General features: G+C 67.9%; 58 protein-coding genes and 1 tRNA gene (2 of these 59 running past the window's edge). 23 read left to right on the forward strand and 36 right to left on the reverse strand.

The window, feature by feature from the left end; translation table 11 throughout:
• Window positions 1–59, reverse strand: partial view of an aminotransferase class IV family protein gene (locus OG394_RS24045; RefSeq protein ID WP_328989305.1) — the beginning only. It extends 745 nt beyond the left edge of the window; the window shows 59 of its 804 coding nt (coding positions 1–59); the start codon lies at window positions 57–59; the stop codon falls past the left edge of the window.
• A 147-nt stretch (window positions 60–206) separates the two neighbouring features.
• On the opposite strand from OG394_RS24045, the gene OG394_RS24050 reads away from it, so the two are divergent.
• Entirely contained in the window at window positions 207–1130 is a 924-nt protein-coding gene (locus OG394_RS24050; RefSeq protein ID WP_328989306.1) for a hypothetical protein, read from the forward strand.
• A 62-nt stretch (window positions 1131–1192) separates the two neighbouring features.
• Here the strand turns inward: OG394_RS24050 and OG394_RS24055 are convergent, their stop codons facing one another.
• The gene (locus OG394_RS24055) at window positions 1193–4006 is read right to left on the reverse strand and encodes a helix-turn-helix transcriptional regulator (protein WP_328989307.1); all 2814 of its coding nucleotides are present in this window, start codon (window positions 4004–4006) and stop codon (window positions 1193–1195) included.
• Window positions 4007–4010: 4 nt separating this feature from the next.
• Window positions 4011–4643 carry an MBL fold metallo-hydrolase gene (locus OG394_RS24060; protein WP_328989308.1) on the reverse strand — a complete coding sequence of 211 codons (633 nt, stop codon included), beginning with the start codon at window positions 4641–4643 and terminating at the stop codon, window positions 4011–4013.
• Between the two features lie 183 nt (window positions 4644–4826).
• Between OG394_RS24060 and OG394_RS24065 the strand changes: the two genes are divergently transcribed.
• The 6 genes from OG394_RS24065 (at window position 4827) to OG394_RS24090 (ending at window position 12517) form a co-directional block, all read left to right on the forward strand.
• On the forward strand, window positions 4827–5132 hold the full coding sequence (locus OG394_RS24065; protein WP_328989309.1) for a hypothetical protein: 306 nt from the start codon (window positions 4827–4829) through the stop codon (window positions 5130–5132).
• A gap of 10 nt (window positions 5133–5142) precedes the next feature.
• Entirely contained in the window at window positions 5143–5418 is a 276-nt protein-coding gene (locus tag OG394_RS24070) for a helix-turn-helix domain-containing protein (protein ID WP_328989310.1), read from the forward strand.
• Window positions 5419–5715: 297 nt separating this feature from the next.
• On the forward strand, window positions 5716–7038 hold the full coding sequence (locus OG394_RS24075) for an MFS transporter (RefSeq protein WP_328989311.1): 1323 nt from the start codon (window positions 5716–5718) through the stop codon (window positions 7036–7038).
• A 124-nt stretch (window positions 7039–7162) separates the two neighbouring features.
• Entirely contained in the window at window positions 7163–8281 is a 1119-nt protein-coding gene (locus OG394_RS24080; RefSeq protein WP_328989312.1) for a methyltransferase domain-containing protein, read from the forward strand.
• Between the two features lie 112 nt (window positions 8282–8393).
• A complete protein-coding gene (locus OG394_RS24085) occupies window positions 8394–9878 on the forward strand; it encodes a DHA2 family efflux MFS transporter permease subunit (protein WP_328989313.1) in 1485 nt (494 codons plus the stop codon).
• Between the two features lie 146 nt (window positions 9879–10024).
• Window positions 10025–12517 carry a Tex family protein gene (locus OG394_RS24090; protein WP_328989314.1) on the forward strand — a complete coding sequence of 831 codons (2493 nt, stop codon included), beginning with the start codon at window positions 10025–10027 and terminating at the stop codon, window positions 12515–12517.
• 136 nt (window positions 12518–12653) lie between these two features.
• Here OG394_RS24090 and OG394_RS24095 read toward each other — a convergent pair whose 3' ends face one another.
• Together OG394_RS24095 and OG394_RS24100 are read right to left on the reverse strand one after the other, a co-directional pair.
• Window positions 12654–13430 (reverse strand): GNAT family N-acetyltransferase, encoded by a 777-nt coding sequence (locus OG394_RS24095; protein WP_328989315.1) that lies wholly within the window; start codon window positions 13428–13430, stop codon window positions 12654–12656.
• A 42-nt stretch (window positions 13431–13472) separates the two neighbouring features.
• Window positions 13473–13904, reverse strand: coding sequence for a helix-turn-helix domain-containing protein (locus OG394_RS24100; protein WP_328989316.1), 432 nt, complete (start codon window positions 13902–13904; stop codon window positions 13473–13475).
• 64 nt (window positions 13905–13968) lie between these two features.
• Between OG394_RS24100 and OG394_RS24105 the strand changes: the two genes are divergently transcribed.
• Window positions 13969–15225 carry an MFS transporter gene (locus OG394_RS24105; RefSeq protein WP_328989317.1) on the forward strand — a complete coding sequence of 419 codons (1257 nt, stop codon included), beginning with the start codon at window positions 13969–13971 and terminating at the stop codon, window positions 15223–15225.
• Here the strand turns inward: OG394_RS24105 and OG394_RS24110 are convergent.
• Window positions 15134–15550 (reverse strand): winged helix-turn-helix transcriptional regulator, encoded by a 417-nt coding sequence (locus OG394_RS24110; protein WP_442914222.1) that lies wholly within the window; start codon window positions 15548–15550, stop codon window positions 15134–15136. The genes OG394_RS24105 and OG394_RS24110 overlap by 92 nt on opposite strands.
• Before the next feature lie 93 nt (window positions 15551–15643).
• Between OG394_RS24110 and OG394_RS24115 the strand changes: the two genes are divergently transcribed.
• The 3 genes from OG394_RS24115 (at window position 15644) to OG394_RS24125 (ending at window position 18023) form a co-directional block, all read left to right on the forward strand.
• Window positions 15644–17038: an MFS transporter gene (locus OG394_RS24115; RefSeq protein WP_328989319.1), complete on the forward strand. Its 1395-nt coding sequence runs from the start codon at window positions 15644–15646 to the stop codon at window positions 17036–17038.
• A 431-nt stretch (window positions 17039–17469) separates the two neighbouring features.
• Window positions 17470–17706 (forward strand): hypothetical protein, encoded by a 237-nt coding sequence (locus OG394_RS24120; protein ID WP_328989320.1) that lies wholly within the window; start codon window positions 17470–17472, stop codon window positions 17704–17706.
• Entirely contained in the window at window positions 17703–18023 is a 321-nt protein-coding gene (locus tag OG394_RS24125; RefSeq protein ID WP_328989321.1) for a hypothetical protein, read from the forward strand. Before OG394_RS24120 ends, OG394_RS24125 begins: the two co-directional genes overlap by 4 nt.
• A 93-nt stretch (window positions 18024–18116) precedes the next feature.
• On the opposite strand, the gene OG394_RS24130 is transcribed toward OG394_RS24125, so the two are convergent.
• The 5 genes from OG394_RS24130 to OG394_RS24150 form a co-directional block, all read right to left on the reverse strand.
• Complete coding sequence (locus OG394_RS24130) at window positions 18117–18890, reverse strand: hypothetical protein (protein WP_328989322.1); 774 nt, start codon at window positions 18888–18890, stop codon at window positions 18117–18119.
• Window positions 18883–19062: a hypothetical protein gene (locus OG394_RS24135; protein WP_328989323.1), complete on the reverse strand. Its 180-nt coding sequence runs from the start codon at window positions 19060–19062 to the stop codon at window positions 18883–18885. Before OG394_RS24135 ends, OG394_RS24130 begins: the two co-directional genes overlap by 8 nt.
• A gap of 310 nt (window positions 19063–19372) precedes the next feature.
• Window positions 19373–20155: a methyltransferase domain-containing protein gene (locus OG394_RS24140; protein ID WP_328989324.1), complete on the reverse strand. Its 783-nt coding sequence runs from the start codon at window positions 20153–20155 to the stop codon at window positions 19373–19375.
• Window positions 20156–20321: 166 nt separating this feature from the next.
• Entirely contained in the window at window positions 20322–20756 is a 435-nt protein-coding gene (locus tag OG394_RS24145; protein WP_328989325.1) for a hypothetical protein, read from the reverse strand.
• Between the two features lie 79 nt (window positions 20757–20835).
• On the reverse strand, window positions 20836–21195 hold the full coding sequence (locus OG394_RS24150) for a nuclear transport factor 2 family protein (RefSeq protein WP_328989326.1): 360 nt from the start codon (window positions 21193–21195) through the stop codon (window positions 20836–20838).
• A gap of 114 nt (window positions 21196–21309) precedes the next feature.
• Here OG394_RS24150 and OG394_RS24155 point away from each other — a divergent pair, with 114 nt between their 5' ends.
• The gene (locus tag OG394_RS24155; protein WP_328989327.1) at window positions 21310–22116 is read left to right on the forward strand and encodes a helix-turn-helix domain-containing protein; all 807 of its coding nucleotides are present in this window, start codon (window positions 21310–21312) and stop codon (window positions 22114–22116) included.
• Window positions 22113–22628: a DinB family protein gene (locus OG394_RS24160; RefSeq protein ID WP_328989328.1), complete on the forward strand. Its 516-nt coding sequence runs from the start codon at window positions 22113–22115 to the stop codon at window positions 22626–22628. Before OG394_RS24155 ends, OG394_RS24160 begins: the two co-directional genes overlap by 4 nt.
• Here OG394_RS24160 and OG394_RS24165 read toward each other — a convergent pair.
• The 5 genes from OG394_RS24165 to OG394_RS24185 form a co-directional block, all read right to left on the reverse strand.
• Window positions 22625–23209 carry a DUF2867 domain-containing protein gene (locus tag OG394_RS24165; RefSeq protein ID WP_328989329.1) on the reverse strand — a complete coding sequence of 195 codons (585 nt, stop codon included), beginning with the start codon at window positions 23207–23209 and terminating at the stop codon, window positions 22625–22627. The genes OG394_RS24160 and OG394_RS24165 overlap by 4 nt on opposite strands.
• Before the next feature lie 16 nt (window positions 23210–23225).
• Window positions 23226–23846, reverse strand: coding sequence for a TetR/AcrR family transcriptional regulator (locus tag OG394_RS24170; RefSeq protein WP_328989330.1), 621 nt, complete (start codon window positions 23844–23846; stop codon window positions 23226–23228).
• Window positions 23833–24321 carry a hypothetical protein gene (locus tag OG394_RS24175; protein ID WP_328989331.1) on the reverse strand — a complete coding sequence of 163 codons (489 nt, stop codon included), beginning with the start codon at window positions 24319–24321 and terminating at the stop codon, window positions 23833–23835. The genes OG394_RS24170 and OG394_RS24175 overlap by 14 nt, the downstream gene beginning before the upstream one ends.
• A 208-nt stretch (window positions 24322–24529) precedes the next feature.
• The gene (locus OG394_RS24180) at window positions 24530–25489 is read right to left on the reverse strand and encodes a hypothetical protein (RefSeq protein WP_328989332.1); all 960 of its coding nucleotides are present in this window, start codon (window positions 25487–25489) and stop codon (window positions 24530–24532) included.
• Window positions 25486–26004 carry a SigE family RNA polymerase sigma factor gene (locus tag OG394_RS24185; protein WP_328989333.1) on the reverse strand — a complete coding sequence of 173 codons (519 nt, stop codon included), beginning with the start codon at window positions 26002–26004 and terminating at the stop codon, window positions 25486–25488. The genes OG394_RS24180 and OG394_RS24185 overlap by 4 nt, the downstream gene beginning before the upstream one ends.
• A gap of 188 nt (window positions 26005–26192) precedes the next feature.
• On the opposite strand from OG394_RS24185, the gene OG394_RS24190 reads away from it, so the two are divergent.
• Window positions 26193–27419 carry a hypothetical protein gene (locus OG394_RS24190; RefSeq protein ID WP_328989334.1) on the forward strand — a complete coding sequence of 409 codons (1227 nt, stop codon included), beginning with the start codon at window positions 26193–26195 and terminating at the stop codon, window positions 27417–27419.
• Window positions 27420–27467: 48 nt separating this feature from the next.
• Here OG394_RS24190 and OG394_RS24195 read toward each other — a convergent pair whose 3' ends face one another.
• From OG394_RS24195 to OG394_RS24230, 8 genes are all read right to left on the reverse strand, one after another.
• On the reverse strand, window positions 27468–28223 hold the full coding sequence (locus OG394_RS24195; RefSeq protein WP_328989335.1) for a hypothetical protein: 756 nt from the start codon (window positions 28221–28223) through the stop codon (window positions 27468–27470).
• 188 nt (window positions 28224–28411) lie between these two features.
• On the reverse strand, window positions 28412–29218 hold the full coding sequence (locus tag OG394_RS24200; protein ID WP_328989336.1) for a hypothetical protein: 807 nt from the start codon (window positions 29216–29218) through the stop codon (window positions 28412–28414).
• Window positions 29215–29748: a SigE family RNA polymerase sigma factor gene (locus OG394_RS24205; RefSeq protein ID WP_328989337.1), complete on the reverse strand. Its 534-nt coding sequence runs from the start codon at window positions 29746–29748 to the stop codon at window positions 29215–29217. The genes OG394_RS24200 and OG394_RS24205 overlap by 4 nt, the downstream gene beginning before the upstream one ends.
• Window positions 29749–29823: 75 nt before the next feature.
• Window positions 29824–31095: a GGDEF domain-containing protein gene (locus OG394_RS24210; protein WP_328989338.1), complete on the reverse strand. Its 1272-nt coding sequence runs from the start codon at window positions 31093–31095 to the stop codon at window positions 29824–29826.
• A gap of 183 nt (window positions 31096–31278) precedes the next feature.
• Window positions 31279–32823 (reverse strand): helicase HerA-like domain-containing protein, encoded by a 1545-nt coding sequence (locus tag OG394_RS24215; protein ID WP_328989339.1) that lies wholly within the window; start codon window positions 32821–32823, stop codon window positions 31279–31281.
• A 24-nt stretch (window positions 32824–32847) separates the two neighbouring features.
• Window positions 32848–34467, reverse strand: a complete 1620-nt coding sequence (locus OG394_RS24220; RefSeq protein WP_328989340.1) for a PH domain-containing protein — start codon at window positions 34465–34467, stop codon at window positions 32848–32850.
• Window positions 34464–34946 carry a PH domain-containing protein gene (locus OG394_RS24225; RefSeq protein ID WP_328989341.1) on the reverse strand — a complete coding sequence of 161 codons (483 nt, stop codon included), beginning with the start codon at window positions 34944–34946 and terminating at the stop codon, window positions 34464–34466. Before OG394_RS24225 ends, OG394_RS24220 begins: the two co-directional genes overlap by 4 nt.
• 341 nt (window positions 34947–35287) lie before the next feature.
• Entirely contained in the window at window positions 35288–35992 is a 705-nt protein-coding gene (locus tag OG394_RS24230) for a L,D-transpeptidase family protein (RefSeq protein ID WP_328989342.1), read from the reverse strand.
• Window positions 35993–36147: 155 nt separating this feature from the next.
• Between OG394_RS24230 and OG394_RS24235 the strand changes: the two genes are divergently transcribed.
• Entirely contained in the window at window positions 36148–36441 is a 294-nt protein-coding gene (locus tag OG394_RS24235) for a type II toxin-antitoxin system VapB family antitoxin (protein ID WP_328989343.1), read from the forward strand.
• A gap of 11 nt (window positions 36442–36452) precedes the next feature.
• The gene (locus OG394_RS24240) at window positions 36453–37001 is read left to right on the forward strand and encodes a LytR C-terminal domain-containing protein (protein WP_328989344.1); all 549 of its coding nucleotides are present in this window, start codon (window positions 36453–36455) and stop codon (window positions 36999–37001) included.
• Between the two features lie 413 nt (window positions 37002–37414).
• On the opposite strand, the gene OG394_RS24245 is transcribed toward OG394_RS24240, so the two are convergent.
• The 4 genes from OG394_RS24245 to OG394_RS24260 all read right to left on the reverse strand — a co-directional run bounded on the left by OG394_RS24245 (window position 37415) and on the right by OG394_RS24260 (window position 40264).
• The gene (locus OG394_RS24245; RefSeq protein WP_328989345.1) at window positions 37415–38926 is read right to left on the reverse strand and encodes a potassium/proton antiporter; all 1512 of its coding nucleotides are present in this window, start codon (window positions 38924–38926) and stop codon (window positions 37415–37417) included.
• Between the two features lie 273 nt (window positions 38927–39199).
• Window positions 39200–39287, reverse strand: a tRNA-Ser gene (locus tag OG394_RS24250).
• A gap of 13 nt (window positions 39288–39300) precedes the next feature.
• Complete coding sequence (tadA, locus tag OG394_RS24255) at window positions 39301–39735, reverse strand: tRNA adenosine(34) deaminase TadA (RefSeq protein WP_328989346.1); 435 nt, start codon at window positions 39733–39735, stop codon at window positions 39301–39303.
• 28 nt (window positions 39736–39763) lie between these two features.
• Complete coding sequence (locus OG394_RS24260) at window positions 39764–40264, reverse strand: tRNA adenosine deaminase-associated protein (RefSeq protein ID WP_328989347.1); 501 nt, start codon at window positions 40262–40264, stop codon at window positions 39764–39766.
• 99 nt (window positions 40265–40363) lie between these two features.
• Here OG394_RS24260 and upp point away from each other — a divergent pair, with 99 nt between their 5' ends.
• Window positions 40364–41005 carry a uracil phosphoribosyltransferase gene (gene upp, locus OG394_RS24265; RefSeq protein WP_328989348.1) on the forward strand — a complete coding sequence of 214 codons (642 nt, stop codon included), beginning with the start codon at window positions 40364–40366 and terminating at the stop codon, window positions 41003–41005.
• Between the two features lie 6 nt (window positions 41006–41011).
• Here upp and OG394_RS24270 read toward each other — a convergent pair whose 3' ends face one another.
• Together OG394_RS24270 and OG394_RS24275 are read right to left on the reverse strand one after the other, a co-directional pair.
• Window positions 41012–41914 carry a 1,4-dihydroxy-2-naphthoyl-CoA synthase gene (locus OG394_RS24270; protein WP_442914223.1) on the reverse strand — a complete coding sequence of 301 codons (903 nt, stop codon included), beginning with the start codon at window positions 41912–41914 and terminating at the stop codon, window positions 41012–41014.
• 23 nt (window positions 41915–41937) lie between these two features.
• Window positions 41938–42951 carry a LacI family DNA-binding transcriptional regulator gene (locus tag OG394_RS24275; protein WP_328989350.1) on the reverse strand — a complete coding sequence of 338 codons (1014 nt, stop codon included), beginning with the start codon at window positions 42949–42951 and terminating at the stop codon, window positions 41938–41940.
• Between the two features lie 186 nt (window positions 42952–43137).
• Here OG394_RS24275 and OG394_RS24280 point away from each other — a divergent pair, with 186 nt between their 5' ends.
• The 3 genes from OG394_RS24280 to OG394_RS24290 all read left to right on the forward strand — a co-directional run bounded on the left by OG394_RS24280 (window position 43138) and on the right by OG394_RS24290 (window position 47721).
• Window positions 43138–45069: a Xaa-Pro dipeptidyl-peptidase gene (locus tag OG394_RS24280; RefSeq protein WP_328989351.1), complete on the forward strand. Its 1932-nt coding sequence runs from the start codon at window positions 43138–43140 to the stop codon at window positions 45067–45069.
• A 1111-nt stretch (window positions 45070–46180) separates the two neighbouring features.
• On the forward strand, window positions 46181–46507 hold the full coding sequence (locus OG394_RS24285; protein WP_328989353.1) for a PadR family transcriptional regulator: 327 nt from the start codon (window positions 46181–46183) through the stop codon (window positions 46505–46507).
• Complete coding sequence (locus tag OG394_RS24290; RefSeq protein ID WP_328989354.1) at window positions 46504–47721, forward strand: DUF1700 domain-containing protein; 1218 nt, start codon at window positions 46504–46506, stop codon at window positions 47719–47721. Before OG394_RS24285 ends, OG394_RS24290 begins: the two co-directional genes overlap by 4 nt.
• Window positions 47722–47736: 15 nt before the next feature.
• Here OG394_RS24290 and OG394_RS24295 read toward each other — a convergent pair whose 3' ends face one another.
• Both OG394_RS24295 and OG394_RS24300 read right to left on the reverse strand, forming a co-directional pair.
• Window positions 47737–48495 carry a GNAT family N-acetyltransferase gene (locus OG394_RS24295; RefSeq protein ID WP_328989355.1) on the reverse strand — a complete coding sequence of 253 codons (759 nt, stop codon included), beginning with the start codon at window positions 48493–48495 and terminating at the stop codon, window positions 47737–47739.
• Window positions 48492–48968: a GNAT family N-acetyltransferase gene (locus tag OG394_RS24300; protein ID WP_328989356.1), complete on the reverse strand. Its 477-nt coding sequence runs from the start codon at window positions 48966–48968 to the stop codon at window positions 48492–48494. Before OG394_RS24300 ends, OG394_RS24295 begins: the two co-directional genes overlap by 4 nt.
• Before the next feature lie 217 nt (window positions 48969–49185).
• Here OG394_RS24300 and OG394_RS24305 point away from each other — a divergent pair, with 217 nt between their 5' ends.
• Window positions 49186–50037 carry a TolB family protein gene (locus tag OG394_RS24305; RefSeq protein WP_328989357.1) on the forward strand — a complete coding sequence of 284 codons (852 nt, stop codon included), beginning with the start codon at window positions 49186–49188 and terminating at the stop codon, window positions 50035–50037.
• A 47-nt stretch (window positions 50038–50084) separates the two neighbouring features.
• Here OG394_RS24305 and OG394_RS24310 read toward each other — a convergent pair whose 3' ends face one another.
• The 3 genes from OG394_RS24310 to OG394_RS24320 form a co-directional block, all read right to left on the reverse strand.
• Complete coding sequence (locus tag OG394_RS24310; RefSeq protein ID WP_328989358.1) at window positions 50085–51074, reverse strand: adenylate/guanylate cyclase domain-containing protein; 990 nt, start codon at window positions 51072–51074, stop codon at window positions 50085–50087.
• A complete protein-coding gene (locus tag OG394_RS24315; protein ID WP_328989359.1) occupies window positions 51064–51462 on the reverse strand; it encodes a cyclic nucleotide-binding domain-containing protein in 399 nt (132 codons plus the stop codon). Before OG394_RS24315 ends, OG394_RS24310 begins: the two co-directional genes overlap by 11 nt.
• A 99-nt stretch (window positions 51463–51561) precedes the next feature.
• Complete coding sequence (locus OG394_RS24320) at window positions 51562–52395, reverse strand: oxidoreductase (protein ID WP_328989360.1); 834 nt, start codon at window positions 52393–52395, stop codon at window positions 51562–51564.
• Between the two features lie 79 nt (window positions 52396–52474).
• Between OG394_RS24320 and OG394_RS24325 the strand changes: the two genes are divergently transcribed.
• On the forward strand, window positions 52475–53050 hold the full coding sequence (locus OG394_RS24325) for a TetR/AcrR family transcriptional regulator (protein WP_328989361.1): 576 nt from the start codon (window positions 52475–52477) through the stop codon (window positions 53048–53050).
• A gap of 107 nt (window positions 53051–53157) precedes the next feature.
• A complete protein-coding gene (locus OG394_RS24330; RefSeq protein WP_328989362.1) occupies window positions 53158–54687 on the forward strand; it encodes a DUF4185 domain-containing protein in 1530 nt (509 codons plus the stop codon).
• A 2-nt stretch (window positions 54688–54689) separates the two neighbouring features.
• Here OG394_RS24330 and OG394_RS24335 read toward each other — a convergent pair whose 3' ends face one another.
• Window positions 54690–55581: the 3' portion of a threonine/serine ThrE exporter family protein gene (locus tag OG394_RS24335; protein ID WP_328989363.1), read on the reverse strand. The gene runs 491 nt beyond the window's last position; only the last 892 of its 1383 coding nucleotides appear in the window; its start codon lies beyond the right edge, outside the window; the stop codon is at window positions 54690–54692.

The raw sequence follows: 55581 nt of genomic DNA on the forward strand, positions 1-55581 counted from the left end.
GGCGTGAGCTCCTCGATGGTCGCCGGCCGGCCGTTACGTTCCGCCACAAATGAGGTCACACCCCCAAGTCTGCGCGATCCCCCCAAAACCCCCACCCAACCGAATGAGGGATCGACCCTCATGCCCCCAGACGCCGCAGCGACCAGAGTTGTACTCACAAGCAGCGAACACAAAAAACCAACACCAAATAACTGGGGGTTACTGAAATGAACCGCATCGCTCTCCGATCAGCTGTCACCACTCTCGCCATCTCCGGATTCGCCGCCGCCGCGCTGGCGCCGACCGTCGCTCACGCCGATCTGCCGCTGGCGCCGGCTTGTGCCGAGGTGAAGGACACGGTCGGCTCGCACTTCGAAGTACGGCACTGCGATGTCACCGACGTCGACCAGTTCCGCACCAACCTCGACGGCAACGGCAACACCCACTGCGGCCCGGCGAGCCTCTACAACATCCTCTACTACCTGGGCGAGAAGAAGGGTCTGCCGGCCCGGATCACGCCGAACGGCCAGAACCTGACCGAGTACGACCCGAAGACGCCGGCGCACTACCCGATGGTGACCGCGTGGATCGGCTGGCTCGGCTACGAGGCCGGGATGGACACGACTCCGACCGGAACCAGCGCCGCCGGCAACCGCAAGGCGTTCGACGCCGCGACCGCGACCGCCAAGGCCAACGGCTGGTTCGTGGACCGCGGCCAGATCAACTCGAACGACGTCTCCGAGTTCGGCCTGGAGATCGCCAAGAAGACGGCCCACGCTCCGGTCCAGATCTGGTACGGCCGGTACACCGCCAACGGCGACCGCACCTACACCCGCGGCGGCGGCCACATCACGACGGTCGTCTCCGCCAAGGGTGACCTCGGCACCGGCGTGGTCGAGCTGACCCTGGCCGACCCGGGCCGCGCCGCCGACCACAAGACGGACGGCTACCTCGACACCCAGTCCGCATACCGCTACGAGACGGTCCAGCTGACCCGCCAGACGGTGAACGTGAAGGTCGTGCCCGAGGACGCCGCGCCGTACGTCGTACAGCGCACCTACTGGAAGCTGACCGGCGACAACTACGTCGGCGAGACCACCCAGTTCGTCGAGGGCTTCAACTGGTACGCCGCGGCCCCGCCGGTCGGCTGAACCAACTGAAAACTCCGGGGGGAGGGGTATCGAGGGGCGGTCCGCAAAGGGCCGCCCCTCGGTCATGCCATCGCGCGGGCCAGCTCCCGCCGCCCGGTGATACCGAGCTTCACGTAGATCCGGCCAAGATGGTTCTCCACCGTCTTAGGCGAAACGAAAAGCTCCTGCGCGATATCCCGATTAGTCCGCCCGTTGAGTGCCAACCCAGCCACCCGGCGCTCGCTGGCCGTCAGCGAATCCTGACCCGACGACGTAAGACTCCGAGGCCGATCCCCCAACGCCTCAAGGGCTTCCGCAGCCCGTTGCCGCTGCACCGGCGACCCGCACTTGGCCGCAAGCTCACCGCCACGCAACAACGGCTCCCGCGCATCCGTACGTCGATTCGCCACCCGATACGCCTCGCCCAGATCGATCAAGGCCTTCGCCAGTTCGAGCCGAGTCGGTGCCTCTTCCAGTACGGCGATCGCCTCGGTCAACGTCTGCACCCGGCTACCGCTCTCGCCCACCTTCGCCTTCAGCCGCAGGGCGGTACCGAGATCCGAAGGGGTGCCCCACTTCCCGGCGACGGCGAGCTGATCGGCGGCCAGCGATCGGGCCGCCTCCACCTCACCGAAGCGCAGCAGGGCCAACGCGGCCTGCGAACGCCACGGTATGCCGGGCGGGTCCATGTTCGCGGCAGCCGTCTCGTCGCGCAGGCGATAGGCGTGTACCAAGGCCAGATCCGGATCGTCCTGGTCGAGCGCCAGCCGGGCCCTTGCCTCGTGCAACCACATCATCGCGATCACCTTCGGCGCATCACGACATTGCTCGTCGAAGCTCGCCAGCATCGCCTTCGCGCCGTCGAAATCGCCTCGCTCCAAGGCGGCGTACACCCCGAAATGCACCGCGGTCGCACGCAACGCGACCACCTGGGGCGACAACTCCTCCGGCGCGACCGCGGCCAGCACGCCATCCGAATCAGCCTCGACGGCGGTCAAGTCACCACATCGCCAGGCCAGGAAGTCGTTGACGTTGGCAACCATCGCGAACTCGATCGGCGAACCATGCCGGCGAACCCAGCCTTGCGCCTGCGCGATCTCCTCACGCGCGAGGTCCACGCCATCGGCCGCGATCAGCGACATCATCGCGAGCAACCAGCTGACCAACGTGTCGGGACTGCCCGCGGAGTCCTTGAACAACGCGCCATGCCGCAACGCCCGCTCGGCCGTGCTCGCGACCTCCCGATACGGGCTCACCTCGTACCGCCCGCTTTGCGCGAGCAAGGCCAGCAAGATCCGCGCTTGCGGGGTATTGCCGCGCAGATCGTTGAAGCGATGCAAATGCGCCGACGCGATTCGCCGTTCGCCAGGCAGGAACGACCGCAGTACGCCGAGGCGCGCCTCCAACGTCAACCGCGCCGGATCGAACGGATCACCGGGCCATTCGGCCAGCCGCTCCTGCAACTCCGCGACCGCCGCCGGCGCACCATCGACCGTGGACGTCGCCAACGCGGCCGCGGCCAGCCAATCAGCCCGAGCCTGTACGTCGTCCGTGGCCGACGCCGCGTCGCGAAGCCGGTCGCGGGCGGTTCGCGCATCGCCCGCACGCAAGAGCGTCAGCCCCAGATCGGCTTGCAGGACAGGGTTGAGCGGGTCTGCCTCGAGAGCGCGTGCGAGGTACTTCGACGCGGTGGCGGTGTCGCCGCCGGCCAAGGATGATGTCGCCGCCTCGCGATAGATCGCCGCTGCCTCGGGCAAAACGCCGCTCGGAGCGAGGGCCAGATGGGCCGCGACGCGATCGGCCGGCGCGCGTTCGGCGTACAGGGCAGTGGCCGCTTTTCCATGCAGGGCGGCGCGTTCGAGCGGGCGGAGGGTGGAGAGCATCGCCTCGTGGATGACGGGATGCAGGAAGTTCAGTTGCCCTGAGCCCGCATCTACGACGTTGGCCGCGACGAGTGCTTCGACGGCGACGCCGAGCTCCTCCGCGGGCAGGCCGGCGACGGACCCTGCCAGCCAAGGATCCGCGCGGGTGCCGAGCACGGCGACGGAGCCGGCCAAGCGCAACGCCTCCGGGGTAAGGCGTCCGAGCATCGCCCGCGAGACCGTATGCGGACCTAATCCGGCAACCACCTTGGCCGTGGCCGGATCGTCCACCGGGTGGTCCGTGGCGTGCAGTTCTTCGAGCAAGGCCTCGGCCAGGAAGGGGTTTCCGCCACTCGCGGCGTGGATCGCGTCGACGACCTTCGCCGTGGGCAACGGTCCGCGGAGGGCGCTCATCTCGGCGACGGCTCGTCGGGTCAGGGGACGCGGCAACAATCGCTCGACGTGGCGCGAGACGGTCAGCTCGGCGAGCGGGCCGAACCGGTCCAGCGGCGGCCGGGTGGCGACAACCAGGGCGATCGGGAGATCGGCGACCCGGCGCGACAGGTACGCCAGGAACCGCTGCGACGGCAGGTCCGACCATTGCGCGTCGTCCACGGTGATCAGCAGCGGCCGCGGCGAGGCCAGGTCGACGGCCACCCACCACAACGCGTGCAACGTCCGCGCGACATCGGCGTCACCCGCGTCGGGACGGGCATTGCCGAGGGCCTCCAGCGCGCGACCGGTCGGGCCCGCGATGATCGCCTCCCGGGTGGCACCGCTGTACCGCGAGATGGACCGCTCGACCATCTGCCGGACAACACCCCAGGCCATCGCGCTCTCGAGTTCGTCGCCGACGGCCTGCATCCGGACGTAGCCGCGGTCCTTGGCCATCGCCCGGGTCTCGCGGACGAGGTGGGTCTTGCCGATACCGGCCTGCCCCTCGATGACCACGACCTGCCCGTTGCCGGCCGCCGCCGCGTCGAGCGCGGCGCCGATCCGGTTCAGCTCGTCCGGGCGCTCCAGGGTCGTGTCCACGGGCTCATCCTGCTGCACGAGCGAGCCGGTCGGGGTCATCGCGCAGCGGACGGCCATGCCCGAAGAGCACCAGCCGTGGCCGAAGAGCCGCCAGCCGGCGCATCGACTCGCGGTTCTGGTCGAGGTCCACGGTGGTGATCCGCCAGGGGCCGCTCACCTTCGGCAGGCGGTAGAACACGTCGCCGCAGATCAAGGTCCGATCCTTCTCCCGCCACAGCGCGATGTGCCCGGGCGAATGACCCGGCACCTCCAGCACGGTGAAACTGCCGACCTCGTCGCCTTCGCGCAGCGCCCGGTCGACCGGATGCGGCGGCGGCATCTTCATCTTCGCCATCAGCGCGGGGATGCGTCCCGGCCCGGTCACGGGGGTCGCAGTCTCGATCGCCTGTACGTCATCCGCGCCCGCCCACAGCGGCAGCTTCAGCGATTCGCAGATGGCATGGCTCGAGCCGAAGTGGTCGGGATGAGCGTGGGTGACCAGGTGCGCGGTGACTTCGGCGCCTTTCAGCTGCCGCAACAGACGGCGCGAGGCGGCCGGCGTACACGCGTCGACGAGGATCCCGTCCACCAGATAGGCGTTGAAAAGGTGCGGCGGAACGCCGACGAGCTGCTGAATGCCCTCCCCAAGGTTCCGCACGCGGCGAATCATATCCACGGCCAAGCTCCCCGGCGAGATTTGTCCATGTCGCCCGCCTGCGGACGTCCGGCCGATCTGCCCCGGGCTGCCCCAGGTTGCCCGCCGAAATGGCCTCCCTCAGGCCCGAATCGCGGCCGAGGGTTGAGGTCTCGCTCACCCTCGACTCGGATTTGGGATCGCCTGATGAAGCCCATCGCCCTCGGATATGTCCGCACCCACCCGTTCACCAGCCCCGGTGAGATCACGGCCGCCAAGGACCACCTCGCGGCGTACGCCGTCCAGACCGAACTCACCCTCGACCGCATCTACGTCGACCGCCCCGAAAGCCAGCCGGAGGCCTTCCACGCCCTGATCGAAGCCCTCAACCGCCGCGGCATCCGCCTAGTCCTCGTCCCCTCCCTCGCCCACCTAGGCGGCCACGGCTCCCCCCTCAAAACCCACTTAGAGCACTACACCCACGCCCGAGTCCTGATCCCGGAAAACCTATGAGTGGCGCCAGGTGGCGGACCGTTCGCGAGCGGGCAGCGCGGAACGGCGGTCTCGTCGAAAGTGCCGCAGTGACGGCTGCCCGGATCGAGATTCGCTGGCGTTCGGGCAGGCGCTGTACGACCGGCGTACCGCGCTCGGGCTGTCGCAAACCGAGGTCGCTCGGCGGGCGGCGATGAGTCAGCGGCAGATCTCGCGGATCGAGGCCGGCGACACCGTGCCGACCCTGCCCCTGTTGGAACGGTTGGCCGAAGCACTTGAATCCGAATTGGCCATTCACGACGAATAGCCCTCCGCCTCTTTCCCGATCATCGGGCCCTTGTGACCAGGCGTGTTGCGACTCATCGGGCCCTTGGGACCAGCCTTCGGCGCGTCGTCGGTCCCTAGTTGCCAGGCGTGTCACCCGTCCCGTTCGGTCAGAAGAGCCCGATGAACGCCGACACGCCTGGTCACAAGGGCCCGATGAACCCAAGAGGGGTCGGCCTCCAGCGCTGGGCGTTGGAAGTTTTTTGGCAGGGTGTGTCGAAAGCGGGTGGGGGGCTCCGACGTATGGGCATAGGAACTCATTCGTGAAGGGGCGATCGACATGCGTACTCCCAGGGCCCTGCGGCCGCTAAGCATTCCGGCCTATCGGTGGCTCGCGGCGGCGTTGGTGTCGTCGGTCGTCGGGTCGGGAATATGGATGGTGGCCCTTGTCTGGCAGGTCGTCGCCCTTGGTGGCGGCGCGTCGGAGTTGTCGCTGATCGCGTCCGGGTCGGCGGTCGGCATGCTGGCGACGATCCTGGTCGGCGGTGCGCTGGCCGACCGGCTCCCGCAGCGCCGGATCCTGCTGGTGGTCGAGTCGACCAGGGCGATCTCGGTCGGGGCCATCGCGGCTCTGTCGATGGCCGGAATGCTCCAGGTGTGGCAGCTGGCCGTGGCCTCCTTGATCGGCGGCGCGATGGGCGGGCTGTACTACCCGGCCTACTCCGCGCTGCTGCCGGCCGTACTGCCCGAGGACCAGCTGCTCGCGGCGAACGGCTTCGAGGGCATGGCCCGGCCGGTGCTGGGACAGGCGGCCGGCCCGGCGCTGGCCAGCGCGCTGATCGCGATCTCCTCGCCGGGTGCGGCGCTGGCCGTGACCGCGCTGACCGGACTGGTCGCAGTCTTCCTCCTGCGGGCGCTGCCCGAGGTGCCGGTGCAGGAGCGGACGGACGCTTCGGACCGCCACCCGGCGATGTCCCTCCTGATCGACGTCCGCGAGGGGTTCGGCTACATGGTCCGGACGTCCTGGCTGCTCGGCACGCTGGTGTTCGCGTCACTGCTGATCTTCCTGATCATCGGCCCGTTCGAGGTGCTGGTCCCGTTCGCGATCAAGGACCAGGCCGGCGGCGGCCCGCAGCACCACGCGCTGGTGCTGGCCGCGTTCGGGATCGGTGGTGCGGCCGGCTCGTTCGCCGTCGCCTCGTTCAAGCTGCCCCGGCGATACCTGACCGTAATGCTCTCGCTGTGGATGGGTGGCTGCGTCCCGCTGGCGGTGTTCGGTCTGACCGACCAGGTGTGGCTGATGGCCGTCGCGGCCTTCGCGGTGGGCGCGGCGTTCAACGGCGGCGTGGTGATCTGGGGAACCCTGCTGCAGCGCCGGGTCCCGAAGGCGATGCTGGGCCGGGTGTCCAGCCTGGACTTCTTCGTCTCGTGCGCGTTCATGCCGGTCTCGATGGCGGTCGCCGGCCCCGTCGGCCATTCCCTCGGTCTGTCGACCACGTTGCTGATCGCCGGCCTGGCGCCGACGCTGATCGGCCTGATCGTGATCGTGGCCGCGCGGCTGACCCGCGACGAGATCGCCAACCCGCTGGACGCCGAGGACGCCGAGGTCGTCACGCTGCACCCGGAGGAGCCGGTCGCCCAGCCGCTGCCCGCGGCCGCGTAATTTGCGTAAAGCTCCTACGCCCTTGGGTTTGAAATGAACAGGGCTCGCCTACCTGGTTTACCTGTCAGCTTCCGCCACACTCGGAAGTGGAACTAGGAGGGCGGTTCGGATCAGCGGGGACGAGGTGGCCAGGCGGGCGGCGGAACTCCGTCGCCGGCTGGTCGCTGCCATGGTCGCTCGCGGGGATCTGGCGGATCCGGCCTGGCGGCGGGCCTTCGACGAGGTGCCGCGGCACGAGTTCGTACCTCTCTTCTATGACAAGCAGCAGAACCCGGTCAGCCGCCACCAACCCGAGCAGGTGCCGAGCTGGCTCGCCGAGGTCTATACCGACGAGGCCCTGGCGACCCAGCTGGCCGATGGCGTGGTGGTGTCGTCGAGCAGCCAGCCGAGCCTGATGGCGATCATGCTCGAGGCACTGCAACTGGAGGGGACCGAGCGGATCCTCGAGATCGGCACCGGCACGGGGTACAACGCCGCGTTGCTCTGCCACCGGCTCGGGGAGTACCGGGTGGTCACGATCGACGTCGATCCCGATATCACCAGCCTGGCGCGATCCCGGCTCGCGGATGTCGGGTACCAGCCGCTGGTCGTCACCGCGGATGGGCTCGACGGGTACGAGGCGCGTGCGCCGTACCAGCGCATCATCGCGACGGTCGGCCTCGAGTTCGTGCCGCCGGCCTGGCTCGAGCAGTTGACCCCGGACGGTCTGGTGGTGGCGCCGGTCGGCGTGGGCGTGATCCGGTTGCGGAACCAGGGCGACGGTACGGCGGAGGGCCGCTTCCTCCGGACGCCCGCGTTTTTCATGCCGTTGCGCGGGCTCGATACCGAGCAGAGCCTGCCCCGGCCGGACCTGCCGACGGGTTTGCCGCGGCCTACCGACGTACGGGCGAGTGTGCTCACCGGGAACGGCCTGCGCTTCCTGATGAGTCTGCTGATGCCCCGGTTCAGCTACCAGTACGACGTGGACACCCTCGACGCGAACGGTAAACCGACCAGCGCGCGCATCTGGTCGGCCGACGGGTCGATCGCCGAAGTGCGCGGTGGCGAGGTGCTGGAAGCCGGCCCTACCCCGCTGTGGTCGCGGCTGGAGGTGGTCCGGCGGATCCATCTCGAGCACGGCAAACCGAAACGCGGTCGCTTCGGCCTGAGCGTCGATCCGGCGGGGCAGCGGCTCTGGCTCGACTCCCCGGATGGCCCGAGCTGGCCGCTCGCGGTGCCCTCGGAAGGCCCGGCCAAGCGGTAGGTACCGGAGAGTTTCGAACTTTCTTCGGGATCGATGTCTAAATCGGCTTTTCTCATCCGACATATCTGTAGAGCCCCGGGAGACGGCCCGGGCAAGGTGTCGAGGAGAAGCTGTGAACCAGGTAACGAGCACTACCACCGGCCGGTCCACGGATCGTTCACGATGGCTCGCGCTCTACGTACTGTGCGCGGGCATGCTGATGATCGTCCTGGACGTCACCGTGGTGAACGTCGCGCTGCCGGCGATCCAGGATGACCTGGGCTTCAGTGGTTCCAGCCTCGCGTGGGTCGTGAACGGTTACCTGATCCCCTTCGGCGGCCTGCTCCTGCTGGCCGGGCGCCTCGGTGACCTGCTCGGCCGCCGAACGATCTTCGTCACGGGTCTGGCCGTCTTCACCGTCGCCTCGCTGCTGTGCGGGTTGGCCCAGAGCCAGGAGGTGCTGGTCGCGGCCAGGTTCCTGCAGGGCGTCGGTGGCGCCCTCACGTCGGCCGTCATCCTCGGCATGATCGTGACGCTCTTCCCCGAGCCGCGCGAGCAGGCGAAGGCGATCGGCATCTACGCGTTCGTGGCGTCGGCCGGCGGTTCGATCGGCCTGCTGGCGGGTGGCGTACTCACCCAGGCCATCAGCTGGCACTGGATCTTCTTCATCAACCTGCCGATCGGTGTTGCCACGGCTGCTCTGGCGATCCGCGTGATCGGCAACGACAGCGGTATCGGCTGGAGGCGTGGCGCGGATCTGCCCGGCGCCGTACTGATCACTGCCGCCCTGATGGTCGGCGTCTACACGATCGTGAAGCCCGCCGCCGAGCTCGGCTGGACCGCCGGTCAGACTCTGGTCCTGAGCGCCCTGACGCTGGTGCTGCTGGCCGGGTTCATCGCCCGCGAGGCGACGGCCGCGAGCCCGCTGGTACCGCTGCGGATCTTCCGCTCGCGCAACCTGTCCGGGTCGAACCTGATCCAGGCGCTGTCCAGCTCGGGCATGTTCGGCATCTTCTTCCTCGGTTCGCTGTACCTGCAGCGTGTGCTCGGGTACGACGCTCTCGAGATCGGCCTGGCGTTCCTGCCGACGACGATCGTGATGGGTCTGCTGTCGGTGCGGTACTCGGAGAAGCTCGTGATGAGGTACGGCGCCCGCCGCTCGCTGATCGCGGGTCTGGCGTTGATCGTGGTCGGCCTGGCCTACTTCACCCAGGCGCCGGTCGACGGTAGCTACGTCGTTCACGTCCTGCCCGTGGTGATCCTGCTCGGCCTCGGCGGCGGCGTCTGCTTCCCGGCCGTGATGACGCTGGCGATGTCCAGCGCCACCGAGGAGGACGCGGGCCTCGCCTCCGGCCTGATCGGTACGACGGCCGAGGTCGGCGCCGCCCTGGGTCTCGCCGTACTCGCCACCCTCGCCGCCACCCACAGCGCGGGCCTCGAAGGCACCGGCCGTACGGTCGAAGCGGCCCTGACCAGCGGCTACCAGTTCGCGTTCGCCATCGCCGCGATCATCGTCGCCGCCGCCATCGTCATCGCCCTCACCGTGATGCGCCCCGAACGAACCGCCTCCCCCGCCACCGAGCCCGCCCCCACCGACGACTGCCTCGAAGCCGCCTGACCGTCGGTCCCACCTTCCTCGCGAACCCGCCGCCGCCCGTCCGGCCGGCAGGTCCGCGGGGAAGGTCGCGTCCGGGGTTTTCCACAGGGGTGGTGGGGGCGACTTCGTGTTGTCGGTGGTGGACGGCAGAATGCACGGAGGCAATCGTGGTGGCACCGAAGAGGGGAACCGAGACAGTGGTCTTGCAGTCGATCGAGCAGAAGATCGCCGAAGAGCTAGAGGTCGGGGAGAATCAGATCCGCGCGGCGGTCGCCCTACTCGACGAAGGATCCACCGTGCCGTTCATCGCGCGGTACCGCAAAGAGGTCACGGGCATGCTCGACGACGCGCAGCTGCGCACGATCGAGGAGCGGCTGCGATATCTGCGCGAGCTGGAGGAGCGCCGCCAGACCGTGCTCGAGTCGATCGAGAGCCAGGGCAAGCTCGACGACGCGCTGAAGGCGTCGATCCTCGCGGCCGATACCAAGTCGCGGCTGGAGGACATCTACCTGCCGTTCAAGCCGAAGCGCCGGACCAAGGCGATGATCGCCCGCGAGGCCGGGCTGGAGCCGCTCGCCGACGGGCTGATGTCGGATCCGACCGTCGCCCCGCTGGCCGCGGCGGCCGTTTTCGTCAATCCCGAGCTCGGCGTGGCGGACGCGCAGGCAGCGCTGGACGGCGCCCGGTCGATCCTGGTCGAGCGCTTCGCGGAGGACGCCGACCTGATCGGTGAGCTGCGCGAGCGCCTTTGGAGTCAGGGCCGGCTGGCCTCGGCGGTGCGCGAGGGCAAGGAGGTCGAGGGCGCGAAGTTCTCGGACTACTTCGACTTCGACGAGCCGTTCACGAAGATGCCGTCGCACCGGATCCTCGCGCTGTTCCGCGGCGAGAAGGAGGACGTGCTCTCGCTGACGATCGAGCCGGAGCCCGCCGGCGCCGAGGCGGCCGAGGGCCCGACCGAGTATGAGGCGACCATCGCCCGCAAGGTCGGCGTGAAGAACGAGGGCCGCGCGGCCGACCCGTGGCTGATCGATACCGTGCGCTGGGCCTGGCGGACGAAGGTCCTGGTCCACCTCGGCATCGACCTGCGGATGCGCCTGCGCCAGGCCGCGGAGGACGAGGCCGTTCGCGTCTTCGCGTCCAACCTGCGCGACCTGCTGCTCGCCGCCCCAGCCGGGACGCGCGCGACGATGGGCCTCGACCCCGGTTTCCGTACGGGCGTGAAGGTCGCCGTGGTCGACGCCACCGGCAAGGTCAGCGCGACCGGCGTCATCTACCCGCACGTCCCGCAGAACCAGTGGGACAAGTCCATCGCCCAGCTGGCTCAGCTGGCCGCCGCGCACCAGGTCGAGTTGATTGCCATCGGCAACGGCACCGCCTCGCGCGAGACCGACAAGCTGGCCACAGAGCTGATCGCGAAACACCCGGAGCTCAAGCTCACCAAGGTGGTCGTGTCCGAGGCCGGCGCTTCGGTGTACTCGGCTTCAGCCTTCGCGTCGGCCGAGCTCCCGGGCATGGACGTATCGCTGCGCGGCGCGGTCTCGATCGCCCGCCGTCTGCAGGACCCGCTCGCCGAGCTGGTGAAGATCGACCCGAAGTCCATCGGCGTCGGGCAGTACCAGCACGACCTGTCCGAATCGTCGCTGTCGCGTTCGCTGGACGCCGTCGTCGAGGACTGCGTGAACGCGGTCGGCGTCGACGTCAACACCGCCTCGGCGCCGCTGCTCACCCGCGTCTCCGGTATCACCACCGGCCTCGCGGAGAACATCGTCAGCCACCGCGATCAGAACGGGCCGTTCCGCTCGCGTTCCGCGCTGAAGGAGGTCCCGCGCCTCGGCCCGAAGGCCTTCGAGCAGGCGGCCGGGTTCCTCCGCATTCCCGGCGGGGACGACCCGCTCGACTCCTCCAGCGTGCACCCGGAGGCCTACCCCGTCGTACGGCGAATCCTGGCGGCGACCGGGCAGGAGCTGAAGACGCTGATCGGCAACTCGTCCGCGCTCAAGTCGCTCAAGCCGACCGAGTTCGTGGACGACACGTTCGGTCTGCCCACCGTGACGGACATCCTGACCGAGCTCGAGAAGCCCGGGCGTGACCCGCGGCCCGCGTTCAAGACCGCCACCTTCGCGGAGGGCGTCGACAAGATCGCCGACCTCAAACCGGGGATGACGTTGGAAGGCCAGGTCACGAACGTTGCGGCGTTCGGCGCCTTCATCGACATCGGCGTGCACCAGGACGGCCTGGCCCACGTCTCGGCCCTCTCGAAGAACTTCGTGAAGGACCCGCGCGAGGTGGTCAAGCCCGGCGACATCGTCAAGGTGAAGGTCCTCGAGGTCGACACCGAGCGCAAGCGCATCTCCCTCACCCTGCGGCTGGACGACGAGCCGGGCGCCGCTCCGGCCAGAGGCCCGCGTTCACAGGGCGGCGGCGCGCAAGGCGGTCCCGGCGGCCAAGGTGGTCAAGGCGGCCAGCGCGGTCCGGGCGGTCAAGGCCGCGGCGGGTCCGGCGGTTCAGGGCGTGGCGGTTCGGGCGGTTCCGGTCGACCGGGTGGTTCCGGTGGACGCGGTGGCGCCGGCGGCCAGAGCAAGGGTGCCGACCCCAAGCAGCCAATGGACGAAGGCTCCCTCGCCGACGCCTTCCGCCGCGCCGGCTTCACCGTCCGCTAACCCACATGGCCTGAGTTTCGCCTTCTAACATTGACGTTTCACCGATCGGCCCAGCTTCGCCCAAACGGGTGAACCCGGGCCGATCGTCGTTTCTTTTATGCGTTCATTCGTCGCAATCCGCCGTTCGATCGCCGTCTCAGCGCAAGGAGTCCAGGTGGCCGCCGGGATCACCGAGATGTACGGCGGTCGCGGCCGGCGCAAACCCGATCCCCCGGTAGACCCGATCCGAACCATCGTCGCCCGGGGTCAACCAGGCGAGCGTCGCACCCGCCCTATCAAAGGCGGCCTGTGTGGCGAAGGCCGTCGCGAAAGCGCCAAGCCCACGGCGCCGGTAGTCCGGCAAGGTCCCGACGCCGGCGATCTCGGTCACGCCATCGGCCACGGCAGTCCAGAGCGCGGTCGCCACGGGCACGCCGTCCCAGCGGATGAGCACGCTGCCGCCGTCCGCCGGATCCTCCTTGAAACTCGACGCCACGTCTTCATCGCCGTACGACGCGATGGCCACGCGGTCCGCCTCGGCTTGCTCCTCCGGCGACCGCACGATCGAGGCGGTCACCTCGGCCGGCGGCTCGGGCGAACGCAGACCGGTGGGCTCCACGGCGAGCAGCGGCGGGCGCGAGGCAATCGTCATCCCTTCGGCGGCAAGCGCGTCAGCCAGCCCCGGGTTCGCCTCTTCGATCAGCTCGGCGCTGAGCCAGCGGCCTTCGGCGGCGAACGCCTTGCGCAAAGTGTCCAGCGCCCACGGCACCTCCTCCGGGTCGAACGCGACCCCAGGCTCGGCCGCGAGCACACCGGAGAGGAACCAGACATCCTCATCGTGCAACAGCCCGACCAACGGCCCGGCCACGATCTGCCGGCGCGAGCGAGTTCGTCCTTGCAATTGAGCGGACGCGATCCGCACGGCGAGTTCCATCCAGCAAACCTAACCGCCAGGCCGCCCGGTCACGAGCTGAATTCAGCGGCCAGGCTCAACGGCGAGGAGAACGGCGTCGAGTAGACGGTCGACATCCCGATCAGTGCAGTCTGCATCCAGAACAGTCGACAGGGCCGCGATCGTCTGCTCCAGCCGCTCCTGAACCACTCGAACATCGTTGCCCTGCGCAACTGCAAGCCGGTGCGCGACCGCCAGCACTCGCGCACCATGCCCATCGCCGGCCGCGCCGGCAGCACCAGGTGTGGTGGTCGTGTCGGCGAGGTTGACCTGCAGATCGGCACCCAACGCCCGAGCGAGGCGCTGAAGAGCGGCGACGGTCGGGTTCCCGCGGGCATTCTCGAGGTTCGCGATATACGGCACGGACAATCCGGCATCCATGGCCACTGACGCGATCGTCCGCCCAGCGGCCTTCCGCCGGGCGCGCAGCACCGCACCGAGTTCCTGCTCATCCACGCACACAATCTATCTTGTCAAAATAGTACTGCCAAGAACTGTTCCATGAAGATACTTTTCGGCCATGCGCGCAGCCCTGAAGAATCCGCGGTTCAGATTGATCTGGGCCGCCGGTTCGATCTCAGGCCTGGGCAGCTGGTTACTCGTCGTCGCAATCCCCGTGCACGTCTACCAACTAACCGGATCGGCCACCGCGACCGGTCTCGCGCTCGCACTCGAGGCGCTACCACCGCTATTGATCGGCCCATGGGCGGGCGGCCTGCTCGATCGATGGAACCTGTCGCGCGCGATGTGGCTGGCCGACCTCACGGCTGCCGCCAGCGTCGGCCTGATCCTGCTGGCCGATTCGCCGGACCGGATCTGGCTGATCTACCTGGCGATCTTGTGCGAGAACATCGCCTCGACCGTCTTCCGGCCGGCCTCCCGAGCGCTGATCCCATCGGTGGTCGACAAACCCGATCTCCCCGGCGCGAATGCCCTGAATGCCTTGTCCGGCAGCGTTCTCCGCCTCGCCGCACCACCTCTCGGCGCAGTGCTACTCGCCGGCCCCGGCCTCGTGACCGTCTTGATGGTCGACATCGCGAGCTACCTCACCTCAGCCCTGCTGATCGCCCGTGCAGGACGAGAAGAGCGAGCCGCGCGCACCACCAAAGCCACCACCAACCAGCGGTTCGAGGTGGGAGAAGGCTGGCGGGCGATCCGCAGATCGCCCAGCCTGCTGGGGATCCTGGTCGGCCAAACCCTGTTCCTCACCGCGAACGCAGGCCTCACAGCCTTGCTGGTCCCCTTCGTCGTCAACGGACTCGGTGAACCAGGCGCGGCCGTCGGCTACCTCATCTCAGGTCTGGGCGCCGGCTTCCTCCTCGGCGCCGCCGCAAGCGCCGCGGCCTACCGACGACTGGCCATTCATCACCTGATCAGTGCGGCACAGCTGGCCACTGTCGGAGCGTTCTTCGCGATGGTCAACGCGCCCGGCCTCGCCGTCGCAATCGCCGCCGCCGTGCTGATCGGCATGTCCGGCAGCATCCTGCTGATCACCGTCGAGACCACGGTCCAGACCTCATCCCCAGCGGCAGTCCGCGGCCGAGTCGGCGCACTCTTCTTCGCGGCCGACTCCCTGGCCGTGATCGCAGGAGGCCTCGGCGCACCGATCGCGACCCACGCGCTAGGCCTCACACCGGCGCTCAACTTGATCAGCGCGACCGGCCTGGTCGCCGTACCGGTGACTTTCAGACTTCTGCAACCGCGGTCGAAGCTGCGGCCGCGTCGTACGAAGCGCGCGCCGAAGCGATCTCGCGCTGGTGGCCCTCGGTCCAGGTGACGAGGGCCTGGATGGTGTCGTGCAGGGTGACGCCGAGCGGGGTCAGCTCGTAGTCGACCCGCGGCGGCACGACGGGGTAAACCGTGCGGCGCACCAGCCCGTCACGCTCGAGTTGGCGCAGGGTGACCGTGAGCATCCGCTGGCTGATGCCGTCGATGGTGCGTTTGAGCTCGGTGAAGCGCAGTTTGCGGTTGTCGAGCAGCGCGATCACCAGCAACGACCACTTGTCGCCGATGCGATCGAGGATCTGCCGGACGTCGCAATCCTCGCGGGTATCCCACTGGAATGCGTCCTCGGTACAGCAGGAGGAACTCGGTTCCTTCAAAGTGCCTTCTTCCACAATTCCCAATGGTTCCGCACGATGGGTTCAGTTACAAGAGGGAACCGACCCTCGTTTCGAGAACTGAGGAGCCATTCCGTGCCTACCCCACTCGCCAGCGACTCCGACCGGATGACCGGCCGGGCGTGGGCGTTGCTCTTTGTCCTGTGCGGCGCGATCTTCCTCGAGGGCATCGACGTCTCGATGATGGGCGTCGCGCTGCCATCCATCCGCGCCGAACTCGGGATGACCACCAGCGAACTCCAATGGGTGGTCAGCGCCTACGTCCTGTCGTACGGCGGCTTCGTGCTGCTCGGCGGCCGTGCGGCCGACCTACTCGGCCGGCGGCGGATGTTCGTCGGCTGGCTGGTCGTCTTCCTGCTCTTCTCCGGCCTCGGCGGTTTCGCCACCGAGGGCTGGATGCTGATCGTGGCCCGCTTCATGACCGGTGTCGCCGCCGCGTTCATGACGCCCGCGGGTCTGTCCATCATCACCACGACCTTTCCCGAAGGCCCGCAGCGCAACAAGGCTCTGCTCGTGTACGCCGGTACGGCCGCGGGTGGTTTCTCGCTCGGCATGGTGGCGGGTGGTCTGCTCGCTGCGATCGACTGGCGTTGGGTCTTCTTCGCGCCGGTCCTGCTCTCGGCGGTCATCCTGGCTCTCGCGATCCGGCTGATCCCACGCGAGGCCCGGCCGGCTCGCATAGCGGGCGGGTTCGACGTACTCGGTGCCATCATGTTGACCGGCTCGATGCTGTTGCTGGTCTCGACCGTCGTGCTCGCTCCGGACGTGAGCCCGGTCCGTTCGGTCATCACGCTCGCGCTCAGCCTGGTTCTACTCGCGGCGTTCATTCGGCACGAACGGCGTTCGGCTTTGCCGCTGGTACGACTCGGCATCTTCCGTTCGGCCGCGCTCGTCCGCGCGAACCTGGGCGCGATGTTGCTGGTCGGCTCGTTTGTCGGGTTCCAGTTCATCGCCGTGCTCTACCTGCAGGAGGTCCGGCACTGGTCGGAGCTCGAGACCGGACTCGCGCTGATGGTCATCGGGCTCGACGCGATCCTGGCGCCGACGCTCACGCCCGTACTGGTTCGCCGGTTCGGCAATCCCGCGGTGATCGTGACCGCATTCGTGCTGGCCGTCGCGGCGTACGCGCTGTTCCTTCCGCTAAGCAACGACTGGACCTATGCGGCCATGCTGCCGGCCTTCCTACTACTCAGCCTGGCCTTCTCGTTCGGCTATGGACCATTGACGATTGCCGCGACCGACGGCGTTGCCGAAGAGGAGCAGGGTCTTGCGAGCGGCGTACTCACCACGTCGTTCCAGTTCGGGTCGGCCCTCGGTCTAGCTGTCGTCGCCTCGGTGATCGCTGCGTCCGAAGGCGGTCTGCGTACGGCACTAGTGGTGCCACTAGTCGCCGGCGCACTCGGCGTACTCGTCAGCGCCCCCGGCCTCAAAACGAGACAGGTGGCGCCCTCAACCGCAACAGCCGCATAGCGTCGCCAGCGCCGCCTCGCCTTACAACCAAGGCGAGGCGGCGAGTGGGTTTTGGAAAGTTACATCGCTGTTATTTACGGGCGCTGACCAAACGGTCCGAACAGCATGTCGGAAGAACCTTTCGGCGGTGATGAAAAGACCCCGGGCACCGACTTTGGCAGGACAAAAGTCAACAGTGAGTTCGCGGCCGAGACCACAGCGAGACCGGCCCGTGACCTGGGGTTTCTCACTCAGTAAGACATTTGTAAAGGTCCTTCCCAGTCCATATCCATTGGCCTTCTTATGAGGTGTTCTTTACTTATGCCGATCGATTGCGCAAGCAGGACGAGCAGCCTCCGGGCCGCTGGTTCGCCGGTGCCACTAGCGGGGGCTCCGGACAAGATCGGCACCGCCCGAATTCCAGGTTCCGCCCAAAACCTGAAGGACCGCTGATGGACGAGTTGGCCGGTTCACCGACCTCCCCCACCTCACACCGACGAGTTCGCGTCTGGTTCGGCGATCACCCGATCGCGGACCACATCGCCGAGCCGCTGCAGGCCGAGCGTTACGAAGAGGCCATGCGCCGCCGCTTCGCCTGCTGCCGAGTCACCAACGACCCCGCCGTGATGCCGACCCTGACGATCGCATCGGCACTCACCCCGGCCCGCACGCCCGAGCCGACCCGATGACCACCCGTCCGCTGCTGCTCGGTTATCTGCGGGCGGACGAGACGGCCTCAGCGGCCGAACTGGCATCGCTGACGTCGTCACTGGCGAGCTTCGCCAGCGCGGAAGGTTTCACCCTCGGCACGGTCTACACCGAACGCGACTGCAGTACGCCGGCCGCGTTCCACGCGCTGGTCGACGAGGTCAATCGCCTCGAGGTGCGAGCGGTCGTCGTACCGAATCTCGAGCACCTCGGCGGTTTCGACGTCGTCAGCACCATGCGCAACCACCTGGAGCAGCACACCACGGCCCGGGTAGTGGCGGTGCAACCCGCCCCCTAAGCAGCGGAGCTGATGTCTTGACCCCTGCATCGGCATCGGCTCCGCTTTCCACTTGAAGAAGGCCCTCGCCAATTGGCGAGGGCCTTCAAAGTTTCAGCTGGTGATGGTGTAGCCGTAGCGTTCCATCACGGCGGCGGTTTCGGGACCGAAGGAGCCGTTGGCGGGCAGGCCGAACTTGGCCTGGATCTTGCGGGTCATCCGCTGGAAGTGCTGATGCCACGGCGTTCCGGACGGCGGCAGGATTTCGGACCGGGTGATCGCGCCGATCTTGGGATGCGAGGCCCACGCCAGTACTTGGGCTCGATCCGCTGCCCAGGTCCCGCTCATCGCGTCGCGTTGGCAGGCGATCTCCATCGCGCCGAGGGAGATCGTGGTGTTGACGCCCGGCCGCGAGATCGGCTGCGGCGGCACGTTCGCCGCGCGCAGGCGCTGGTAGTGCTCCCACGTCATCCGGTAGTACCCGGGCGGTCCGTCGTCCGGCCCGCGATTCGCGAGACCGTTGCGGCCGCGGCGGTATTCCTTCACCTGGTGGGCCGCGCCACGCGACAGGTCCTGGTCGCCGACGGCGATCGCGTGGATGTGCCACGGCCAGTCGCTCTGCGCCGGCGTTCGCAACCACGCGGCGAAACCGACCTTGCGCAGGGCCAGCACGACGGCTTTGCGCTCTTTCGCTGACAATTCAGTCGCCCGTACGTCGATCGCGCCGCCGCCGTCGTGCGTGCCGGCTGAGGCGCTGACACCGCCGCGGTTGTACGAGCCTTGCATGACGTCGAACTCGAACTCGGTCAGCCGCTCGGCTGCTTCGATCATCGCCACGGTTCGCTTGTTCAAGCGCTTACCCCGCCAGATGACGCGGACCTCAGACATCGGCGCCACCAGCACTTCCAGGAGCGCCGGCAGTTCCGAGGATTTGTGCCGCGTCGTCGGCGGCCGCCAGTGCCTCCAACTGATCGATCTCGTCGTCGGTCACTTCCTCCGGACCGAGATCCGCCTCGAACTCCGCGAACTCGGCCGGTTCTTCAAAACGCAGTTCACTCATTCCGCCCCCAACGGCTTCGCTACGTTACTTTTTGGCCCCATCAAGCCCCCCGGCCGACAGTCCTCACCAGGTTAGGGGCGTGATGGGGGCACGTCCACGGATTCGATCCGACTTGCACGGTCGGGCAGGTGTGAGGTTCGCCGGAGTGGGTACGAGGGGGTTGTCCCGCGGTTCCGTAAGTCCCATCCGGGCAGGTGGCACCTACCGAGCCGCGGTCTCCCGCTGAGGGGCAGGAGAGTCGACCGATGGCGGCAGCCGAAGACGTTCGGCTGCCGCTTGGTCACTCATCCGGCTGCTTGTCGCTAGCCGACTAAAGCGCAGCGGCTACGAAGAGATAGCGGTTCAGGCTGAAGAAGTACCCCGGGCCGAGGGAGATCAGGTCATCAGCCCACGCATGGGCGACCTCCTCGGTAATGCCGGAGCGGCCGGTGACGAAGTTGGCGACGATGTCGACCAGCCCGCCGCTGTACGTCCACGGGTCGTAGCCCGCGTTGAGCATCGGCACGACCTGGCGATGGGTGACCGTGAAACCCGCCGCGCTGAGCTTGTCGCCGAGGGTTCGCGGTAGATGCGGATCGGTGAGGTGCTCCTCGAAGACGGCCAGTACCTTGTGCATGCGGGCGTCGTCGCGGGAGCGCCAGACGATCGACTCCCAGTCGGTGTCGAGCAGGATCACCCGGCCGGCCGGCCGCAGCACCCGGCGGATCTCGGCGAGCGCGCCCGCCACGTCATCGACGTACTCGAAGACCTGGGTCGAGACCACCACGTCGAAACTCCCCGGGCCGAACGGGATTCGCGTGGCCGGGGCCAGCTCGAGCTCGATCGAGCGGCGGCCGGGCACGTCCGCGCGGGTGCCGGCGATGGCGAGCATGCTCTCGCTGATGTCGATCCCGCAGACGCGGCCTTCGGTGCCGACCTCCTCGGCCATCTCCGCCGCGAGCAGGCCCGGTCCGACGCCGACGTCGAGGACCCGGTCGCCGGGGCGCAGGGCCAGCGCGTACCGCACTACCCGGCGTTGCTCGATCACATCGGGCGTGGTGTAGACCGCCTCGATCTGCCTGGATATCTGCGGATCGAACTGGAGGTTGCTCATTCCTCACCTTTCCGGCGCCTTCGCAGGGCCGAGACCACCATCGTGCTGGGTCCACTGTCCTCCCAATAGGCCTGTCTCGCAGCAACCGGCACTCGACAGTCCGATCTCCGTTACGTGAAAACGCCCGTAGAACCTGTTGCCAGGCTCTACGGGCGTTCGTCGGGGATCAGCGGCGAAGGGCGTTGAACTGAAGCTCGGCGAGGACCGCCACGGCGGCGGCCTGTACGGCGATGACGATGGTGCCGAGCGTCGTCAGGTCCGGCCCGGCGAAGATCACCGCCACACTCGCGACCACCCAGGCGGCGTTGACCGGGATGACCTCGCGCAGCGCCGTACGACGAACTGCCGGGCGGCGGGCGATCAGCAGCAGACCGGCCGTCCATCCCAGCAGGAACAGCCCGACGCCGAGGCTGAGGCCGACCGGCAGACCCAGCAGTTCGGACAACCCGATCGGGCCTTCGAGAACGACCCCGGCCAGGAGCAGCAGGGCCCCGAGCGCCCCAGAGGCCAACGCGTCCAGGCGCAGAACTCCGGTCAGGAAACGGCTCTCGACCGTCTCGGCGGCACTGGCATTGGCGTCGGCGTTGGCATAGGTGCTCATGGCAATCTTCTCCTTAGCGAGATCGGACAACGAGGGATCGGGCACGGCCGGGATCAGCTAGCGGGATCAGTCGGCGTGATCAGGCCGCGGGCGGGGCGAAGTCGATGAAGCCGACCACCTCGGACAGCCGGCCGTCGTCGGCGACGGTGACGCAGTCGATTCCGCCGGCGACGGGCGGCTGACCGTCGGCCGCAAGCTCCCAGCCCCAGCGGAGCCGATCGTGGTGGCTGTCGACCTCGCCGACGAGGCGGAAGGTGTGGGCGGGGAAGAGCTCGTGGGCGGTGTCGACCAGCTCGAACAGGCCGGTGTGCCCGGTGACGTCGAACATCGGGTCCACGAAGGTGCCGTCCGTGGTCCAGAGCTCTTCGATGATCTTGCGGCGGGTGTCCGCGTCGTTCTCGTTCCACATTGCGAAGTACTGGGTGGCCAGGGCGTTCATCGAAAGCTCCTCATTCGGTTCGAAGTGATACGAGAAGCTTCGGGCCGAACGTCCCAGCGGTCGATGACGTCAGAGGTAATGGCGGCAACCACCTGACGGGTTAGGTTCGAGCACATGACGGCGACCGCGGAACATACCTTTCAGCGCCCGGTGGGCGAGCTGCTACGCGGCTGGCGCGAGCGGCGGCGGCTGAGCCAGCTCGATCTGGCCAACCAGGTCGAGGTGTCCGCGCGGCACGTCAGCTTCGTCGAGACCGGCCGGTCCAAGCCGAGTCGCGAGATGGTGTTGCGCCTGGCCGAGCACCTCAACGTTCCGCTGCGCGACCGGAATCAGCTGCTGCTCGCCGCGGGATACGCCCCGGTGTACAGCGAGGCCTCGCTGCATTCGCCGGCGATGTTGTCGATCCGCGAGGCGCTGCGACGGTTGCTCAAGGCCCACGACCCGTTTCCCGCGCTGGTGGTCGACCGCTGGTGGAACCTGGTCGAGGCCAACGACGGCATGCGGATCTTCACCGAGGGAGTCGCACCCGAGCTGCTGAAGCCGCCCATCAACGCGCTGCGGCTCACGCTGCATCCCGAAGGCATGGCCCAACGCGTGATCAACCTCGGCGAGATCCGCGCACACGTGCTGAGCCGGTTGCACCGCCAGGTCGTCAGTACGGCGGATCCGGAGCTGCAGGACTTGTACGACGAACTGCGCGGCTATCCGTGCGACCAGGTCGAGCCGTTACTCGAGTTGCCCGGGCCGGGCGAGGTCGTCGTACCAATGCGGGTGCGGTTCGGCGATCAGGAGCTGGCCTTCCTCAGTACGGTCGCCACCTTCGGCACGCCCTTGGACATCACCGTCTCCGAATTGGTGATCGAGTCGTTCTTCCCCGCCGACGAGGCCACCGCCCAGGCTCTGCGAGAGTTGGCGGCATGATCCAGGAACCAAGTCGCGCGTTGACCGACACGAGGGAACTCCACCTCGGCTATCTCGACTACTACCGGTCGATCGTCGAGAGCAAGCTCCGGGGCCTATCCGACGACGAGCTGCGGCGCACGCGATTGCCGTCGGGCTGGTCGCCGTTGGAACTGCTGAAACACCTTGTTTTCATGGAAAGGCGCTGGTTCCGTTGGGGTATTGCCGGCGAGGCGGTCGACGGGCCGTGGGACGACCACGCGGACGGCAAGCCCGACGGCGAGTGGCAGCTGGCCGACGACGATGACCTGCCGAGTCTGCTGGCCGCCTTGCACGCGGGTGGCGAGAAAACTCGCGCGATCCTGACCGGCGTCGAGTTGGACGCCGCGGGCAAGCCCGGTGGCAGGTTCACCGCGGATCAGACGGCCACGGTGAACTGGGTGTGCTTCCACGTCCTCGAGGAGTACATGCGCCACACCGGCCATCTCGACATCGCCCGCGAACTCGCCGACGGCGTGATCGGCGAGGTCTAACGCGGGGCGTTGGCCTTCCATTCGCGACCGATGTCGCGCATCAGGGGCGGGTAGACGAAGAGGTGCCGGAACGGGCCGATCGCGGCCATGTACGCCTTGCCGAACAGGCCGTTCGGCTTGACCAGCACTGCCATCTGGCCGCGATACCCACCGTCCTCGTCCTGGACCCAGCCGAGCTGGAGAACCCCGTGCACGGTTTTGTTCGCCATCTCCGCGACCAACTCGTCGTCCGTCAGGAAGACCGGGGTGAAGGGCAGCTTGTCGTACTCGGGGCCGACCGGTCCCTCGCGCAGGTCGGCCGGTAGCCGGTCGCGCAGCTTCGGCACGCGGGAGCCGACGCCGGCCTTCGGGTCGTCCCAGCCGAGCAGCGCGCCAAGCTTCCAGCGGATGGCGAAGAGCAGCCGGGCTATCCCGGACGAGTTGTCCCCGGTGTCGCCGCCGGCGAACTGCTGAACCAATCGCGGGAAGTCATCCGGACCACCCGGCGTCGGCAACGCCCAGACGTCGTACACGCGGAAGTCGGGCGCGATCTCGTGGACCCGCCAGGGCCGGTCGGTGTGTGCGCTGTTCGGGAGCTTCATGTTCTCCGCCTTCCGTCTAAGAACGTTTAGTGGCAAGGGGATCGAGGCCGAGTACGCCGGATGCGGCGCGGGCCGCGAGTAGTTCGTCGTGCGGGGCCTGACCGGCCATGGCGATCACGGTGCCCTCGAGCGCTCCGACGAAGGCGAGGCCGAGAGCCTTGGCCGGCGGCCCGGGCGGAATCGTTCCGGCTTTGCGCGCGGCCTTGATTAGGCCTATGCAACGCGTGGTCAGTAGCTCGTACGCTTGCTCAACCCTGGTTCCGACGGGATGGTCTTGGCCGGCGAACTCCACGCGCAGCGCGACCGCCACGCGAGCGATATCCCGTCGGCAGAAGACCGCGTGACCGCGTGCGAGTGCGAGCAGCGCGGCGACCGGCTCCGACTCCTTCGCGACGAGCGTGCCAACCTCCGCGTCCCAGGTCTCGAGGACCCACTCGAACACGGCAACCGTCAACTCCTGCTTGTCCTTGAACTGGTGGTAGAGCGCGCCACGCGTATACCCGGCGTCCCTCGCCACCTGCTCGAGCACGAGATTGCCGTACCCATACCGCGACAGCCCTCGCGCAGCCGACTCAAGCAACGCGACCCGCGACCGCGCCCGCCGATCCGCCTGCGTCAACCCATCAACCCCGCCCATCGCCACCCACCTCCGCCGTACCGTCGACAGCCTTCGCGGTGATGAGACGTCGGGCTGTACGACGATGCGCCACGCCAACGACCGCCCAGAGGAGCCGCGCGATCGGCCGCTCGTACGTCAGCAGGGTGGTGAAAGTCCTTGTAGACAAGCCGATATTGCGACCGACCACGATCACGTGCATCAAGGGCAGGGTCTGCTCAAGGTGAACGACGTCGGCATTGGACTCGATGACCTTGAAGCCGGCTATCCCGTCGGAATCGGGCGTCCTACCAACGCCGAGCAACGAGGTGATCCGCTTGACCAAAGCCGGCGAGTCCGCCAGCCCAGCCCGCACCCACGCCTCAGGCGCATCGCGATCCGCTTCACCCAACTCCACCTCAACGGCATCCGCGTAATCAAACCGCCTCCCACTCGCGATCGGATCCGTCACCCCGACCTGCCGAACGTTCTCGATCACCCGCTGCTCTAGGTCCATACCAGCAACATACATACACGCATGTATGTTTCAAACACATCGCCCCCAAAGGTGGCAGACCACACACCAGCACACGAGACGGGCAATTTGTGGCTGGGATTGTGGTTGGGGTTGGCATACGGGCGACCTACGGATGCGCACGAACGCCGAAGCGGCCGGGCCGCCACCGAGACGGTCCGGCCGCTTCGGCGGCAGGGGAGGGGTGAACCTACGAACGCGGAGGGAGCGTCGGCAGGCTCGGCTTCGTGGTGGGGAAGGTCGGCTTCGTCGTCGGTACGGGCGGCAGCGACGGCTTGGTCGTCGGCAGGCTCGGCTTGGTGGTCGGGACCGGCAGGCTCGGCTTACCCGGCAGGGTCGGCTTCGTCGTCGGGACAGGCGGCAGAGTCGGCAGTGACGGCTTGTCCGACGGGGCCGGCAGCGACGGCTTGGACGTCGGCACCGAGGGCACGCACGGCTCTACCGGCGGGATGGTCGGCTTGCCCGGCAGAGACGGCTTGCCCGTCGGGACCGGCAGGCTCGGCTTACCCGGCAACGTCGGGTTGGTGGTCGGCACGGGCGGCAGCGTCGGCTTACCCGGGAGCGTCGGCTTGGTCGTGGGGACCGGCGGCAGCGTCGGGATAGACGGCGTCGGCACGTTGCCCGCACCAGAACCACCAGCAACCGGCTTGGTCGGCAGCGACGGGATAGTCGGCTTACCCGGCAACGTCGGCTTGGTCGTCGGCACGGGCGGCAGCGTCGGCTTGCCCGGCAACGTCGGCTTAGTAGTCGGTACAGGCGGCAGCGTCGGCAAGGACGGCTTCCCCGGCAGGGTCGGCTTCGTCGCCGGGACTGGAGGCAGGGTCGGCTTGCCCGGGATCGACGGCTTGTCCGTCGGGAGGCAGGTCGGCACGTTCGACGGCAGGCTGGTCGGTACGTCCGACGGCAAGCCGACCGGAGGCTTCGGCTTGTCGCCGCCGAGGCCCGCGATCGCCCGGCCGAGGTCGGCCGGACCACCCACGGCCATCGAGACGCTGGCCACGGTGCCGGCCAGCAGGGTCACGCCGCCCGTGGCGAGGCCGCGCCGGACCCAGGCCAGCCGGCGGCCGCGCCGCATCAGCTCGGTGGTGTCCGGCTGCCACGGCTCGATCTCGTAGTCGAGCGCGTCGCGCACCCGGTGCTCGTCGGTCATCGGTGTCCTCCAACAGTGGTATCGATCAGGTCAGGTGACAGCCGCAGTTTGGCCAGCGCCCGGGACGCGGTGCTCTTCACCGTGCCGTTGGCGAGGCCGAGGAGGTTGGCGGTCTCCTGCTCCGAGAGGTCCTGCGTGTACCGCAGCACGACCACTGCCCGCTCCTTCGCGGTCAGTGCGCCGAGCGCGGACAGGACCGACTCCCGCGTCTGCACTCCGGGGGCGAAATCCGATTCGGTCCGGTGGTCCCAGTCGTTGTCGACTGGATCACTCGGCAGCTCCTGCGACCAGCGTCGCTTGACCTGCGTCAGGAACCGGTTCACCACCGCGCGCCGGACATAGCGGAGAGGATCGTCACCCACCTTGTGCCACTTGGGGTAGCACCGCATCAGGGCTTGCTGGACCAAGTCCTCGGCGGTATGCCGATCGCCGCACAACATCTCGGCGAAGCGAAGCAACTGGGTCGACTGGGCCTGTACGAAAAGTTCGAAGTCGGCATCGCCGGCCCGGGTCATCGAGTCTCCTCTGCGTCCGTCACACCTGTCTTAACCACTTGGAGTAAGCGTTCGGTTCTGCCCTGTCGCCAAATACTTCCCAGAAATTTTCTTTCGCTCTATGCAAAAGCCCGGAAGGTTTGTCACATTAGGTCACCCGGCTCTCACACCGGGTCAGCGTCCCCCATCACGCGCGGAGGTTCCAAGTCATGCGGATCAAACTCTCCAGGCGAAGTACCCAGGCGGCCGCCCTCGCCGTTCTCGCATTGGCACTCGCCACCCCTGCCACCCTGCCCAGCTCCGCGGGCACGACGGATGTTCCCGCGTCTGCCGCCCAGTCCCCCGCCCTCACGCCCGGCGCGGGCTCCAGCAACGTCGTACTCGACGGCGATCGCATCATCCTCGGCGCGGCCCGCGCGTCCGCCGGCTCGGCCGGTATCCGCCAGCGCACGGGTATCGCGAACCTGGCGGAGACCCGATTCGGTACGCCGACCGCGGCCGTGGTGGTCGGGTTCACCGCCGGTACTCCGGAAGGTGGCTCGGCCGAGGTCGACGTACGGGCCTTGGTGAACGGGCGTTGGACCGAGTGGACCCCGGCGGCGGCCGGCGAGCCGACTGCCTTGGCCGCACCGAGTGACCTGGTCCAGTTGCGGATCATCGTGGTCGCGCCGGCGAACGTCGCGAGCCCGTGGGTCAGCGGTGTCAGCGCGCGCCCGGCCGCGACCGCCAATGCCCCGGCGATGGGCATCATGGCGGCGCCGTTGGTGTCGCGCGTGTACGCCACCCGGGAAGGCCTGGTCGGCGGTACGACGGCCAACGGGCACGTCATCATCAACCGGGACCACTTCGTCGCACTGCCGTCACGGCGTGGTCTGGCGAACAACGGCTCGGGCAATTACTCGGTGAAGGTGTGCGTTGGTGGACGCTGCGCCTTCGAACCGGTGTGGGACGTCGGCCCGTGGAACACCAAGGACGACTACTGGAACCCGAGCAGCATCCGCGAGATGTGGAAGGACCTGCCGCAGGGCCGGCCCGAGGCGCAGGCGGCGTACCAGAACGGCTACAACGGCGGGAAGGACCAGTTCGGCCGCACGGTCGCGAACCCGGCTGGGATCGACCTGGCCGACGGTACGTTCTGGGACGCGCTCAAGCTGTCCAACAACGCCTGGGTGGACGTGACGTACCTGTGGACGGGTGACGGCGGCCGCGGCACTGTGTCGATCAGCTCGGGCTATCTGAACGTACGGAACGCTACGAACTCCACTGGCGCCATCGTCGGCATGGCGGGCAAGTCGGCCCAGGTGACGGTTGAATGCCAGACGACGGGCCAGAGCATCACTGGTTCGCAAGGCACCACGAATGTGTGGTTGCGGGTCCATGCCGGGATGTACGTCTCGAAGGCGTGGATCAACACGGGCACGCATCCGGCCTGCTAATGAGCGCGCGTGTTCCGGGGATCCTGGGGGTCCCCGGAACACGTGGTTTCACTTCTGGTGCAGGGGATCCGTCTTGCTCTCCGGGAACGACGCGATCAGCCGGTTGTTCTCGTCGTACGTGAAGACGCCGCGCTCTGGCATCTTCTCTCCGGCCGTTTCGGGGAACTGGATGAACGACAACGACCAGCCGGCTATGCCCTTGAGGCGGTAGACCCTGCCTTCGTAATACTTGCCGCCCTCGGTGTAGATCACCCGGCGCGGCATGCCCCGGAAGACCGAGGACGTCGCACCGCCGGAACTCTGCAGGCCGGGGGAACGGCCGTCGCCGATGTTCGCGTTGCCGACCGTGCCGCGGCAGCCGAAATGTTCGAAGTACCCCTTGGTCAGGTCGTCCCAGTGGCTGATGCACCACTTCGTGCCCTTGGTCTCGAACCGCACGCCAGGGGCGAGCTGCACTTGGCCCTTGACCGGGATCACCCCGACCGGCCGGGCTCCGATCGGGCCGCCGGGTGTCCATTTCCTCTTGCCTGGCTTGGCCTTGGCGACGGAGTGACCGTCCTGCGCGGCGGCGGTCGTGGGCACGTTGGGTGCCGGATCCGGCCCGCCGGCGACCGGCGTACCAGCTGGGCCCTTCGTCGCGAACCCGGTGATGGCAATACCCGCCACGGCCAGGGATGCGCATGCGGTGACGGCATACCGCCCGGCGCGGCGGCGCTTCGCACCCGCGACCAATTCGGCCGGCGCCAACGTGGGCGAATCGGCGTCGAGGTCGTGGATCTCCTGGATCAACTTGCTATCGTCCACGGCGGTTTCTCCTTTGAAATAAGGGCTTCTCACCACCAAAGACGCAACCCCTACACCAAAGGTTCTCCCCGAACGACTTTTGCGTTCATTCGTCGGAATCCGCCCTCTCAGGCAGTGCGGACCAGCACAGGAGCGGGCGAGAAGAGGGCGGATTCCGACGAATGAACGCAAAAGTAGGCTGCACCGTCTTAACAGCCGTGGTTGATGTGGGCGCAGGTTTGTTCGCCCCACATGAGGGTGTGCGTGCGGACAACCGAGTCGTCCGAGCGCAGTAGGCGGACCTGGATCTTGGCGCGATCGACCTCACTCCGGCCTTCGGGAGTCGGCTCTGCCTCGCGGTACTGGATGATCCAGTAGTCGCCCACGTTCTCCGCGACCCGCGTAACTCCACCAGGGAAGGTGTAGCTGACCTTGGCCACCCCTGCCGGACGTTTACCGGCGGCCCAGAAATACCCGTACGGCTTGGACTTCACGGTGATCGTCAAACCGCTCACCTCGAACGCACTCGCATCGCCGGCCGAAGGCGGTGCCAACTTACGGGCCTTGAGCAACGAAACCGTGGCCGATTCCCCAACGGCGCGACTGTTGTCGCAGGCAACCCAGGCCTTGGCGTCCGCGAAGATCACGGTGGACCCGATCGGCCCGGCGAGATTCGCGACCGGCGGCCCGGTGAGCTTCGGCAACTGCCCTGGCTCGGGATAGGCCTTCAGCTCGGCCCGGCAGGCCGCGAGCGCCTCCGCACCACCGGTCGTTCGAACCGCCGTCGGCTTGGGCCGAGGCGTCTCCGCAGCCGGACCTGGCTCGGCCCCCGGCGTACCAGAAGTGAAAGCGATGACCGCGACCACGGCGACCACTGCGGCCGAGGCGACACCAGCTGCGGCGGCACGCCTGGTACGGCGTCGGCGGTGCGCGCCGGCGATGACGCGGGCCGGGTCCAGCGGTGTACTCTCCTCGGGCAGGTCGCGAAGGGCCTGGCGAAGTTCGTTGTTGCTCATGCCCGCTCCTCCACATAGAGGTCGGCCAGCTCCGGCGTAGCCCGCAATTTCGCGAGGGCCCGGCTGGTCGTGCTCTTCACGGTCCCGAGGGCGACACCGAGGATCGCGGCGGTCTCGGCCTCACTGAGGTCCTCCACGAATCGCAGCACCACCGCGGCACGCTCTCGCCGCGTCAACTGGTTGAGCGCGCTGGTGAGAACCACACGACGCTGTACGCCGAGGGCTGGATCCGCGACCTGGGCGATCGGACCGAACTCCAGGTCAGTCGTCGTACCGATCGGCCGCTCGCGCCAGGGCTTTCGGCGCAGCCACGAGAGATGCTGGTTGACCACGGCCTGGCGGACGTACCCGAAAGGGTCGCCGAGCTCGATCCGGTCCCAGCGCAGATAGGCCTTCTCCAAGGCGGTCTGCACCAGGTCCTCGGCGAGACCGGCGTCGCCGCAGAGCATCCGGGCGATATGCACCAGCCGCGCCGATCGTGCCAGGACGAAGGCGGTGAAGTCCTCGTCCCGACCGGCTCCCTGCCGCATCTGAGCTCCTGTCGGTCAACGCTGGTTCAGACTCAAAGACGCCCGCGATGCCGGAAAGGTTCTGCCCCAGATGCTTTAGCTGAGGGGAACGCACTCGGCGGCCCGGCGCACCCGGTCCCGCCCGGCGGCCTTCGCGGCGTACATCGCCCTGTCCGCGCTGTGCAGCAGCCCGTCCAGCGAGACGCCGTCATCGGGCGAGACGGCCACGCCGATCGAGACGGTGAGGCAGAAGTCCTCCGGCAGCAGGCCAGGGTCGTCGAGCACGCCCGCGCACATCGCCGCGAGCGGGCTGGCCGCGACCGCGCTGCGCAGGCGGTTCGCGGTCACGGTCGCGTCGCTCAGGTCGGTCCCGGGCAGGGCGATCACGAACTCCTCGCCGCCGAATCGCCCGATCACGTCCTTGGTCCGGATCGCGCCGCGCAGGATCGTCGCGATCGCGCGCAACGCCTCGTCACCAACGAGGTGCCCGTGTTGATCATTGATCAGCTTGAAGTGGTCGATGTCGATCAGCAGTACGGCGAGCGGCTCGCGCTGGTTCAGCGTGCTGCGCAACAACTCCTCGGTCCGGCGGCGCCACCAGTCGATCCGGGCCAGGCCGGTCTTCGGATCGGTCTGCGCTTCGCTCTCCAACTGGCCGAACAGCAACGCCCGCTGCGCACTCAGGGCGATCGGAATGGCCAGCACGGCCGCCCACGGATTCGCCAGCGTGGCAGCGGCGACCAGACAACCGAGGCTCGCGGCCGTCCCGTCCACGCAGAGGTCGTCAAGGCCACCGATGGCCTGGCGCCGAGTACTGCCCGGGACGATCTGGGTGATGGCCACCGCGCAAAGCAGGGCGTCGGTCACGAAGAAAGCGGTGGCGGCCGCGACCATCGCGACGATCCGCGCAGAGGCGCCCGTGCCGAGGGCTTCGAGCACCATGGTCTGAGCCGTATGCGCGAGCCCGGTCGCGAGCACCAGCACGGCCGTCGAGAAGGCCCAGCGGTACGGCACGCAGCGGCCGGCCCGGATCCGCCACCAACTCCGCAGCACCAGGACGACCACGATCGCGAGCGCGGGATGCAGCACCACGGCGGCGGCGACCATCCAGGCCGGCGCGAGGTCCTTGTGCAAGGGCCCAGGCCGACGGCGGCGGCTCTCGACCCGGCGCGCGCCTTCGACCGCGACAAGCGCCGAACCGGTCAGTGCGAGGGCGACCTGCAGGCCGTCGAGCGAGGGCAGATCCGCGAAGGCGTAGACCGTGTATCCGATGCCGAGGACGTCCACGAACAGCACAAGAATGAACGCTGGGACCGTCAGCGTCCACAGCGCCCAATACCGGACCGCTCGCCTACCCTCCGCAATCATCCATTCCACGGTACGACGGGATCAGCGTCATGCCACCCGAGTACGGCCTGTCCCGGGTGACGATGTGGTGACATTCCGCGACTTTTGTAAGACCCGGACAAAGTTGAAGGTTTTCCTTGTGGATAAGGCCTTGATCGAGCGTTTGATCGATCTACAGCCCTTGTCCCGTCAGCGTTTGGCCCGTCAGCGTTTGCGGCGGGCGGCACCGAACAGGCCGCGGACGATCTCCCGGCCGGCCGAGCGCGCGAACTGCTTGAACGCGGACGACCCGACCACCTGCTCGACCATCGACTTCTCCTGCTTCGCCCTCGGCGCAGGCTTCGCCTCTTCCGGCTTGGCCTCCTTGGCCGCCGCTTCGGCCTCGGCCTGTGCAGCGCCCGCCTCGAGCTTCGCCGTCAACTTCTCGTACGCCGACTCGCGGTCGACCACCTCGGCGTACTTGCTCGAGTTCGGCGAGGCCTGCACCGCGGCCGCCATCTGCTCGGGGCTGGCGGGCGCCATCAGCGACTGCGGCGCGCGCAACCGGGTCCACGCGACCGGTGTCGGCGCGCCCTTCTCGTTCATCACCGTCACGACCGCCTCGCCGATACCCAGGCTGGTGAGCACCTCGCTCAGGTCGTACGACGAGTTGGGGAACGTCGAAACCGTCGCCTTCAGCGCCTTGGCGTCGTTCGGCGTGTGCGCGCGGAGTTGGTGCTGCACCCGCGAGCCGAGCTGCGCGAGCACATCGTCGGGCACGTCCTTCGGGGTCTGCGTGACGAAGAAGACGCCGACGCCCTTCGACCGGATCAGCCGCACGGTCTGCGCGATCGAGTCCAGGAAGGCCTTCGACGCGTCATCGAAGAGCAGATGCGCCTCGTCGAAGAAGAACACCAGCTTCGGCTTGTCCACATCGCCCACCTCGGGCAGATCGTGGAAGAGGTCGGCCAGCAGCCACATCAGGAACGTCGAGAACAGCGCGGGCCGATCCTGCACGTTCGGCAGCTCGAGCAGCGAGACGACACCCTTGCCGTCGGTCACCCGGAGCAGGTCGGCCGTGTCGAACTCGGTCTCACCGAAGAACGCGTCGGCGCCCTGGTCGGCGAACCCGATCAGCGCACGCAGGATCACCCCGGCGGTCGCACTGGACAATCCGCCCAGGGACTTCAGGTCTTCCTTGCCCTCGTCGCTGGTCAGGTGCTGGATGACCGCACGCAAGTCCTTCAGGTCGAGCAGTGGCAGGCCCTGCTTGTCCGCGTAGTGGAAGATCAGGCCGAGCGACGACTCCTGTACGTCGTTCAGTCCGAGCACCTTGGACAGCAACACCGGGCCGAACGACGTGATGGTCGCGCGGATCGGCACGCCGGTGCCCTGGCCGCCGAGGGTGTAGAACTCGGACGGGAAACCCACGCCGGTCCACTCCTGGCCGATGGTCTTGGTCCGGGCGAGCAGCTTCTCGCTCTCCTGGCCGGGCTGCGAGATGCCGGACAGGTCGCCCTTGATGTCGGCCGCGAAGACCGCGACACCGGCGGACGAGAGCTGCTCCGCCATCAGCTGCAAGGTCTTGGTCTTACCGGTACCGGTCGCGCCCGCGACCAGCCCATGCCGGTTGACCATCGACAGCGGAATACGGACCGCGGCCGCCGGATCCGGCGTCCCGTCCACCAGGAGAGCGCCCAGCTCGATGGCCGGCCCCTCGAACGCATAACCCTGCTTGACGGTTTCGGCAACATCCTTCGACTCAGCCATGGCCAGACTCTAATCGGCCCACGCTCATTCCCGCAGGAACGGCTCCAGCAGTTCGGGAACCGCTTCGCGAGCGAAAAGCAGACCCTCTCCGGCGGCAGCGTCGTACACGGAATAGCCACCGGGCCCGGCCGCCGTGGTGGCCGTGAGCGTGAGCAGGCCCGCGCGGCGCTGGAAGACGGACTGCTTGATGGTCCAGCCGATGACGCCGTCTCGTTGCAACGCGACGGTCGACCGGCGGACCGTGCCCGAGCGCGCCACCAGATAGTCGCCCGACAAGGCATGCCCGAGTGAGCGATAGGCGTCCCGCGCCAGCAGGAAGGCCGTCGGCGCGAGCACCACTGCCGCGATCCACGCGAGATGGAGGAACACAGGCGTAAGCCAGAGACCGAGGATGAGGAGTACGGCGATGAACGCGGCAGCCGATCCGTACGCCCAGCGCAAACGTCGTCCGTACGCCGCGCGAGGATGCCCGATCAGGCGAGCCGCCTCGGTTGGTGAGACCTCTTCACGCAGTACGTCGGCCGCGAGGCGATCCGCGATTGCCTTCGGCGCGGCGGGGAGGAGCGTCTTGTGGTCGGTCTTGTCGTCGTCCTTCTTCTGGGTCATGCCGGTCGCTACCGCGTCGACGCGGGCGGCACCGGCGAGCCGTACGCCGAGCGGCTCGACCACGTCGACACCGCGCAGGCGCCGCTCCTCGATCGAGATCGACCGGGTGGTGGTGAGGCCGCGGGTGACTCGCAAGGTGCCGTGCTCGCGGTCGAGCCGGTAGTTCCACCAGAGCTCGACGAACAGCGCGAGTGAGGCGATCACCCCGACGATCATCGCGATCGCCAGCAGGATCAGGATCATCGGGACCAGGCCGACGCCTTCGAATCGGTCGCCGACCCAGCCGACGACTGCCGCCTGTGCGTTGAACCATTGGGCGACCTGCATGACGACGCCGCCCGCGCCTAGGCCGAGGGCTGGTACGAGGAACGAGATCGGCGCGTATTGGATCCAGGCCGGGTCGAGGCGGGCGAGTGTGCCTTCCTCTTTGGGGTTGGGATCGCTCGGTCCGCTCTGCCCGCTCGGCCCGTTCGGCTCGCGGATGAGGAGTTCGCGGCGGAGTTGTTCGCCGGTGTGCCGGGTGAGCGGGTTGAGGGTCAGGGTGCTCTCGCCGGCTTCGGTCTTCTCGCCGGTGCCGATTTTGACGGCGACCAGGCCGAAGATGCGCAGCAGGGGGTTGGCCGTCAGGTCGACGCTGCGGATCCGCTCTCTTGCCAGGGACCGGCGCCGGATCAGGAGGATGCCGCTGTGGAGTTCGGCTCGCTCGCGGCCAATCCGGTATCGCGTCTTTCGCCAGCGTAGGTAGTCCGCGGCCGCGCTCGCCGCGATCACCAGGAGCCCGGCCGGCACCACCCAGGCGAGCGCAACACTCATCGACGTACCGCTGGAAATCCCCGCGACGGTCGGCACGGCCGCACCAATCGCAACCCCCGACATCAGGATCGCCGTCACCACGACCGTACGCCGATCCAAACTCTCCCACCCGTCGCCCTCGGCACCGCCCACGCCGTCGGCCACGTCGCTTGTCGTGGTGGCGCACGTATCGTCGGTCGTGGTGCCGACTGGGTCGGTCGTGGTGACGTTCGGGTCGTTGGTCATGTGGCGTCGCCTGGGGTGGCCTGGGTGGTTTCGGTGAGCTGCTCGGCCAACTCGGCGGCCAGCTCCTGCTCGAGCCCCTCGATCTTGACCGCGCCCTTGGCCGAGGCGGTCGTGACCGTGACCGACGCCAGTCCGAACGCCTGCTGCAACGGCCCGCGCACGGTATCGACGGTCTGGATCCGGGACATGGGCGCCACTCGCCACTCCTGCCAGAAGTACCCGGTCCGGACGTACACGGCCGTGTCGGTGACCTCCCACCGGTGGACGCGATACCACCAGACCGGCAACACGGTCAGGAACGGGATGGTGAGCACGAAAATCAGGGCCGCCGGCAACAAAAGCCAGAACCGGGCCGGCGGAATCAGCAGACCGAGCAGAACCAGCACGGCGACGACCGGGCCGAAGAACACGACCGCCTGCAGCCGCCACCAGTTCTTCGCGCGCGGGTCGAGCTCGTTGGTCGGCGGTCTCAACTTCACGGTCCCGGACATGCCCTACCCGTCTCTCGGCTCAACATCCCTCCGACCCTAATCAAGCCCCCGCTCACCGCACCGCCAACTTTCGGCGCTGCTCCCCCATCTTTTGGCGTTCATTCGCCGGAATCCGCCCTCCACCCGGTGCCCACGCCTTCCAGCCCGCGCGCCCTTTTTCTCTTCCGCGAGTGGTCGCATCTGGTCCAGTACGCCGACGTCTACCGCCCCGCCGCGGGACCGGATGCGACCACTCGCGGAAGAGAAAAAGAACAGGAGGCGAACGGACATGCCAAGAGGGACCGCGCCGCCCCTTGGCACGGTCCCTCCCGGGTCTGGTTGGCCGGTGGTCAGCGGATGACGACGACCTTGGTGGTGGACTGGGTGAAGATCCAGACGGTGTCCGACATGCCCTTCGACAGCCGGATGCAGCCGTGGGACTCGCGATAGTTGGTACCGAGCAGCCAGTCGGCGTGGATCTGCGCACCACTCGACATGTACGTCGGGATCTGGTGCATGCCGACGCCGCAGGGCGCGAACCGGACGAAGTTGTTCAGGTACAACCGGCCGCCGTCGGTGTTGCGCTTGATCCGGCCGGCCCGGCCGCACTTCGACCCGGTCGTGTACGTCCCCGGGCTGAGGTAGCGCGGGTTGTCGATGATGCCCCCGTTGCGGACCAGCTTGCCGCGGCTGTCGATCACCCAGATCCAGTTCTGCGTCTGGCTGATGACGATGCGGCGACCGCTGCCACTGCCCGCCGGGACCGGGCGCAGATCGCAGCGCTTCGCGGTCGACGCCAGCAGCCGCTGGAAGGTCGTGGTCGTCAGGGTGCCGGTCTGGGACAGCTTGTTCGCCGACTGGAACCGCACCAGGCCCGCCTTGGTCATCTGACCGATCTGCCCGTCGATCGGTCCCGCGTTACAGCCCAGCTGGTTCAGCCGGTATTGCGCCGACTTGTTCTGGTGGACCGTCCACGCGTCGGCCGGCAACGTCGTACCGGCGATTGCGACCACCGCGACAAGCGCGCCCCCGGCCGCTCTGATCAGATTCCGCATCGTTTCTCCCCCTACTGGTCCGGGCGCATTGCCCTTATCCCCTTTAGACGTACCCAAAGGGCAGGAGGTTGGCACTTTCTGGAACTTTTCCCAGATCTGGTTCACGACATGGCTGAAGGTCGGATCGGACCTTTTTGGCAGCTAGACTTCCCAACGTGATCTTCAAGCGCGTCGGCGAGGGGCGACCGTACCCGGATCATGGGTACCGGCAAAAGGATTGGGCGGGTCTGCCACCACGGCAGGTGCGGCTCGATCAGCTGGTCACGACCAAAGGCACCCTCAATCTCGACGCTCTGCTCGATGAGGACTCCACCTTCTACGGCGACCTGTTCGCTCACGTGGTGGAGTACCAGGGCGAGATGTTCCTCGAGGACGGCCTGCATCGGGCCCTCCGCGCCGCTCTGCAGCAGCGCCTTGTGCTGCATGCCCGGGTTCTCGTTGTGGACTGATCGATATGGCCATGTTGCAACCACGCCCGCACCACCGGATCCGCTGGCAGACGCCGATCACGCTCGTGGTGCTGCTCGGCATCCTCGTCGGCGGTGCCTGGTGGGGCTGGAATTCGCTCACCGAGGTGACCGCCGAGCAGGTCTGCGTCGACCAGAAGCTGCCGAACAAGAAGCTCACGGCCAAACTCGTCGTGGTGAACGTCTACAACGGCGGCGCCAAGGGCGGTAAAGCCCGCGAGACCGGCGAGCTGCTCACCGGGCGCGGCTTCAACATCAAGAAGGTCGCCAACGAGCCGAACGACGAGAAGTTCGACGTCGCCGTCATCCGCGGCCACTCGAAGGACTCGCCCGAGGTCCAGCTGGTCTACCTGCAGATGAAGCAGAAGGTCGAGATCATCGAAGACGGCCGTACCGACCACACCGTCGACCTGGTCCTCGGCGCCGACTTCAACGGCCTCAACACCGGCAAGATCACCTCGGTCCCCGTCCCCAGCGGCACCGCCTGCCTCCCCACCCCCAAAACCCCCCAACCCATCCCCTCCGGCCAAAACCCCGGCTAACCCCGCCGCCGTACGCCGCCGCATCCCAGCGCCCCGACACGCCCGGGCCTGCCGGTATTTCCCGTTCATCGGGCTCTTGTGACGCGGCGTGTCGTGGATCATCGGGCCCTTGTGACCAGGTCTCGGCGTGTCGTCGGACTCTTCTGACCAGGGGTGGCGAGTCTTCGGCACTTGGCATTCATCGGTCCGAATCCGCCCTCTGAGGTCCGCTGGCCGGTACAGGTGAGCGTGTGGGAGCGAGCGGATTCAGACCGATGAATGCCAACTGAAGGTGGCCGGATGCGGTGGTCACAAGGGACCGATGATGGGCGACACGCCGCGTCACAAGGGCCCGATGAACGGGAAATACCGGCAGGCCCGGGCGTGTCGGGATGTTGGGGAGGACTTCGGCGTGTGGGTGGGAGGAGGGCGGGTTAGGAGGAGTTTTCTTGGCCGTGTTCGCCGAACCAGCCGGCTAGGCGGCCGCCTCGGCTTACGGCGCGGAGGCGGCGGAGGGTTTGTTCGCGGAGGTGGGACGGGGCGACCACGAGGATGTCGTCGTTGGCGCGGAGGACCGTGCGGCGTTCGGGTACGAAGGCTGCCATGCCGCGGACGACCAGGGAGACCGAGACGCCTTTCGGGAGGCGGAGTTCGGAGATCTCGACGCCGGCGAGGCGGGATTCGCTCGGGATGCGGACCTGGAGTACGTCGGCGTGCAGGGATTCCAGCGGCGCCACGTCGATGTCGACCTCGTGGGAGGCCTGGTCGTCGAGTACGCCCAGGCGGCGGGCGAGCCACGGTAGGGACGGGCCTTGCAAAAGGGTGAACACGATCACCAGGACGAACACGATGTCGAAAATTCGCGCGGCCTGCGGAACCTTCTCCGCCAGCGGGATCGTCGCCAGGACAATCGGCACGGCACCACGCAGACCCGCCCAGGCTATGAACGTTTGCTCCCGCCACGGCACCCGGAACCCGCTCAGACTGATCCACACCGCCGCGAACCGGCCGACCATCGTCACGGCGATACCGATGACCAGTGCGGCCAGTACGTCGTTCAGGGTGATCCGGCCGGGTGAGGCGAGTAGACCGAGCATGACGAACAGCCCGATCTGCGCGAGCCAGGCTAGGCCGTCGACGAAGGAACGGGTGGCGACGCGGTGAGGTAGTTCCGCCCGGCCGATGATCAGGCTGGTCACGTAGACGGCGGCAAAGCCCGAGACGTGCAGCAGGACCGTGCCCCCGGCGTACGAGATGGCGGCGAGCGACATGATCGCCAGCGGGTAAAGGCCGGCCGAGCTGAGGGCGACCCGGCGGAGCAACCCAACGCTGAGCCAGCCGACGACGAACCCGAACAGCGCGCCGATGACCAACTCGTACAGCACGAGTCCACCGAAGTGCAGCAGGCCCTTCTCACCGATCTCGCCGGTGCTGACGAGGGTCACCAGCAGTACGGTCGGGGCGTCGTTCAGACCGGACTCGGCCTCGAGCGCACCACGCAGGCGCGGCCGGATCGGGACCCGGCGGAGTACGGCGAAGACGGCGGCGGCGTCTGTCGGGGAGGTGACCGCGCCGATCAGTACGGCCAGCTGCCAGTCCATCCCGAGCAGGAAGTGAGCGACCGAAGCCACTACCCCGACGCTGACCGCGACGCCGACGGTCGCCATCACGACGCCGAGCGGCATCACCGGGCGGACCTCGTTCCACCTGGTGGTGAGACCACCTTCGGTCAGGATGATGACCAGGGCGGCGAAGCCCAGGGCGTGCGCGAGCTCCGCGTCCTCGAACTGGATGCCGAGCACGGATTCGCCCAGCACCAGACCCATACCGAGATAGATCAGCAGCGAGGGCAGGCCGAGCCGGCCGGACAGGCGCACCGCGATGATCGCCACCAGTAGTACCGCGGCACCGGCCAGCAGAATCCGGTCGAGCTCGTGGACATCCACAGGCCTTGGTCAACCCCCTCCGGTCGTGGCTGAATCCTAAGTGGTTCAAACCGGAAAATCCGACCACTAACCGCTTCAAACCGTTGCCCAGGGCCACTGCCGGGTCAGCGATACCAACGTGGAAATGGCCCTTTCAGCGCCCCTGAGCCGGATACGCAGGGCCGCGCGGGGTGCCGGGGGAAAGACGAGGACCCTGGCGCATCACACGGCACCAGGGTCCCCGAGAGAAATGCCAGCGGCCCCGCACGTCGTACGGGGCCGCTGGTCTTACGGCGGTGGCGGAGGGATTTGAACCCTCGGAAGGGGGGTACCCTTCACGCGCTTTCGAGGCGCGCTCCTTCGGCCGCTCGGACACGCCACCGCCGAAGAGGCTATCAAGACCGATGCCCGTTGAAGAAATCGCGTAGTAACGAACCGGCCTCATCGGCCATTACGCCGCCGATCACTTCGGGCCGATGGTTGAGTCTGCGGTCACGTACGACGTCCCAGAGCGAGCCGACCGCGCCCGCCTTTTCGTCGTACGCCGCGAACACCAGGCGATCCAGCCGGGACAGCACGATCGCGCCCGCGCACATCGTGCAGGGCTCGAGGGTGACCACCAGAGTGCAGCCGGTGAGGCGCCATTCGCCGACGTGCCGCGCGGCCTCGCGAATGGCCAGCACCTCGGCATGCGCGGTCGGGTCACCCGTCTTCTCGCGCTCGTTGTGGCCACGGCCGATCACCTCGCCGGCCTCGTCCACCACGACCGCGCCGATGGGTACGTCGGCACTGCCGCGAGCCTCTTCCGCCTCCGCCAGGGCCAACCGCATCAGCCGCGCCCAGGCGGAGTGAGCCGGGTTAACCAATGGCTTCGAGGGTCTCGTGGAACTGGCGGCCGAAACCGAGCGCGTCGGCGATCTCCTCGAGCATTTCCTCGGGGTAGAGCTCGTCGTCGTCGCAGAGAGCGCCCAGGTCCATCGCGCTGAACCCGAGGTCCGCCACGATCGCCAGTTCGCCCGCCGCCATCGGGTCGTCGTCATCATCGCCGACCGGGATACCGAGCTCGTCGGCCACCTGCCGGGCCAACGGCCACTCGGTGGCGGCCGTGACATCGGAGAGCAGCAGGCGGGTCCGGCCGCCGATCACCCGCAGCAACAGGAAGAAGTCCTCGTCGACCGAGATCAGGCCGATGACACCCGATTCACTCGGGAATCGTCTCAGCGCGGAGACCAGAGTGGCGAGATCGGGCTCGTCCGGCAGAACGAGGGGCGTGACCTGCCAGATTCCGTCCTCGCGGTAAGCCGCTACCGCGAAGTCCAGCTCGGTCGTGGTCGTGGTCCCAGCTGTGGGTTCAGACACGTCCTCATGGTGGCACAGCCCCGCCAGGATCACCCATCCTTTAGATCGCCCTTAACAGGCCTTTGTGGGGGAACGTGACCCGGCGGTAGCGTTCGGCTCATGCAGATTCTCGTCGCGGACCACCCGCTCGTCGCCCACAAGCTCACCACGCTGCGGGACGAGTCGACCGATTCGCCGACGTTCCGGCGGCTGACCGAGGAGCTCGTCACGCTGCTGGCGTACGAGGCGACCCGGGATGTCCGGACCGGCCCGATCACCGTGCAGACCCCGGTCGCGCAGGCCGAGGGCATCAAATTGACCTCGCCGAAGCCGCTGGTGGTGCCGATCCTGCGGGCCGGCCTCGGCATGCTGGAGGGCATGACCCGGCTGCTGCCGACGGCCGAGGTCGGGTTCCTCGGCATGATCCGCAACGAGGAGACCCTCGCCGCGTCGACGTACGCCGAGCGCCTGCCGGAGGACCTGTCCGGGCGGCAGTGCTACGTGCTCGACCCGATGCTGGCCACCGGCGGCACCCTCGCGGCGGCGATCCGCTTCCTGGTGGATCGCGGCGCCGACCACATCACCGCGATCTGCCTGCTGGCCGCGCCCGAGGGCGTCGCCCGGATCGAGCAGGAGCTGGGCGATCTCGAGGTCCCGGTCAACCTGGTCGTCGCCGGCATGGACTCCCACCTGAACGAAAAGGGCTACATCGTGCCCGGCCTGGGCGACGCCGGTGACCGCTTGTACGGCGTCGCCCAGTAGGTCCCTCTAGAACGCGTAGGGGTACGGCGACCAGTCGGGCGAGCGCTTCTCCAGGAAGGAGTCGCGCCCCTCGGCCGCCTCGTCCGTGCCGTACGCGAGCCGCGTCGCCTCACCCGCGAACAGCTGCTGCCCGACCAGACCGTCATCGATCAGGTTGAACGAGTACTTCAGCATTCGCTGGGCCGTCGGCGACTTGGCGCAGATCTTCCGGCCCCACTCCAACGCGACGGCCTCGAGCTCGGCATGCGGCACGACCTTGTTGACCATGCCCATCCGGTACGCGTCCTCGGCCGAATACTCGTCGCCGAGGAAGAAGATCTCGCGGGCGAACTTCTGCCCGACCTGCCGAGCGAGGTACGCCGATCCGTAGCCGCCGTCGAACGACGCCACGTCCGCGTCCGTCTGCTTGAAGCGCGCGTGCTCGGCCGAGGCCAGGGTCAGATCGGCCACCACGTGCAGGCTGTGCCCACCACCCGCGGCCCAACCCGGTACGACGGCGATGACCACCTTCGGCATGAAGCGGATCAGCCGTTGCACCTCGAGGATGTGCAACCGGCCGGCCTTCGCGGGGTCGATCGAGTCGGCCGTCGTACCTTCGGCGTACTTGTAACCGTCCTTGCCCCGGATCCGCTGGTCACCACCCGAGCAGAAGGCCCAGCCGCCATCCCGAGCGGACGGCCCGTTGCCGGTGAGCAATACGCAGCCCACATCGGACGACATCCGCGCGTGGTCGAGCACCTGGTACAGCTCGTCCACCGTCTGCGGACGGAACGCGTTGCGCACCTCAGGCCGGTTGAACGCGATCCGCACCACGCCGGCGTCGACCGCCCGGTGGTACGTGATGTCGGTCAGGTCGAACCCGTCGACGGCTTTCCAGGCGGAGGGATCGAAGATCTCAGAGACGGTCACCCGGCCGAGCATATCCAGCAGCGTCAGAGCCGACGGGTGCTCTCCCGGATCACGACTTCGCCGGGGAAGACCTCGGTCGCCGGCTCGCCACCGGACACGGCCAGCTCCAGCGCCCGCCGGCCCATCTGCTCCAACGGCAGCCGGACCGTACTCAGCGACGGCCAGACATCCCGCAGGGTGGCGATGTCGTCGAACCCGGCCACCGACAACTCACCCGGTACGTCGATACCCCGCGCGCGGAATGCCGACATCGCGCCGACCGCCATCACGTCGTTCACCGCGAACACGCAGGTCGCCTTGGTCCCGAGATCGAGCAGCTCGCCCGCAGCGGCATATCCGCCATCGCGAGTGAAGTCACCGTGCAGTACGGCGAGGGGCTTGATCCCGGACTCGGCCAGACCTTCGGTGAAGCCGTCCCGGCGGTCCCGTGCGGTCGCGAGCTCCTCCGGCCCGGCGAGGATCGCGAACTCGCGTTGCCCGAGGCCGACCAGTTCGCGCGCAAGCTGAGCCGCACCGGCCCGGTTGTCCGGCACGATCGTGTGCGCGGGCATGCCCGGCTGGCTGACCAGGGCCAGACCCGCACCCGAGTTCAGGAAGTTCTCGACCTCACGCGTCGTACGGGCCAGCACGTCCTCGTCGAGGCGGCGGCTGCCGATCATCACGGCGGCCCGGGCCCGCTGGGCGCGTAGGGAGGACAAGTAGGTGATCTCGCGATCGGCGTCCCGGAAGGTGCTGGCCATCATCACCAGCAGGTTGCGCTCGTCGGCGGCCCGCATCACGCCGTTCGCGATGGCGGCGAAGTACGGGTCTTCGATGTCGTGCACGAGGATGCCGACCACGTTGGTGGAGGACTTGGCCAGCGCCTGGGCCTGCGCATTCGGCGTGTAACCGAGCTCCTCGGCCGCCGCCCGGACGCGCTCCTGCAGCTCTTGGCGCGGCACCCGGTCGCCGCCGTTCAGGACCCGCGACGCCGTCGCCACCGACACGCCCGCGCGCTGGGCGACATCCAGCAACGTCACCGGTGCTTTCAAGTTCACGGCCTGTCCACCTCCCGTGGTCCTGGCTGCCTGCCCGGGTCATTCCTTGACCTGTGGTCACTCATTGGTAAGGCTGGCCGTCACCCTATCGGAGCCGACCGTCGATCACACCGTGTGGCGAGCCGGATCCGGCCATTCGGGGTCAGACCTGGCTTTGCGGCCCGCGGATGGCTAGCCTTCCGAGCCATGACGACCGTCCGCGCCAGGGCCCTCACCCTGGCTTCGTCCGCCGCGCTGTCTCTGGTCGCCGTGACCGGAACCGCTGCCGGCGGCCCGGTACCGGAGTCCCCCGACTTCCTGCCCGCACCACCGGCCGACCTCGGTGTGCCGCCGCACGTGACCGGTACCCAAACCACGCCGGTTTACGACTACGGCAACGCGATCCGCGAGTCCGTCTTCGTCAACACCAAGATGGACACCGACAGCGACGGCACCAACGACGTCGTCGCCGTGGACATCGTCCGGCCGCGGGAGACCGACCAGGACGGCCGCAAGATCCCCGTGATCATGGACGCCTCGCCGTACTACTCCTGCTGCGGGCGCGGTAACGAGGGCGAGAAGAAGGCGTACGACGAGAACGGCGTCATCACCAAGATGCCGTTGTACTACGACAACTACTTCGTGCCGCGTGGTTATGCCGTGGTCGGAGTGGACATCGTCGGCACCTCGCGCTCGACCGGTTGCGGCGACGTCGGCGGCAAGAACGAGATCGCCTCGGTCACCGCGGTGATCGACTGGCTGAACGGCCGGAACACCGCGCAGACCCTGACCGGCGCACCCGTCAAGGCCGACTGGACCAACGGCGCGGTCGGCATGATCGGCAAGTCGTACGACGGCACCGTGGCGAACGGTGTCGCCGCGACCGGGATCGACGGTCTGAAGACCATCGTGCCGATCTCGGCGATCTCCTCCTGGTACGACTACACCCGCTCCGGCGGCGTGCCGTACTCCGAGGACTACATGCCCTGGCTCGGCAACTACGTCGGCCACGACAGCCCCGCCTGCGAATCGGTGCGGGCCGATCTCGGTGACAACGACGCGGACGAGACCGGTGACTACACGTCTTTCTGGGCCGAGCGCGATCACCTCAAGGACGCCTCGAAGGTCAAGGCCAGCGTCTTCCTCGTCCACGGTCTGAGCGACTACAACGTCCAGCCGAACCACTTCGGCCAATGGTGGACGGCGCTCGCGAAGAACAAGGTGCCGCGCAAACTCTGGCTCGGTCTCGAGGAGCACGTCGACCCGTTCGAGTTCCGCCGCGAGGCCTGGGTGAACGAGCTGCACAAGTGGTTCGACTACTGGCTGCAAGGCCTGCCGAACGGCGTGATGCGCGAGCCGATGGCAACCGTTGAAACCGAACCGGACGTTTGGCGCAACTACGCGAACTGGCCCGCGGTGAAGAAGTCGCTGCCGGTCCCGATGGCCGTCGGCAAACTCGGCACGCCAGGTAAGGGGACGGTCGAGGTGACCGACGAACCGTCGCTGGGCGAGGACGACATCGTCGCCGACCCGTCCGAGGTGATCGCCGGCCGCCAGATGTTCCTCTCGGCACCACTGCCGCGGGACATTCGCGTCAGCGGCACGCCGTCGGTCTCGTTGCGGATCAAGTCGGACAAGACCACCACGCCGGTGACGGCACGACTGATCGAGTACGGCGAGGCCAAGCGGTATTCGGGCATTCGGCGCACCGGCACGAGCAGTTGCTGGGGCGGCAGCACGTCGTACGACGATCCTTGCTACTTCGAGGTCGAGAAGCTCACGGCGACCACGGATCACGGCATCGTCGGTCGCGGGTGGATCGACGCCGCGCACAGTTCGTCGCTGACCAAGCCGACGCCGCTGACGCCGGGGAAGTGGACCACCGTGACCGTGCCGCTGCGCGCGCAGGACCTGGTGATCCCCAAGGGCCGCGTACTCGGACTCGCCGTGACCTTGAGCGACAACGAGTGGACCACCCCCAACAACACCGGCGCCTCAATCGAGATCGACGTCGCCAAGAGCCGCCTAGACCTCCCGCTCACGGTGGGCACCGTCCCGGCCCCCACCAAGATCGAACCAATCAACGTCGACATCACCACCCCCACCGAACGCCCCAACCTCCGCGCCCCCTTCAACTAACCCCACACCGCCACGGCCAGGCGCGAAACGCGCGCCGCCATACGCCCGCCATGCCCGACGGTCGGACGCGAAATACGCGCCCCCGTACGCCCGCCGTCCTCCACGGTCGGACGCGAAGTGCGAGCCGCCGTACAACCGCCATCCCCCACGGTCGGACGCGAAATGCGTGCTGCGTACTGCCACTTCACTCACGGTCGGACGCGAAATACCGCCCCCACGCTTTCGTCCCCACCACGGTCGGACGCGGAATACCGCCTTCTGCGCAGCCCCCCGACCACGGTCGGACGCGGAATGCGGCACCCGCGTAGACACTCCGCGCGCCAGACGGAGACCACGTGAGCACATTTGTGGATATCCCTCCCGCGAGGTGCCTTGTTGTGCTTGCACGCGCGCGACATAAGGAGGCACTTCGCGGGAGAGATATCCACAGATCGGCCAGTACGGACGCAGCCGGGGCCAGCGCCGTGTATGCGCCGCATTCCGCGTCCGACCGTCGGAATGGCGACCACACCACGGCACGCATTTCCGCGTCCGACCGTCGGTGGGAGTGCGGGTACGGCGGTGCGCATTCCGCGTCCGACCGTGGTGCGGCACCCGTGTAGACACTCCATGCGCCAATCGGACGCCACGTGCGCACACTTGTGGATAACCCTCCACAAATCGGCCGCCGGGGTTGGGAACCGGGGATCCACCGTGTACGCCGTTCGGCAGTCCGCGGCCGGTCGGTCGGAGCACGCCGGAGCATGCCCAAAACTCGGGAGTGGTCGCGTATAACGCGTCCACTCGCGGCAGGGGTTTCCACAGGCACCGGTCACACGCGTCCACTCGCGGCAGGGGATTCCGAAGGCTCTGGTCACACGCGTCCACTCGCGGCGGGGGGTTCCACAGGCACCGGTTACACGCGTCCACTCGTGGCAGGGGGTTTCCACACCCTTCCGCGAGTGGGCGCGTCTGATCGTCTGTGGGGTTGAGGGAGGCGTGGGGTGGCGGATGGTGGAGTAGTGTGGAATGTGTAGTAGCGTGGGTGGCAGAGCACCGCCGGGCTGGGGAACGACTGAGGGGTTCGCCTCCGGGCCGGCGGTGCGATGACGCTAAGGGTGGAGGAGGGGCGATGGATCCGAGTCAGCTGTTGAAGGGCGTGCTCGATCTGGCTGTGCTCGCGGTGCTGCGGGAGGCCGATGGTTATGGGTACGACGTGCTGCGGCGGCTTCGGCAGGCCGGGCTGGAGGATGTCGCGGATGCCTCGGTCTATGGCACGTTGCGGCGGCTGTTCGCGGCGGGGGCGCTGACCACCTACGTGATGCCGAGCGAAGAGGGCCCGCACCGGAAGTACTACAGGCTCAACAAGACGGGTCATGAGTTGCTGGCCCAGTCGACCAAGACCTGGAACAACTTCGCCGACACGATGTCGGTTCTGCTCGCGGAGGATGCGGCGTGAACAGCACCATCACCGGTCCAGTGGCGGTCTACCTCGCACAGGTGCGCGCCGAGCTGAACGATCTGCCCGCCGGCGAGCTGGAGGACGTGCTCGACGACGTGACCAGTCATCTCAACGAGGTGGCCGGCGAGTTCGAGGGCGGTCCGACCCGGGCCGGGCTGGAGGAGCGCCTCGGCAGCCCCGCGCAGTATGCCGCCGAGTTGCGGACGGCCGCGGGCTATCCGCCCCGCGGCGAGGTGCCGCCGGCGTACTCGCATGAGGGCCGGGCCGCCTTCCGCTGGGGCGTCGTCGCGCTCGGCGTCGCGTTCTTCTTCGGCCTGATCGGCATGGCCGACATGCTCAGCGCGGGATGGTTCCTCGCGGCGATGATTCTGCCGGCCATCCCGGCGCTGCTCGGCGTTCGCGCGTTGCGCGGGGCGGACCCGCGGATCGTCACGGAATACCCGACCTGGCAGCGATTCGCCGCCTGGTTCGAGCGTCGTACGGCGGAGTTGCCGGAGTCGTTCCGCCGGGACCTGGTCACCATCGGGCAGCCGGTCTGGTGGGTCGTGCGCGGTGGCGCGATCGGCGGCGGGCTGCTGGCCGTGGTCGCGCACGGCGTTGGTCCGGCGGTCCTCGTCGGGGCGATCGCCTGCGCCGTCGGCTCGGTGTGGCTCGCCCGCAAGACGCAGACCGATCGACGCCTGCTCTGGTACGTGTTGCCGCTCAACGTCGTCGCAGTGTGGCTCACGCTGTTCGCCGTGTTCAACGTGTCGGACCGCGTCTCGTACTACGACAACGGCGAGTACTACCGTGGCACCAGCTACCGCGGCAATGTCGACGGACTCAACAACGACGGCAAGCGGATCAGCAACATCTACCTGTTCGACCAGCAGGGCAAGCCGGTCAGCGCCCGCCTGTACGACCAGGACGGCCGGCCGATCTCGCTGGAAATCGAAGACTGCAAGTCCTACGCGAGCGGCGAGATGATCCCGAGCAACGTCTTCCCGCAGCGGGTCTTCGTCGGCGAATCCCCCAATTCGGAGAAGTGCGTCGACAGCGACAAGGCGCCCTTCGACGTACTGCCGGCGCCGGTCAACCCGACCGCGACGCCATCCGCCGGCATCCCGACCGACCCCACCACCACCAGCCCGACGCCAACCCCGACGACCACGCCGACGTCGGGCAAAGCGAGCACCCCGACGGCCAAGCCAACACCCAAGCCCACCCGCTGACGAAGGCGGCCGGCGTCAGCCCGCGTTGGCCGCCGCCACCGGGCGATAGCTGAAGCCGAGCTGGTGGTAGAGCCGGATGGCGGTCGCATTCGCCCCGTCCACCATCAGCCCGGCCCGGCCGTGGGCCTTGACGAGTTCGGCCGCCGCGAAAGCGCACACCTGCCGCGACAACCCGCGCCCGCGAGCCTCCGGCGCCGTCGCCACTCCGGCGATGAACCCGAGGTCAGGCGCACTCCACGCGTCCGCGGCAACACTCACCAACCGACCGTCGAGCCCAGTCACCCCAGCCCAACGCCGTACGCCGCTCAATCCCGGCCAGGCGTACGACCCGGGCGCTGCCGCAGTGAGCAGCTCTTCCACCCCGGCGTCACTCTCCAGCCAAGAAGTCTCGAGCGAAGACGAAGACCCGGCCGGCGTAGTCGTATCCATCCAGCCGAACGTCGCGCGAAGGACAAGCGGCTCCACCCGGTCGACCAGTTCGCGGATCACGGCCTCGTCCCCGAACGGCCGGTACGCCGTACCAACCTCACGCAGGACCTCCGACACCAGCGGCGCGAGCTGTTCCATCGGCCCATGTACGACGATCCGGTCGTGCCGCGAAAGGTCAGGCGCGAGCACAGCGACCGCGTCCCCCAACCGCCAAGCGCGTTCGGGCCGGCCAGCCCGCAGACCTTGTCCCGCCCAGACGATCAGCGCGTCGCCAGAGCAGACCCGCGCCAACTCGACGGCATCCCGAATCGGCACCACCCGACCGGCGGTCACCCCCGCGGTCAAAGCGCCAGCACCATCGTGTCCGAACCGCCGTTCCGGCCGACGACCTCGAACCCGACCGAGCGATAAAGCCCAGCGGCGAAGTTCTCCGGCTCAACGCTAAGGCTGAGCCGCTCATACCCGGCTAGACGCGCGGCCGTGATGACCTCGCCCAGCAATGCCCGCCCAACGCCTTGCCCACGGAATTCGGCCACCACCCCAAGGCTCAACTCCGGTACGTCGTCCGCGACATACCCATAGCCGGGCCGACTGGACGGCATCAACCGGGCCCAGACGGCACCAGCCCGGCGGCCGTCGACCGCCGCGATCACGCCGAATTCGCCCGCCCGCGGCCAACCGTCGATGTAGCGCCAGGCGTTGTCGTTCAGCGCCAGCTGGTCGGTGGTGAACCGCTCGACCCCGCCCCAGTTGTAGGCCTCGAGCAGCATGTCGATGAGGTGCGGGAGATCCCCCGGCACCGCTGGTCTGAACCGCATGACCTGATCATCACCCGAGCCACGCGTGAGACTCCACCCGATATCTCAGTCGGCGGCAGTCCGCGACTCGTCCACTCGTCGCCTCGATCTTGCAGCCGGACCGGTACCGCTTGTGCTCGAGGGCTTACGCATCGTGTTGCACGGCGGTAGGTTCGAAGGAACGGCAGCAGAGGGGGCCTCAATGATGCGCCGAGCCAGAGGGTGGTTCGCTGCGGCGATGGCAGCGGTTCTGTTGGTCATGGTGGTGCCGACCGCGGCGGAGGCCTATCCGCAGCCGGGCGGCCGCATCCTGTACCTGGAGTTCGAGGGTTCGACGGGCGGGTTCGGCGCTCTGAAGAGCGTTCAGCCGAGTGGGCAGGGCGGCCAGGACTTCGGCCGGCAGCTGCCTTGGTATTCCTGGCCGGACTACTCGCCTGATGGCACGCAGATTGCCTACGCCGATGGTGAGTTCAGTATCCGTGCGATGGCCGCCGACGGTAGCAACGACCGCCTGCTCACCCAGTCGGGATCGGCGCCGGCGTTTCCGCGCTGGTCGCCCGACGGGCAGTGGGTCGCTTTCGAGTCCGGCGGTGACATCTGGTCGGTGCACCGTGATGGGTCGGCCTCCGGCGTGATGAACCTCACCGGGGCACACGACAGCAATGAACTCGTCCCGGCGTGGGCGCCAAACGGCCAGTCCTTCGCCGCCGCGACCTTGAACGACATTCGCATCTACAGTGCGGATGGCGCGCAGCTGCTCAAGGTCATCCCGCTTCCGGGCGCATATCGGCTGGACTGGAGCCCGAAGCGTGGACTGATCGCGGTCGAGGCGCTGGGCGATCTGTGGCTGGTCAAGGTTTCGTCCGGCGCAGTACAAAGGCTCACCAACAGCCCCGACGTTCAGGAGATCAGCCCGACCTGGTCGCCGGACGGCCGCTGGATGGCCTTCGGTAAGGGTCCCGGTGCGCATGACCCGGATCTGCCCGGTCTCACCACAGACCCGGTGATCTGGCTGATCGACCGCGAAGGCGGCGACCAGCAGTCCACCGGAGTACCCGGCGTCCCGAGCAGCTGGCGCTCGGCGCCATGACCCCCGCTCACCGCTCAGGCGTGAACATCTCCTGGGAGTAGCAGCGTTCAGTCGGTGGCGCGTTGCAGCGCGTACGGCGCGAGGTGGGCATAGCCGCGCACGTGCACTCGGCGGAGGCGGCGCAGCCGGTACGACGGATGGCCATCGAGCGCGGCGGCCATTTCGCGGTCGACCAGGACCCGACCGGGTTTGGCCTCGGAGGTCAATCGGGAGGCCAGGTTGACCACCTCGCCGTACACGTCGCCCAGGCGGATCAGGATCGACCCGTACGCCATACCGATCCGCAGCTCGGGCATGTCCTCGAGCTCGGAGATCCGGTCCTGCAGGGCCAGCGCGACCGCCGCGCCTTCGGCCGGGTGGTCCGCCGCGAACAGCACCTCGTCCCCTATCGACTTGATCACGCGGCCGCCGTGCAGCGCGACGACGTCCGCGGCGAGGCCCTCGAAGCGCTCGATCAACTGGCCCAGTTCGACCTCGGACAGCCGCCGGGTCAACCGGGTGTAGCTGACGATGTCCGCGAAGCCGATCACCCGCACGCCCCTCGCGAGTTCGTCGGACCCGGCGACCAAACGCCCGGCCGCGGCGGCGAGATGGCGGCGCCAGACGTACGTCTGCAGCCGTTCCATCGCGGGCAGTAGCAACGAGGCGACCTCGATCGCCTCGTTCGGCGGGAGCTTCGACTCGGCCAGCAGATCGAGGAACATCGCCGACTGCCAGGAGGCCAGCCGGGACTGGGTCTGCCCCAGCTTGCGCGCGAGCGACGACTCGACCGACGGATCGATGAACCCGTCGTCTTCCAGCGCCGCGACCAACCGAAGCGCCTCGACATCGCCATCGGTGAAGGCGATCTCGTCATCCGGCACGGTGGCGAAACCGAGCGCGTGCCACATCTGCTCGGCTCGTTCGATCGAGATACCGGCGCGATCGGAGACCTCCAGCCGGGTGAACTTTCGCTCACCGCCCAGCAGGGTCTGCTCGAACTGCCGCTGCACCGAGTCGAGATCCGGGGCGGCAGACGGTTCGGGGTCAGGAACCACCGCGCCGCTCGGCGATCGTGGTGTCGATGGCTCGTTTGAACTCGGGCAGCCGGTGGATCAGGTCGTCGAACTTCTCCCGGGTGAAGTGCAGCAGCATCAGCCGGCTCTTCGCCGTGACCGTTGCCGTGCGCAACCGGTTCTGCCGGAGCGCGACCTCGCCGGCGATCTCGCCCGGGCCGAGCTCGGCGATCTCCTCACCCTTGACCCGGACCGCCGCCGTACCGTTCAGAATCAGGTACGCCGCGTCGGGCGGGGTCTGTTCCAGGATCAGGGACCAGCCTGCCGGCACCGAGACCTCTTCACCGGCCCGGAAGATCTCCTTGATCTCCCGGCCGGACAGGTCGGCGAACAACGGCAGATCCCGCGGGGAAGTCCTACCCAGTGCCACAGCGATCCTCCGAGCCCGCCGGGCATCTGACCCGGCGACTAGCTGGTAAACCCGTCAGTAACTCTAACCGCCAGCCCTGCCGAAGGTCACCTAGTGGGCCTATCTGGGCGCACCGGTCGCCCGGCTGATGAGCCGATCGAACAGGCGATCGCTGAGCACGCGCCGCATCAGCAGCAACGGTTTGGCGCCGGCGCCGGAGGCATACCGGGTCCGCGGCCGGTTCGCCGAAACGGCCGTCCGGATCGTGTCGCCGATCACCGTCGGCGCGGATGGACGCATCAATCCAGTGCGCTCGACGGTCATCGCGGCCGCCATCGCCTCGGCCTGCGCGGCATAGGCCCCATCGCCCGAAGCCTTGGTCAGCTGCCCGGCGGCGATCCCGCCCCACTCGGTCTCGATGGCGCCCGGCTCGACCACGACCACGTCGATACCGAACGGCGCGACCTCGACCCGCACGCAGTCGCTCAGCCCTTCGAGCGCGAACTTGCTGCTGTGATACCAACCGCCGAGCGGCGTGTGGATCTTGCCGCCCATCGAGCTGACGTTGACGATCTTGCCGCTGCGCTGGGCGCGCATCGCCGGCAGCACGAGCTGCATCAGCCGGGCCGCGCCGAAGACGTTCACCTCGAACTGGGCCCGCGCCTCGTCGAGCGGCACATCCTCGACCGCGCCGTACGACCCGTAGCCCGCATTGTTCACGAGTACGTCGATCCGGCCCGCCTCGGCGAGGATCCGGGCCACTCCGGCCTGCGCCGACGCGTCATCGGTCACGTCCATGGCCAGCACCCGCACGCCTTGCTCCGCGAGGCCCGCCATGCGGTCGATCCGCCGGGCCGCGCCGTACACGATGAAGCCGGCTTGCCGCAGGGCGAGCGCCGTCGCTTCGCCGATTCCGGATGAGGCACCGGTGACCAGAGCTACCTTCTCGGACATGACTCTCCTTCGGGACTAATATGAACCATCACTCACGTTTATCATGAACTATGCTTCACCTTGAATCAAGGGAGGGCATATGAGCGAGGCACGTCCGTTGCGTGCGGATGCGGCGCGCAACCGGGAGAAGATCCTCGCGGCCGCCCGGCAGCAGATCACCCAGAGCGGTCCCGAGGTGACGATGGACGCGATCGCCGAGGCCGCGGCCGTCGCGGTCGGCACGCTCTATCGGCACTTCCCGACCAAGACCGACCTGGTCGGCGCGATCCTGACCGAGCACCTGGAGCAGTTGGCCAACGACATCGAGGCGGTCGCCGATCGCGCCTCCGCGGCGACTCGGGATGCCCCGGCGATCGAGGAGATCCAGGCCCTCATAGTGCGCACGCTCGACCTCTCCGCCCGAGATCGGGCCGTGAAGGCGGCCGCGCAGGGCTTGGGCGCCGCCGGCTTCGGGGAGGCCCAGATCGAGCGGGCGACCAAGGCGCTCGAGCGACTGATCGCCCTCGCGAAGGCGGAAGGAACTCTCAATCCGGACGTCACGGTCGCCGATTTCGCCCTGATCCTGGCGACGGCGCCACTCGAGCAACCGCCTGAAGTCCGCGAGCGTTGGCTCACTCTCGTGCTGCCCGGTCTGCGCGTGGATCCCCGCCCGTAGTCGCGTTCCCCTGTCGCGCGACTGTCGGGCGAGGCGTTGACCGGTTGACCACGGCTCGGTACGGTCGATGGGAAATCGATTTCTCGCACCGCCACCGGGAGACTCGTATGCGTCAGCTCTTACTCCTGCCCCTGCTCGCCGCCGCCCTGATCACCCCAGCCTCAGCTGTAGCTCAAACGACTGGACCGACGGGGGTGGTGCCGACGCCGGCGACGCGCGTTGGCAAGCTGACAGGGCCGGGTTCGATCAACGCCACCGACACGAGGTGGGAGCTCAAGGCGACCGACCTCGGCATCCTCTGGGACAACGGGTCCGGCCGGATCCTGTCGGCGTTCGGTGACACCTATGGCAACGGCTGGACCGGTCCCGGCGCCGGTACGGGCGATCCGGCCACGCTCGACTGGCGCTGCAACACGCTGTTGCGCAGCGGCGATCGGAACCTCGCGGACGGCATCACGTTCGACAGCGCGGCAGAGGATCGCCCCGGACACGCGAAGCAGATCCTCGGCTGCAAGAAGGTCGACCGCGACGAGCACACGGTCATCCCCACCGCGGGCATCGCCGTCGGCAACCGGCAATACCTGCACTACATGTCGGTCAACCACTGGGGCCCGGCCGGGACGTGGTTCACGAACCATTCGGGCATCGCGTATTCCGACGACGACGGTCAGACCTGGACCAAGTCGACCACCGCCGTCTGGCCGAACACTTCCGCCTGGAACAACAAGTTCCAGATGAACGCCTTCGTCCGCCAAGGCTCGTACGTCTATCTCGTCGGTACGCCGAACGGCCGGTACGGCAATGCGCACCTGGCCCGCGTCCCGGCCGCGCAGGTGCTGACGAAGAGCGCCTACCGCTATTGGAACGGCCGGACGTGGTCCAGCCGCGAGGCCGACGTCGTACCGATCGCCATCGGGCCGATCAGCGAGGTCTCCGTGCAATGGAACGAGCACCTCGGCCGCTGGCTGATGATGTACCTGGACGAGCAGCGCGCGGCCGTCGTACTGCGTTCCGCCTCAGACCTCACCCGGCCCTGGAGCGGCGAGCAAGTGGTTGCCAAGGGCACCGACTTCCCGGCGCTCTACGGCACGTACATGCACCCTTGGTCGTCCGGCCCGGACCTCTATTTCACGATGTCCCAGTGGGACCCGTACAACGTGTTCCTGATGCACACTCGCCTATCCAGCGATGGCCAGAACACCAACCTGGTAAGCGATCCTGGCTTTGAAGGCCAGCCTGGTACGACGGTGTCGGCGCCGTGGCAGCTCAACGGCCGCGGCGGCATCGACCAGAACATCGGTCAAGCGCACAGCGGTGCGAACAACAGCTTCGTCCGCGAGTCCAACGGCTGGCACCAGATCCAGCAGAACGTCGCCGTACGACCACACCACCGGTATCGCCTGAGCGCCTGGATCCGGACGTCCGACCCGACCACCAAGGGCGTCCTCGGCGTACGAACTCCACAGGGCAAAGTCCTCGCACAACGTGAGACCGGCACGCTGACGGCGTACACGAAGGTCAGCGTCGAGGTCGAAGTGGGCGCGAATCCCGTGGTCCAGTTGTACGCCGGCACGTTCGGCGCGGGTCACGACGTGTGGCTCCAGCTGGACGACGTCGCACTGGAGGAGATCCGCTGAAGCTAGACCTTGCGGCGCTTCCGGCGTACCGACTTCTCCGCGCGGGGAGGGCGTTGGCGGATCGGCCGGCGCGGGCCCACCAACCGGGGTCCCGCCAGCCGGTCCTCGAGGCGACGGGCCTCGCGCCGGATCGGCTGCGCGACGTACTCGCCGAGAATCACGCCCGAGGCGATCGCCACACCGATCGCGACGGCCGTCGCCAGGCTGACCACACCCGTCAGGCTGCCCATCGACATCACCTCGAACAGGCCCTTGTAAATGGTCAATCCGGGCAACAGCGGCACGGTCCCGGACACCACCACGACCAGCGGGGGTACGCCGCTGCGCCGGCCGAGCGAATACCCGCCAAGGCCGACGACGAACGCCGCAGCCGCAGTCGCCCAGGCCGGGCCGAACTCCACCCGCGTCATCATCGTGAACACCAGCGAACCAAGCGCGCCGACGATCGCGATCGGCAGCAACGACCGCAACGGCGCGTACGACGCGAAGGCGAACGCCACTGCCATCAGGGCTCCGGAGAACGTCATGATCGGCAAGTTCGTCAGTTGAATGGTCTGCGCCTCGATCGCGATCGGCAGGCCCAGCTTGATGCCGACCGTGATGCCGAGGCTGACGCCCGCGATGATGCCGCCGGTCAGCAGCATCGCCTCCAGCGTCCGGGCGGAGGCGGTCACGTAGTACCCGGTGAGCGCGTCCTGCACGGCACCGGTCAGGGCGATCCCGGCCAGCAGCATGATGATGCCGGCGGCAACGACCAGTGACGGTTTGACCGGCGCGTCGACGGCGTACAGCCCGAGCGCGACCGCGGTGGCGAGAAAGGCCCCGAACACTTGCTGGTAGAACGCGGGCAGCCGCTGCCGGTGGAACCACCGGTTGCTCAGCTCGATCAGCACG

It is taken from the genome of Kribbella sp. NBC_01245 (assembly GCF_036226525.1).
In the GTDB taxonomy this organism is placed as follows: domain Bacteria; phylum Actinomycetota; class Actinomycetes; order Propionibacteriales; family Kribbellaceae; genus Kribbella.

Excerpts from the sequence above, each read along its gene's own strand:
- OG394_RS24325 (WP_328989361.1), top strand. The coding sequence starts at position 52,475 with ATGAGCGAGGCACGTCCGTTGCGTGCGGATGCGGCGCGCAACCGGGAG.
- OG394_RS24175 (WP_328989331.1), bottom strand. The coding sequence starts at position 24,321 with ATGGACCTAGAGCAGCGGGTGATCGAGAACGTTCGGCAGGTCGGGGTG.
- OG394_RS24220 (WP_328989340.1), bottom strand. The coding sequence starts at position 34,467 with ATGACCAACGACCCGAACGTCACCACGACCGACCCAGTCGGCACCACG.
- OG394_RS24280 (WP_328989351.1), top strand. The coding sequence starts at position 43,138 with ATGACGACCGTCCGCGCCAGGGCCCTCACCCTGGCTTCGTCCGCCGCG.
- OG394_RS24145 (WP_328989325.1), bottom strand. The coding sequence starts at position 20,756 with ATGAGCACCTATGCCAACGCCGACGCCAATGCCAGTGCCGCCGAGACG.
- OG394_RS24105 (WP_328989317.1), top strand. The coding sequence starts at position 13,969 with ATGCGCGCAGCCCTGAAGAATCCGCGGTTCAGATTGATCTGGGCCGCC.
- OG394_RS24185 (WP_328989333.1), bottom strand. The coding sequence starts at position 26,004 with ATGACCCGGGCCGGCGATGCCGACTTCGAACTTTTCGTACAGGCCCAG.
- OG394_RS24210 (WP_328989338.1), bottom strand. The coding sequence starts at position 31,095 with ATGATTGCGGAGGGTAGGCGAGCGGTCCGGTATTGGGCGCTGTGGACG.
- upp (WP_328989348.1), top strand. The coding sequence starts at position 40,364 with ATGCAGATTCTCGTCGCGGACCACCCGCTCGTCGCCCACAAGCTCACC.
- OG394_RS24200 (WP_328989336.1), bottom strand. The coding sequence starts at position 29,218 with ATGAGCAACAACGAACTTCGCCAGGCCCTTCGCGACCTGCCCGAGGAG.
- OG394_RS24140 (WP_328989324.1), bottom strand. The coding sequence starts at position 20,155 with ATGAGCAACCTCCAGTTCGATCCGCAGATATCCAGGCAGATCGAGGCG.
- OG394_RS24170 (WP_328989330.1), bottom strand. The coding sequence starts at position 23,846 with ATGGGCGGGGTTGATGGGTTGACGCAGGCGGATCGGCGGGCGCGGTCG.
- OG394_RS24285 (WP_328989353.1), top strand. The coding sequence starts at position 46,181 with ATGGATCCGAGTCAGCTGTTGAAGGGCGTGCTCGATCTGGCTGTGCTC.
- OG394_RS24215 (WP_328989339.1), bottom strand. The coding sequence starts at position 32,823 with ATGGCTGAGTCGAAGGATGTTGCCGAAACCGTCAAGCAGGGTTATGCG.
- OG394_RS24165 (WP_328989329.1), bottom strand. The coding sequence starts at position 23,209 with ATGAAGCTCCCGAACAGCGCACACACCGACCGGCCCTGGCGGGTCCAC.
- OG394_RS24230 (WP_328989342.1), bottom strand. The coding sequence starts at position 35,992 with ATGCGGAATCTGATCAGAGCGGCCGGGGGCGCGCTTGTCGCGGTGGTC.
- tadA (WP_328989346.1), bottom strand. The coding sequence starts at position 39,735 with ATGCGGTTGGCCCTGGCGGAGGCGGAAGAGGCTCGCGGCAGTGCCGAC.
- OG394_RS24130 (WP_328989322.1), bottom strand. The coding sequence starts at position 18,890 with ATGTCTGAGGTCCGCGTCATCTGGCGGGGTAAGCGCTTGAACAAGCGA.
- OG394_RS24300 (WP_328989356.1), bottom strand. The coding sequence starts at position 48,968 with ATGCGGTTCAGACCAGCGGTGCCGGGGGATCTCCCGCACCTCATCGAC.
- OG394_RS24135 (WP_328989323.1), bottom strand. The coding sequence starts at position 19,062 with ATGAGTGAACTGCGTTTTGAAGAACCGGCCGAGTTCGCGGAGTTCGAG.
- OG394_RS24155 (WP_328989327.1), top strand. The coding sequence starts at position 21,310 with ATGACGGCGACCGCGGAACATACCTTTCAGCGCCCGGTGGGCGAGCTG.
- OG394_RS24050 (WP_328989306.1), top strand. The coding sequence starts at position 207 with ATGAACCGCATCGCTCTCCGATCAGCTGTCACCACTCTCGCCATCTCC.
- OG394_RS24120 (WP_328989320.1), top strand. The coding sequence starts at position 17,470 with ATGGACGAGTTGGCCGGTTCACCGACCTCCCCCACCTCACACCGACGA.
- OG394_RS24305 (WP_328989357.1), top strand. The coding sequence starts at position 49,186 with ATGGCAGCGGTTCTGTTGGTCATGGTGGTGCCGACCGCGGCGGAGGCC.
- OG394_RS24125 (WP_328989321.1), top strand. The coding sequence starts at position 17,703 with ATGACCACCCGTCCGCTGCTGCTCGGTTATCTGCGGGCGGACGAGACG.
- OG394_RS24320 (WP_328989360.1), bottom strand. The coding sequence starts at position 52,395 with ATGTCCGAGAAGGTAGCTCTGGTCACCGGTGCCTCATCCGGAATCGGC.
- OG394_RS24205 (WP_328989337.1), bottom strand. The coding sequence starts at position 29,748 with ATGCGGCAGGGAGCCGGTCGGGACGAGGACTTCACCGCCTTCGTCCTG.
- OG394_RS24095 (WP_328989315.1), bottom strand. The coding sequence starts at position 13,430 with ATGGAACTCGCCGTGCGGATCGCGTCCGCTCAATTGCAAGGACGAACT.
- OG394_RS24065 (WP_328989309.1), top strand. The coding sequence starts at position 4,827 with ATGAAGCCCATCGCCCTCGGATATGTCCGCACCCACCCGTTCACCAGC.
- OG394_RS24190 (WP_328989334.1), top strand. The coding sequence starts at position 26,193 with ATGCGGATCAAACTCTCCAGGCGAAGTACCCAGGCGGCCGCCCTCGCC.
- OG394_RS24240 (WP_328989344.1), top strand. The coding sequence starts at position 36,453 with ATGTTGCAACCACGCCCGCACCACCGGATCCGCTGGCAGACGCCGATC.
- OG394_RS24150 (WP_328989326.1), bottom strand. The coding sequence starts at position 21,195 with ATGAACGCCCTGGCCACCCAGTACTTCGCAATGTGGAACGAGAACGAC.
- OG394_RS24160 (WP_328989328.1), top strand. The coding sequence starts at position 22,113 with ATGATCCAGGAACCAAGTCGCGCGTTGACCGACACGAGGGAACTCCAC.
- OG394_RS24180 (WP_328989332.1), bottom strand. The coding sequence starts at position 25,489 with ATGACCGACGAGCACCGGGTGCGCGACGCGCTCGACTACGAGATCGAG.
- OG394_RS24075 (WP_328989311.1), top strand. The coding sequence starts at position 5,716 with ATGCGTACTCCCAGGGCCCTGCGGCCGCTAAGCATTCCGGCCTATCGG.
- OG394_RS24330 (WP_328989362.1), top strand. The coding sequence starts at position 53,158 with ATGCGTCAGCTCTTACTCCTGCCCCTGCTCGCCGCCGCCCTGATCACC.